Source organism: Methylobacterium adhaesivum, assembly GCF_022179065.1.
Lineage (GTDB): Bacteria > Pseudomonadota > Alphaproteobacteria > Rhizobiales > Beijerinckiaceae > Methylobacterium > Methylobacterium adhaesivum.
In genome coordinates this window covers 1-56,055 of record NZ_BPQD01000024.1, presented here as the reverse complement: position 1 = coordinate 56,055, position 56,055 = coordinate 1, and the positions used below count along the sequence as shown (strand labels likewise).

The 56,055-nt window shown below is 69.4% G+C and carries 53 protein-coding genes; 26 read left to right on the top strand and 27 right to left on the bottom strand.

The window, feature by feature from the left end:
• Positions 1-167 precede the first annotated feature (167 nt).
• The 3 genes from folP to folK are packed head-to-tail and all read left to right on the top strand — an operon-like array spanning position 168 to position 1,791.
• On the top strand, positions 168-941 hold the full coding sequence (folP, locus tag MFF01_RS16310; protein WP_238227080.1) for a dihydropteroate synthase: 774 nt from the start codon (positions 168-170) through the stop codon (positions 939-941).
• Positions 938-1,315, top strand: coding sequence for a dihydroneopterin aldolase (gene folB / locus MFF01_RS16305; protein ID WP_238227052.1), 378 nt, complete (start codon positions 938-940; stop codon positions 1,313-1,315). Before folP ends, folB begins: the two co-directional genes overlap by 4 nt.
• The gene (folK, locus tag MFF01_RS16300) at positions 1,312-1,791 is read left to right on the top strand and encodes a 2-amino-4-hydroxy-6-hydroxymethyldihydropteridine diphosphokinase (RefSeq protein ID WP_238227050.1); all 480 of its coding nucleotides are present in this window, start codon (positions 1,312-1,314) and stop codon (positions 1,789-1,791) included. The genes folB and folK overlap by 4 nt, the downstream gene beginning before the upstream one ends.
• 39 nt (positions 1,792-1,830) lie before the next feature.
• Here folK and xoxJ read toward each other — a convergent pair whose 3' ends face one another.
• The 6 genes from xoxJ to MFF01_RS16270 form a co-directional block, all read right to left on the bottom strand.
• On the bottom strand, positions 1,831-2,685 hold the full coding sequence (xoxJ, locus tag MFF01_RS16295; RefSeq protein WP_238227048.1) for a rare earth element methanol dehydrogenase accessory protein XoxJ: 855 nt from the start codon (positions 2,683-2,685) through the stop codon (positions 1,831-1,833).
• A complete protein-coding gene (locus MFF01_RS16290) occupies positions 2,685-3,290 on the bottom strand; it encodes a c-type cytochrome, methanol metabolism-related (protein WP_290346083.1) in 606 nt (201 codons plus the stop codon). Before MFF01_RS16290 ends, xoxJ begins: the two co-directional genes overlap by 1 nt.
• Positions 3,291-3,425: 135 nt before the next feature.
• A complete protein-coding gene (gene xoxF1, locus MFF01_RS16285) occupies positions 3,426-5,228 on the bottom strand; it encodes a lanthanide-dependent methanol dehydrogenase XoxF1 (RefSeq protein WP_238227046.1) in 1,803 nt (600 codons plus the stop codon).
• 853 nt (positions 5,229-6,081) lie between these two features.
• Positions 6,082-6,840, bottom strand: a complete 759-nt coding sequence (locus MFF01_RS16280; RefSeq protein ID WP_238227045.1) for an ABC transporter ATP-binding protein — start codon at positions 6,838-6,840, stop codon at positions 6,082-6,084.
• A complete protein-coding gene (locus MFF01_RS16275; RefSeq protein WP_238227044.1) occupies positions 6,821-7,558 on the bottom strand; it encodes an ABC transporter permease in 738 nt (245 codons plus the stop codon). Before MFF01_RS16275 ends, MFF01_RS16280 begins: the two co-directional genes overlap by 20 nt.
• Positions 7,559-7,593: 35 nt before the next feature.
• Positions 7,594-8,577 carry an ABC transporter substrate-binding protein gene (locus tag MFF01_RS16270; RefSeq protein WP_238227043.1) on the bottom strand — a complete coding sequence of 328 codons (984 nt, stop codon included), beginning with the start codon at positions 8,575-8,577 and terminating at the stop codon, positions 7,594-7,596.
• 229 nt (positions 8,578-8,806) lie between these two features.
• Between MFF01_RS16270 and MFF01_RS16265 the strand changes: the two genes are divergently transcribed.
• On the top strand, positions 8,807-9,184 hold the full coding sequence (locus MFF01_RS16265) for a 4a-hydroxytetrahydrobiopterin dehydratase (RefSeq protein ID WP_238227042.1): 378 nt from the start codon (positions 8,807-8,809) through the stop codon (positions 9,182-9,184).
• A 35-nt stretch (positions 9,185-9,219) separates the two neighbouring features.
• Here MFF01_RS16265 and MFF01_RS16260 read toward each other — a convergent pair whose 3' ends face one another.
• The 4 genes from MFF01_RS16260 to MFF01_RS16245 all read right to left on the bottom strand — a co-directional run bounded on the left by MFF01_RS16260 (position 9,220) and on the right by MFF01_RS16245 (position 11,650).
• Positions 9,220-9,441, bottom strand: a complete 222-nt coding sequence (locus MFF01_RS16260) for a hypothetical protein (RefSeq protein WP_238227041.1) — start codon at positions 9,439-9,441, stop codon at positions 9,220-9,222.
• Positions 9,442-9,498: 57 nt separating this feature from the next.
• Positions 9,499-10,344 carry a metallophosphoesterase family protein gene (locus tag MFF01_RS16255; protein ID WP_238227040.1) on the bottom strand — a complete coding sequence of 282 codons (846 nt, stop codon included), beginning with the start codon at positions 10,342-10,344 and terminating at the stop codon, positions 9,499-9,501.
• A gap of 19 nt (positions 10,345-10,363) precedes the next feature.
• Positions 10,364-10,966: a cation efflux transmembrane domain-containing protein gene (locus tag MFF01_RS16250; RefSeq protein WP_238227039.1), complete on the bottom strand. Its 603-nt coding sequence runs from the start codon at positions 10,964-10,966 to the stop codon at positions 10,364-10,366.
• A gap of 156 nt (positions 10,967-11,122) precedes the next feature.
• Positions 11,123-11,650: a hypothetical protein gene (locus MFF01_RS16245; RefSeq protein WP_238227038.1), complete on the bottom strand. Its 528-nt coding sequence runs from the start codon at positions 11,648-11,650 to the stop codon at positions 11,123-11,125.
• 207 nt (positions 11,651-11,857) lie between these two features.
• Between MFF01_RS16245 and croR the strand changes: the two genes are divergently transcribed.
• From croR to MFF01_RS16200, 9 genes are all read left to right on the top strand, one after another.
• On the top strand, positions 11,858-12,337 hold the full coding sequence (gene croR / locus MFF01_RS16240) for a 3-hydroxybutyryl-CoA dehydratase (RefSeq protein WP_238227037.1): 480 nt from the start codon (positions 11,858-11,860) through the stop codon (positions 12,335-12,337).
• A 64-nt stretch (positions 12,338-12,401) separates the two neighbouring features.
• Positions 12,402-13,148, top strand: a complete 747-nt coding sequence (locus MFF01_RS16235; protein ID WP_373319787.1) for a TrmH family RNA methyltransferase — start codon at positions 12,402-12,404, stop codon at positions 13,146-13,148.
• Between the two features lie 221 nt (positions 13,149-13,369).
• Positions 13,370-14,950, top strand: a complete 1,581-nt coding sequence (crtI, locus tag MFF01_RS16230; protein ID WP_238227036.1) for a phytoene desaturase family protein — start codon at positions 13,370-13,372, stop codon at positions 14,948-14,950.
• A 95-nt stretch (positions 14,951-15,045) separates the two neighbouring features.
• Entirely contained in the window at positions 15,046-15,438 is a 393-nt protein-coding gene (locus MFF01_RS16225; protein ID WP_373319786.1) for a DUF2141 domain-containing protein, read from the top strand.
• An 8-nt stretch (positions 15,439-15,446) separates the two neighbouring features.
• On the top strand, positions 15,447-16,430 hold the full coding sequence (locus tag MFF01_RS16220) for an ABC transporter ATP-binding protein (protein ID WP_238227034.1): 984 nt from the start codon (positions 15,447-15,449) through the stop codon (positions 16,428-16,430).
• A complete protein-coding gene (locus MFF01_RS16215; RefSeq protein WP_238227033.1) occupies positions 16,427-17,638 on the top strand; it encodes an ABC transporter permease in 1,212 nt (403 codons plus the stop codon). The genes MFF01_RS16220 and MFF01_RS16215 overlap by 4 nt, the downstream gene beginning before the upstream one ends.
• A 97-nt stretch (positions 17,639-17,735) precedes the next feature.
• Complete coding sequence (locus MFF01_RS16210; protein WP_238227031.1) at positions 17,736-19,262, top strand: phytoene desaturase family protein; 1,527 nt, start codon at positions 17,736-17,738, stop codon at positions 19,260-19,262.
• 49 nt (positions 19,263-19,311) lie between these two features.
• Entirely contained in the window at positions 19,312-20,097 is a 786-nt protein-coding gene (locus MFF01_RS16205; protein WP_238227078.1) for a lysophospholipid acyltransferase family protein, read from the top strand.
• 149 nt (positions 20,098-20,246) lie between these two features.
• A complete protein-coding gene (locus MFF01_RS16200) occupies positions 20,247-21,374 on the top strand; it encodes a glycosyltransferase family 2 protein (protein ID WP_373319785.1) in 1,128 nt (375 codons plus the stop codon).
• Here the strand turns inward: MFF01_RS16200 and cutA are convergent.
• The gene (cutA, locus tag MFF01_RS16195) at positions 21,353-21,694 is read right to left on the bottom strand and encodes a divalent-cation tolerance protein CutA (protein WP_238227029.1); all 342 of its coding nucleotides are present in this window, start codon (positions 21,692-21,694) and stop codon (positions 21,353-21,355) included. The genes MFF01_RS16200 and cutA overlap by 22 nt on opposite strands.
• A 103-nt stretch (positions 21,695-21,797) precedes the next feature.
• Between cutA and MFF01_RS16190 the strand changes: the two genes are divergently transcribed.
• A complete protein-coding gene (locus tag MFF01_RS16190) occupies positions 21,798-22,568 on the top strand; it encodes an NAD kinase (protein WP_238227028.1) in 771 nt (256 codons plus the stop codon).
• A gap of 42 nt (positions 22,569-22,610) precedes the next feature.
• Here MFF01_RS16190 and MFF01_RS16185 read toward each other — a convergent pair whose 3' ends face one another.
• From MFF01_RS16185 to MFF01_RS16145, 8 genes are all read right to left on the bottom strand, one after another.
• Positions 22,611-24,227, bottom strand: coding sequence for a DUF2336 domain-containing protein (locus MFF01_RS16185; protein WP_283207200.1), 1,617 nt, complete (start codon positions 24,225-24,227; stop codon positions 22,611-22,613).
• Complete coding sequence (locus MFF01_RS16175) at positions 24,224-25,396, bottom strand: transglycosylase SLT domain-containing protein (RefSeq protein ID WP_238227027.1); 1,173 nt, start codon at positions 25,394-25,396, stop codon at positions 24,224-24,226. Before MFF01_RS16175 ends, MFF01_RS16185 begins: the two co-directional genes overlap by 4 nt.
• Before the next feature lie 132 nt (positions 25,397-25,528).
• Positions 25,529-25,801 carry an SH3 domain-containing protein gene (locus tag MFF01_RS16170; protein WP_238227026.1) on the bottom strand — a complete coding sequence of 91 codons (273 nt, stop codon included), beginning with the start codon at positions 25,799-25,801 and terminating at the stop codon, positions 25,529-25,531.
• Positions 25,802-25,809: 8 nt separating this feature from the next.
• Complete coding sequence (locus MFF01_RS16165; RefSeq protein ID WP_238227025.1) at positions 25,810-26,568, bottom strand: SDR family NAD(P)-dependent oxidoreductase; 759 nt, start codon at positions 26,566-26,568, stop codon at positions 25,810-25,812.
• Positions 26,565-27,848 carry a beta-ketoacyl-ACP synthase gene (locus tag MFF01_RS16160; RefSeq protein ID WP_238227024.1) on the bottom strand — a complete coding sequence of 428 codons (1,284 nt, stop codon included), beginning with the start codon at positions 27,846-27,848 and terminating at the stop codon, positions 26,565-26,567. The genes MFF01_RS16165 and MFF01_RS16160 overlap by 4 nt, the downstream gene beginning before the upstream one ends.
• Positions 27,849-27,969: 121 nt before the next feature.
• Complete coding sequence (locus MFF01_RS16155; RefSeq protein ID WP_238227023.1) at positions 27,970-29,100, bottom strand: beta-ketoacyl-ACP synthase; 1,131 nt, start codon at positions 29,098-29,100, stop codon at positions 27,970-27,972.
• Positions 29,097-29,582 (bottom strand): 3-hydroxyacyl-ACP dehydratase FabZ family protein, encoded by a 486-nt coding sequence (locus MFF01_RS16150; protein ID WP_238227021.1) that lies wholly within the window; start codon positions 29,580-29,582, stop codon positions 29,097-29,099. Before MFF01_RS16150 ends, MFF01_RS16155 begins: the two co-directional genes overlap by 4 nt.
• 19 nt (positions 29,583-29,601) lie before the next feature.
• Complete coding sequence (locus tag MFF01_RS16145) at positions 29,602-29,904, bottom strand: acyl carrier protein (protein WP_091971072.1); 303 nt, start codon at positions 29,902-29,904, stop codon at positions 29,602-29,604.
• 339 nt (positions 29,905-30,243) lie between these two features.
• On the opposite strand from MFF01_RS16145, the gene MFF01_RS16140 reads away from it, so the two are divergent.
• Positions 30,244-31,377, top strand: coding sequence for an AI-2E family transporter (locus tag MFF01_RS16140; protein ID WP_373319784.1), 1,134 nt, complete (start codon positions 30,244-30,246; stop codon positions 31,375-31,377).
• A 54-nt stretch (positions 31,378-31,431) separates the two neighbouring features.
• Here the strand turns inward: MFF01_RS16140 and MFF01_RS16135 are convergent, their stop codons facing one another.
• Positions 31,432-32,205: a class I SAM-dependent methyltransferase gene (locus MFF01_RS16135; protein ID WP_238227018.1), complete on the bottom strand. Its 774-nt coding sequence runs from the start codon at positions 32,203-32,205 to the stop codon at positions 31,432-31,434.
• A gap of 112 nt (positions 32,206-32,317) precedes the next feature.
• The gene (gene acnA / locus MFF01_RS16130) at positions 32,318-35,017 is read right to left on the bottom strand and encodes an aconitate hydratase AcnA (protein WP_238227017.1); all 2,700 of its coding nucleotides are present in this window, start codon (positions 35,015-35,017) and stop codon (positions 32,318-32,320) included.
• Positions 35,018-35,321: 304 nt separating this feature from the next.
• Here acnA and ccmA point away from each other — a divergent pair, with 304 nt between their 5' ends.
• From ccmA to MFF01_RS16115, 3 genes are all read left to right on the top strand, one after another.
• Positions 35,322-35,987, top strand: coding sequence for a heme ABC exporter ATP-binding protein CcmA (ccmA, locus tag MFF01_RS16125; RefSeq protein ID WP_238227016.1), 666 nt, complete (start codon positions 35,322-35,324; stop codon positions 35,985-35,987).
• Positions 35,987-36,652 (top strand): heme exporter protein CcmB, encoded by a 666-nt coding sequence (gene ccmB, locus MFF01_RS16120; RefSeq protein ID WP_238227015.1) that lies wholly within the window; start codon positions 35,987-35,989, stop codon positions 36,650-36,652. The genes ccmA and ccmB overlap by 1 nt, the downstream gene beginning before the upstream one ends.
• Before the next feature lie 106 nt (positions 36,653-36,758).
• Entirely contained in the window at positions 36,759-37,616 is an 858-nt protein-coding gene (locus MFF01_RS16115; RefSeq protein ID WP_238227014.1) for an SDR family oxidoreductase, read from the top strand.
• Here MFF01_RS16115 and opgC read toward each other — a convergent pair.
• From opgC to MFF01_RS16095, 4 genes are all read right to left on the bottom strand, one after another.
• Entirely contained in the window at positions 37,606-38,787 is a 1,182-nt protein-coding gene (gene opgC / locus MFF01_RS16110) for an OpgC domain-containing protein (protein WP_238227013.1), read from the bottom strand. The two genes, MFF01_RS16115 and opgC, sit on opposite strands and share 11 nt — an antisense overlap.
• 130 nt (positions 38,788-38,917) lie before the next feature.
• Positions 38,918-40,135: an SMP-30/gluconolactonase/LRE family protein gene (locus MFF01_RS16105; RefSeq protein WP_238227012.1), complete on the bottom strand. Its 1,218-nt coding sequence runs from the start codon at positions 40,133-40,135 to the stop codon at positions 38,918-38,920.
• A gap of 31 nt (positions 40,136-40,166) precedes the next feature.
• Positions 40,167-41,162 (bottom strand): SMP-30/gluconolactonase/LRE family protein, encoded by a 996-nt coding sequence (locus MFF01_RS16100; protein WP_238227011.1) that lies wholly within the window; start codon positions 41,160-41,162, stop codon positions 40,167-40,169.
• 29 nt (positions 41,163-41,191) lie between these two features.
• On the bottom strand, positions 41,192-42,385 hold the full coding sequence (locus MFF01_RS16095; protein WP_238227009.1) for an SMP-30/gluconolactonase/LRE family protein: 1,194 nt from the start codon (positions 42,383-42,385) through the stop codon (positions 41,192-41,194).
• A gap of 590 nt (positions 42,386-42,975) precedes the next feature.
• Here MFF01_RS16095 and MFF01_RS16090 point away from each other — a divergent pair.
• Positions 42,976-44,445, top strand: coding sequence for a methyl-accepting chemotaxis protein (locus MFF01_RS16090; RefSeq protein WP_238227076.1), 1,470 nt, complete (start codon positions 42,976-42,978; stop codon positions 44,443-44,445).
• Between the two features lie 44 nt (positions 44,446-44,489).
• Here the strand turns inward: MFF01_RS16090 and MFF01_RS16085 are convergent, their stop codons facing one another.
• Together MFF01_RS16085 and MFF01_RS16080 are read right to left on the bottom strand one after the other, a co-directional pair.
• The gene (locus MFF01_RS16085) at positions 44,490-45,395 is read right to left on the bottom strand and encodes a response regulator transcription factor (protein WP_238227008.1); all 906 of its coding nucleotides are present in this window, start codon (positions 45,393-45,395) and stop codon (positions 44,490-44,492) included.
• Positions 45,388-48,810, bottom strand: a complete 3,423-nt coding sequence (locus MFF01_RS16080; protein WP_238227007.1) for a hybrid sensor histidine kinase/response regulator — start codon at positions 48,808-48,810, stop codon at positions 45,388-45,390. The genes MFF01_RS16085 and MFF01_RS16080 overlap by 8 nt, the downstream gene beginning before the upstream one ends.
• A 216-nt stretch (positions 48,811-49,026) precedes the next feature.
• On the opposite strand from MFF01_RS16080, the gene urtA reads away from it, so the two are divergent.
• The 7 genes from urtA (at position 49,027) to MFF01_RS16045 (ending at position 55,910) form a co-directional block, all read left to right on the top strand.
• The gene (urtA, locus tag MFF01_RS16075) at positions 49,027-50,286 is read left to right on the top strand and encodes an urea ABC transporter substrate-binding protein (RefSeq protein ID WP_238227006.1); all 1,260 of its coding nucleotides are present in this window, start codon (positions 49,027-49,029) and stop codon (positions 50,284-50,286) included.
• A 197-nt stretch (positions 50,287-50,483) separates the two neighbouring features.
• Positions 50,484-51,410, top strand: a complete 927-nt coding sequence (urtB, locus tag MFF01_RS16070) for an urea ABC transporter permease subunit UrtB (RefSeq protein WP_238227005.1) — start codon at positions 50,484-50,486, stop codon at positions 51,408-51,410.
• Between the two features lie 13 nt (positions 51,411-51,423).
• Entirely contained in the window at positions 51,424-52,572 is a 1,149-nt protein-coding gene (gene urtC / locus MFF01_RS16065) for an urea ABC transporter permease subunit UrtC (RefSeq protein WP_238227004.1), read from the top strand.
• Positions 52,573-52,583: 11 nt separating this feature from the next.
• Positions 52,584-53,369, top strand: coding sequence for an urea ABC transporter ATP-binding protein UrtD (gene urtD / locus MFF01_RS16060; protein WP_238227003.1), 786 nt, complete (start codon positions 52,584-52,586; stop codon positions 53,367-53,369).
• Positions 53,370-53,442: 73 nt separating this feature from the next.
• Complete coding sequence (urtE, locus tag MFF01_RS16055) at positions 53,443-54,132, top strand: urea ABC transporter ATP-binding subunit UrtE (RefSeq protein WP_238227075.1); 690 nt, start codon at positions 53,443-53,445, stop codon at positions 54,130-54,132.
• A gap of 125 nt (positions 54,133-54,257) precedes the next feature.
• Complete coding sequence (gene fmdA / locus MFF01_RS16050) at positions 54,258-55,487, top strand: formamidase (RefSeq protein WP_238227002.1); 1,230 nt, start codon at positions 54,258-54,260, stop codon at positions 55,485-55,487.
• A 105-nt stretch (positions 55,488-55,592) separates the two neighbouring features.
• A complete protein-coding gene (locus MFF01_RS16045) occupies positions 55,593-55,910 on the top strand; it encodes an FmdB family zinc ribbon protein (RefSeq protein WP_238227001.1) in 318 nt (105 codons plus the stop codon).
• Positions 55,911-56,055: the final 145 nt, after the last annotated feature.

The following is a 56,055-nucleotide window of genomic DNA, read 5'->3' as shown; positions in this document are numbered from 1 at the left end:
GTTCCGAACGAGTCGACGGACGTTCGCATAGCCTCGGGGGCGTTGCCCCCCGGGCGTAATCGGGCCAAAGCACTTCCATCCTCACGACAGCCGACAGAGCCCCCGTGCCGCCTCCTCCCTCCCAGTTGCAGACCCTGCTGCCCGATCTGGGTCAGCGCGTGCTCGTCATGGGCATCCTCAACGTCACGCCCGACTCGTTCTCGGACGGGGGGCGTTTCTCCGATCCGGAGCCCGCGCGCGCGCAAGCCGAGACGCTCGTCGCCGAGGGCGCGGCCCTCATCGACATCGGCGGGGAATCGACCCGGCCGGGCCACACGCCCGTTTCGGCCGAGGAGGAACAGGCCCGGATCCTGCCGGTAATCCGCGATCTGGCCGGGCGCCTGGCCGTGCCGATCTCCATCGACACCTACAAGGCGTCGACGGCTCGCGTCGCCCTGGCGGCCGGCGCCCGCATCGTCAACGACGTCTGGGGCCTCCAGCGCGAGCCCGACATTGCCCGCGTCGCCGCCGATCATGGCGCGCCCGTGATGGTGATGCACAACCGCGAGACCGTCGACCCGGAGATCGACATCGTCGCCGACATGCTGCGCTTCTTCGAGCGCTCCCTCGCCATCGCCCGCAACGCCGGCATCCGCGACGCCGATATCGTCCTCGATCCGGGCATCGGCTTCGGCAAGAGTTGGGCGCAGCACCTCGAAGCCCTGCGGCGCCTGCCCGAGATCGTGGCGCTGGGCTTTCCCGTCCTCGTCGGCGTCTCGCGCAAATCCCTCCTCGGACGGCTGCACGACACCGAGACGAAGCCCGTGGACCGGCTGTTCGGCTCCGTGGCGAGCCACGTGCTCGCCGCTACCCTCGGCGCGGGAATCGTGCGCGTCCACGACGTCGCCCCCCATGTCGACGCCCTGCGGGTGGTGGATGCGGTGATGAGGCCGGTTCGATGAGCGACCGCATCCTCGTCCAGCGCATCGCGGTCTTCGCCTATCACGGCCTCCTCGACGAGGAGGCGCGCCTCGGCCAGCGCTTCTACATCTCTCTCGACTGCCGCCTCGACCTCGCCCCCGCGGGCCGCAGCGACGCCGTCGACCGCACCGTAAGCTACGCCGACCTCACCGAGATCGTCACCCGCGTCGCGACGCAGCGGCGCTTCGCCCTCATCGAGGCTCTGGCGGAGGCCATCGCCGCCGAGATCCTCGCGCATCACCCCCTCGTCGAGTCCCTGAGCGTGCGGGTGGACAAGCCGAGCGCGCCGGTGCCGGCCGTCATCGAGGGCGTCGCCATCGAAATCACCCGGCACCGGGCCGGGGGCGCTTCGTGAAGGCGGCGTATCTCGGCCTCGGCAGCAACATCGGCGACAAGGCCGCCACCCTTGCCGAGGCGGTGGCGCGCCTTGCCGTGACACCGGGCATCCGCGTCACCGCGCGCTCGGCCGACTACCGTACGCCGCCCTGGGGCGACACCGACCAGGACTGGTTCCTCAACGCAGCGCTGGGCGTCGAGACTACGCTGTCGCCGCACGCCCTCCTCGAGGCGGGCCTCGCCATCGAGACCGCCATGGGCCGTGTGCGCGAGCGCCGCTGGGGGCCGCGCGTCATCGACATCGACGTCCTCTCCTATGCGGGCGCCACCATCGCCGACGAGCGCCTCGTCCTGCCGCACCGCTTCGTGCGCGAGCGGGCCTTCGTTCTCGTGCCCCTGGCCGAAATCGCCCCCCACCTGGTGATCGGTCCCGAGACGGTTGCACAGGCCTTGGCCAAGCTCGACACCACCGGGATCGAGCGGAACCCGGCATGAAAAAGCCGGGGCGCGTGGGCGTCCCGGCTGTTTGCAAGATCAGGGCTTTGTGGGTTCGAGGAGTTTGTTGCCTTCCTCTTCGAGGAGCGGCACGTCGAAGTCCCGCAGTACCGTCTCGATGTCGGTGCGGCGCTTGCGCAGGATCGTGTTGAGGGTCCGCTTCCAGTCGTTCTCCTCCATCCGCACCCCGAGGGCGATGCGGAAGGTGAGCGGCGGCCGGTCGGGCTCTTCGAGGAGCGGCACCACCACCATGGGAACGCCGCTCTGTTTCGCCAGCCAGCCGGCGGCCGGCCCCCACAGGATCGCCGCGTCGATGCGCTTCTCGGCCAAGTCCGCGATGACCTCGGCCGCGATGGTCTGGTGCTTGCGCGCCGGATCGAGCTGGTAGGGCGCGTAAGCCTTCATCGTGCTAACGAGACCGAGTTCACCCATCCGGTTCACCGGCGGCGTGCCGCCGATGACGCCGATGGCTTTGCCCTTGAGGCGGGGATCGTCGAGTCGCGTCACCCCGTCGAGCTCGCCCTTGCGCGTGACCAGGGTGTAGGCCGAGCGATAGTACGGGTTGGTGTGCTGCACGAGTTCGCCGCCGGACGCCGACCCCATGATGACGTCGCACAAACCGGTTCCGAGGGTGTTGCGTACGAATCCCGGCCCCTGCGTCAGCCAGTAGTACCGGACCTTGACCTTCAGCTCCTCGGCGATGATCGCCGCGATCCTGTTCTCGAACCCGTCCTCCTTGCGCTCGGAGAACGGCATGTTGCCCGGATCGCCGCAGACGCGGAGCGTGTCCGTCGTGACGAGATCGGGCAGCGATTGTGCCAACGCGGATCGCGCCCCTGCCGTGGTGAGCAGGAGCGCGAGGGCGAGGCCGGTTCGGGCTCTGAAGCGGATCATCAGCCGCCCAGGCACTCCTTCTCGGCCGTCCGGGCAGCCTCAGGCTTCTCTTCTTTGTCCGTCGGCCGGATGCGCGGCATCGCGCCGGAGGCGCGGGCCTTCAGGTAGACGTAGAGGTCGTCGGCATAGCACATGACGTTCTTGTTATCGCCGAAGGCGGGCATGACCCGCTCCTGGCCGGCTTGGGAGTCGCGCTTGCCGCCGGCGAGGATGCCGATGAACTCCTCGTAGTTGATGGTCTTGAGCGAATCCTTCAGGGCCGGTGCATAGGTCGAGCCCATGGCGTCGGGACCGTGGCAGACGTGGCACTCGGCATGGTAGCGGCGGTAACCCGAATAGGCATACCAGTCGAACTTCTTGCCATCATTGGTGATGTGGAAGGTCGGATGGCCTTCCTTGTCGAAATATTTGCCGTCTTCCACTTTCACGGCCGCGAAGTTGTCGATCAGCTTCTGATCCTTGTCGAGCGCGTTGGGGTCGAGCTGATTGGCGAGCGCCGGATCTGCCTTCTTCGCATCTTCGGCATGGACCACGAAGGTCGAGACGGACACGAGTGCGAGGGCGGCCACGAACGGACGAATGACGGCTCTGTTGATAGTATACAACGACGTTTCTCCCGGGAACGCAACGTCGGCCTTCGGGCCGCGCAGCTCACGTATAATTTGTCTAATCCTAACCAGAAAGGTGCCGGCGCGGAAATCCGCGCCGGCACCCTATTCTTTCAAACTACCTGCGACCGATTAGTTCGGCAGCGAGAAGACGGTCAGCTGACCACCGAGGTTGGTGTAGTTCGACAGGGCGGCGTAGCCACCCACCGCGCCGAGACCGGCGTTCGGGTCGGTCAGGCCGGCCGCGAGGCCGATGCCGGCCCAGCCACCAACACCCGACAGGATGCCGACGTACTGCTTGCCCTTGTGGCTGTAGGTCATCACGTTGCCGATGATGCCCGACGGGGTCTTGAACTTGTAGAGTTCCTTACCCGTCTTGGAGTCGACAGCCTTCAGGTAGCCTTCCAGGGTGCCGTAGAACACCACGTCACCAGCGGTGGCGAGGGCGCCGGACCACACCGAGAACTGCTCGGGGTTGGACCACTTGATCTGACCCTTCACGCCGTCCCAGGCGATGAAGTTACCCATGCCACCGTGGCTGTTGGGGGCCGGGTACATGGCCAGGGTCGCACCGACGTAGGGCTGACCGGGGGTGTAGGACACCCGGAACGGCTCGTAGTCCATGCAGACGTGGTTGGTGGGCACGTAGAACAGGTTGGTCTTCGGCGAGAACGCAGCAGGCTGCTGGTCCTTGGTGCCGAGGGCCGCGGGGCAGATACCCTTGGAGTTGGTATCCTCACCGTTCTGCTCGGTGGAGTACTTGGCCTGGACCAGCGGGCGACCGTAGTTCTTGGAGCCCTTGTCCATGTCGACCTTGGAGGCCCAGTTCACCACCGGATCGAACTTCTCGGCGACCAGGAGCTCGCCAGTGGCGCGATCGAGGGTGTAGCCGAAACCGTTACGGTCGAAGTGGGTGAGGAGCGGACGATCCTTGCCGTCAACCTTCTGATCCGTGAGGATCATCTCGTTGATGCCGTCGTAGTCCCACTCGTCGTGCGGGGTCATCTGGTAGACCCACTTGGTCATGCCGGTATCGGGGTTACGAGCCCAGATGGTCATGGACCACTTGTTGTCGCCCGGACGCTGCTTGGGGTTCCAGGTCGAGGGGTTGCCCGAGCCGTAGTACATCAGGTCGAGCTTGGGATCGTAGGAGAACCAGCCCCAGGTGCAACCGCCACCGGTCTTCCACTGGTCGCCTTCCCAGGTCTTGATCGAGGAGTCCTTGCCGACGGGCTTGCCCAGCGACGTGGTCTTCTCGGGGTCCATGATCAGCTGATCGTCGGTGCCGACGGAGTAGCCGCGCCAGACCTTCTTGCCGGTCTTGGCATCGTAGGCGGTGACGTGGCACTGCACACCGAACTCGCCGCCGGAGATACCGACGATGATCTTGTCCTTCACGGGCAGGACGGTGGCGGTGTTGGTCTCACCCTTCTTGGGGTCGCCGTTGACGACGGACCAGTTCACCTTGCCGGACTTGGCGTCGAGGGACACGACGGTGGTGTCGGCCTGATGGAGGATGATATTGCCGTCGGCGTAGGCGAGACCACGGTTGACCGTGTCACAGCACATGACCGGGATGACGCTCGGGTCCTGCTTCGGCTCGTACTTCCAGACGATCACGCCGTCCTTGTCGAGGTCGAGGGCGTAGACGATGTTCGGGAAGGGGGTGTGGACGTACATCATGTTGCCGACGACGAGGGGCGAACCCTCGTGACCGCGCAGAACGCCCGTCGAGAACGTCCAGGCCACCTGGAGCTGCTTGACGTTGCTGGCGTTGATCTGGTCGAGCTTGGAATAGCGGGTGTTGCCGTAGTCGACGGTCTGGAGCACCTGCTCGGCCGGGTTGGCCGTGCGCTTCAGGACGTCTTCGTTGGCGAGGACCGGGGCAGACGCCACCAGGCCGGCGCCGAGTGCGAGAAGGTGAACCGCTCTCATGCATTCCTCCGACAAGTCTTGACACCCCGCATCCACGTCTCATGCGATGAGCGGATGCCGATGCGACCTGCTGTTTGCGACGGGATATGTTGCGCTTCCGTAGCGGGGGATCGGTTGGAGCCAGGCCCGAGGACCCTTTTCCATCCGGTCTGACCGGGGACCGCTATCCCTTTGCGGCGCCCCTCGAAACCGAAGCTTGAATGAACTCTAAGAAAAATCGCCGTCGCGTCAACTCAGTTTATGTGAGTTTCCTGAGGCTAGCTTGCCGCGAATGCGAGCGCAGTCTTGGTGAACGCATATCGATGCTGCAGCGCAAACAATGTTGCGGCGCAAAAAAAAGACTTCTGTTACCAAAGCTTTTTGAAAGGACGTCGATTTCGCATGTGTCTTGTGCATGAGGGTCGGATTGCGGCAGATCGCTCTGCGCTGTAGGCGGGACTCGTCGGTCAAATCATATAGGTGCGCCGTCCTAAGAAACGTTATCTGGTATTCCAGCACGATAATACAAATAACCGTTGCGGGCCCGTCTCGCGCAGACGCTGGAAAAAATCGTCGAGTCGGATCGTGACGGGCGAAGATGCGTTGTCTCGCCGCATGGTTTCGCCACCGGGGTTTTTTGCGGGATGAGGCCCGCTCCGGTACCGCAGGGCAGGACGCGTCGAGGCGGTGTCCCCGGCGCCTGCGATGCGCGGCCGTGCCATCGGGCCGGGCGCGATCCGCGCCAACTGCAAATCCGGTATGGGTAGCGGGGCCGGAGCCGCGAGCTGGCCGGAAATCGGCGAACGCCGTCCGGAAACTCCTCTAAGGCATCGTCCCGAAAGGTGGCCTTCGGCTTTCGGGAAAGGACGATGCGCTAGACGGCAATGATTCCGGGATAGTGGGAAGCGAGATCGGCCCGGGTCGTCTCGGCCCAGACCCGGTCCCGCGCGTCGCGCGGCCGGTCGAGGGCTACCGTGGCGACGAGGCTCGCTGGTCGGGCCGAGACGAGGACGAGGCGGTCGGCAATGGCGATGGCCTCGGCGACGTTGTGGGTCACCATGAGCACGCCGACCCCGGTATCCGCGACGCTGTCGACAACGAGGCCGCGCAGGGCCGCCGCCGAGGCGTCGTCGAGGGAGACGAACGGCTCGTCGAGGATAAGGATGCGCGGTGTCTGCGCCAGGGCCCGCGCCAGGGCGACGCGACGCTGCATGCCGAGGGATAGGGCGCCGGGATAGCGGCCCCGCCACGGAGTGAGGCCCAGGGACTCGAACAGGGTGTCGAGGGGGCGTTGCCGCTCTGGGCGCGGCAGGGCGAGCCGCACGTTCTGCTCGACGGTGCGCCAGGCGAGAAGACGCGGCTCCTGAAACACCATGGCGATGCCGGCGGTGTCCGGAGATGGGGTGACGTGGCCGTCGAAGGCGGTGTCGAGGCCGAGCAGGATGCGAAGGGTCGTGGTCTTGCCCGCCCCGGAAGGGCCGATGAGGCAGGTGATCGCGCGGGTGGGGACGCAGAAGGCGAGATCGCGCACCGCCTCGACGGGCTCGGGCCCGCCGGCGCCGTAGACCTTCGCACGGATCTCGACGGTGAGGGCGGTCCGGTCCGCCTCGGAGCTATCGCCAGCGACGGACATGGGCTTCGAGGCGCTGGAGGACGAGGATGTCGATGGCGATCATCACGCTCATGAACACGACGCTGTAGCCGACGATGGCCGCCACGTTCAGGCTCTGGACGAAGTAGTAGTTGATGGCGAAGCCCACCCCGTTGGGGCGGCCGAGCAGCTCGATGACGAGGACGATCTTCCAGGCGAGCGACAGGCCGGAGCGGGCCGCCGCCACGGCGAAGGGCTGGAGCTGGGGCACCAGCACGTGGGCGATCCAGGTGCGGCGGTCGAAGCGGTAGGTCCGCGCCATCTCCTCGAGCTGCGGATCGAGGCCGCGGGCTCCCTCGCGCAGGATCACCGCGACGTTGGGCAGCTTGTTGAGGACCACGGCCAGCACCGCCGCGCCCTCGTTGAGGCCGACCCAGATGTAGGCCAGCACGGTGATGACGAGGGCCGGTGTGTTGAGGAGGACGAGGAGCGGCGTGTCGAGGACGAGGTTGAGGCGGCGCGAGCGCCCGAGGGCGATGCCCAGCAGCACGCCGAGCACCATGGCGATCACGAAGGAGACGCCCACCCGCGTGAGCGTGATGCCGACGTTCCACCACAGGTCGCCCGACGCGGACTCGCTGGCAATGAACGCGAGGATCGCGCCGGGCGACGGCAGCAGCCGCGAGCCGGCGGCCGTGGCGGCGGCCTGCCACCCGGCCAGCAGGACGAGGACCGAGACGAGACGGGTCGCGAACCCCATGCTCTTAAGACCGCGCCGGGGTGCGGCCGGCGGCGTCAGCCATTCGTCGTGCCGTCGTAGTAGAGGCGCGGCGGCAGGGTGAGACCGGAGCCGACGAGACGCTCGCCGCCGAGCTTGGCCAGCACGCCGTAGAGGCGCTCGCCGTCGGCGCGCTCCACGGACAGAGGCCGGCGCGGGATGCCTGCCAGAAAATCGCGCTTCAGGGCCTCGAAGGTCGCCTCGTCCTCGACCGCCATCAGGGGGCGGACCACGTCCCAGGCGGAGGCATCGCTGGCGAGGATCTCCTTGGCAGCCTTCGAGGCGCGGGTGAAACCGGCCACGGCCTCGGGCTTGGCGACGAGGGTCTCGCCGTCGAACAGGTACCCGATGAGGGCCATGGAGCCCGTGGCCCCGAAGGCCCGCATGATGTCGTCGGAGCCGATGAGGCGCCGGAAGCCCTTCGGCTCCAGGCGGGCGCAATAGGTCCAGTACAGGAGCCCGGCATCGAGCTCGCCCTGCTCGAGCTTCAGCGCCAGCAGCGGCGGCGCACCGAACGCGACGGTGGCCTGAGTCTCGAGGTCGAGGCCGGCGGTGTCGCGGGCCTGGGCCTTCAGGAGGAGCCAGTTCTTGTCGAGGGGCCCGCCGGCCACGCCGAGGCGCTTGCCCTTGAGATCCTTCAGGGAGGTGATGGCGCTGCCCCCAGGCACCATGAGGGACCCCTCCGTGGTGGAATAGGGGAAGAACCGCACGCCGCGGCCCTCATTGCCGAGGCGGGCCGCCCAGAGCAGGTCGCCCACGATGGTGTCGACCTGTCCGCCCTGGAAGGCGATGCGGGCGGCGTCGTTGCCCGCGAGCTTGATCACGTCGAGGGTGAAGCCATTGGCCGTGTCGAGGCCGCGTGCCTTGATCACCGCGGCCTCCCACGAGACCGTGCCGAAGGGCAGGCTGCCGACCGAGACTTTCGGAGTGTTCGCCCGAGCCTGCCGGCCGGCCAGGGGCAGCAATGCCGCCGTCGCGAGCAATCCGCGCCGTGACAGCATAGGCGTCTCCTCCTGCGGCATTCCGGGCCCCTCGCCTCTCCGGTGCGGAGAGCGGCGGTCTCTTGAGAATTTCAATAGAAGGTCTCGCTTCGGCCGTCCACCGGCGCGGCCGCCGGCCCCCTGAGACCAATCGGCCCGTCGCGGCCCCGCTTGCACCGCTCCCGCGCCCGGCGCAGGTTCACCCCCCAGGTCCGGCCGTGTGAGCCGGGCCGCCGATCCGGACGCAGCCATGGCCGAACCCCGCGACCCCATCCTCGACGACGCCACCATCGTGGAGCGCCTCGCCCGCGAACTGCCGGCTTGGCGCCTCGAGGATGGCTGGATCAAGCGCACCTACAAAACGTCCGGCTGGAAGAGCACCCTCATGGTGATCAACACCGTCGGGCACCTCGCCGAGGCCGCTTGGCACCATCCCGACCTCACGGCCTCCTACGCCTGGGTCGAGGTGCGCCTCACCAACCACGCGGCCAAGGGCGTCACCGAGAAGGATTTCGCCCTGGCGCGGAAGATCGAGGAGGTGGTGGGCTGGCAGCCCGGCGCCGAGGGCGGCGCCCTGGAGGGCACGCCCACGGACCCGCGCTTCGCCTACATCAAGTACGACAAGTAGCGACCTGTCCCGCGCCGGCCTCGGCGGTCGCCGGATCAACCGGGCTGCTTCACCCGGCGGCATTCTGTCTTGAGGTAGCTCGACTTGCCCACCTCGTCGCGCAGGTCCGTGCGGGCGATGATCTCCTGCCAGCCGTTGGTGCAGCCGAGCTCGTTCGCGACGCGCACCTTGCGGACCTCGCTGGCTCGGTCGTCGGTGCAGGCCTCGATGGGGACGGCGTTGGCGCAGACGAGGACGACGGCGATGAAGGCGTTCACGGGCGGACTCCGGCTTCCGGGGGGCACCACGGGTACGCGCGGAGCCGCCGCCCGGTTTCAACCGATCTCGACGATGAGGTCCGGCGAGAAGGTCCGGCCCTCGACGGGGTTGGCGACCCAGCGGGTGCGGCCGATCCGCAGATCGTGCCCGGCGTGGAAATGCCCCGAAATCCAGAGGTCGGGCCGCGCGGCCTCGGGCAGGTCGTCCAGCACCGTGGTTGCGTAGAAGGCGGGCAGCCACCACGGCACGCCGGGTGTCCCCCGGAACGCGTCGGCGGCGGCGGTGCCGGCCGGGTGGTGGGTGAGGCACACCGTCGGGCCGGCATGCGCGACCGCGAGGGCGGCCATGAGCGCCGCCCGCTCCGTTTCATGCGCCGCCATGGCGTCGGTCGGCGACCAGACCGAGCCGTCGCCGTTGCGGATGGAGCCGCGGAACTCCCGTGAGCCCGTGACGGGGTCGGTCATGCGGGCGGCCGCATACGCGATGGGATCGGCCGGGCGATCGGGCGTGTCGGGGCCGAGCCAGCGCCCGGCGAGGCGCCAGTCGGTCCACAGGGTGGTGCCGACGAAGCGCACGCCGTCGAGGATCACGCTCGCGCTTGCCTGGAGCAGGTGGATCACGTGTCCCGCCGCGTTCAGGCGCGCCACTTCCACCGCGAGGACGTCGAGGAGTTCGGGTGCCGTGCGGCCGTCGCCGGTCGGGGCGTAGCGCTCGTGGTTGCCAGGCACCAGCACGATGGGCCGGCCTTGGGCCAGGGCGACCACGGCCGCGAGCCCGCGTTCGGGATGGCCCTCCCACAGGTCGCCGGCGCAGGCGAGGACGTCGAACGGCCGGGTGGGAGCCGGGATCGCCGCGAGGCGGCGGCGTTCGAGGTGGAGGTCCGAAAGGGGGAACAGGCGCATGGCGAGTGGGGTCCCGGGGTCAGGCCGCCGCCTTCGCCGCACGCCATTCCGCACGGGCCGCCTTCAGGATGTCGCCGGCCGAATCCGCGTTGAGGATCGCGATGCCGGCCGCCGCCACGAGGTCGGGCCACGGCGAGAGGGTCATGGCAGTGACGAGGCCGGCGGCGATGATGGCGAGGTTGGCGTAGGCGTCGTTGCGGGCCGAGAGGTAGGCCGCCCGGGTCAGGCTGCCGCTGCCGTCGCGATGACGCGCCAGCATGGCCGCGCAGGTGAGGTTGACGGCGAGCGCCCCGAGGCCCGTCAGGGTCAGCGGGAGAGGCGCCGGCGGCGTCAGGTCCGAAAACTTTTCATAGGCCGCATAGGCCGTGGCGAGGCCCGGAACGACGAGGATGCCGGCCAGCACCATGCCGAGGCGCGCCCGGTTGCGCACGCTCCAGCCGATGCCGGCGAAGATGAGGAGGTTGATGGCCGCGTCCTCGAGGAAATCGAGGCTGTCGGCGATGAGGGCGACGGAGCCGATGGCGAGCGCCACGGCGATCTCGATGCCGAAGAAGCCGAGATTCAGGCCCGCGACCCGTGCGACGACGGGGCGGAGCGCGGGCGTGGCGGGGGCTCGGGTCACGGTGCAGTCCTCGCGGTGCCTCACGAAGGCCCCGCGTCGCGCCGGATTCCGTTCGTGACCGGCCGGGGTCGGCCGCCTCTTCGCCGATGTGCGCCGCCCTGTCGAGGGTCGAGGCGACGGCGGTGCGAGGCGACCGGGGAGTCCCGGCCGGAACGTTCAGCGTTCGTTGGCCGTATGGAGGCGGCCCTTCAGATGCGCCAAGGCCTGTCGGTGCTCCTTCCGGCTCGGTTCCGCGGCGCCGCCTGGGCGTGACGGACCCCGTACGGTCACGACCTCCATCAGCATGGCCGAGTGCAGCCCCTTGATCGGAGCGGTGCGCGGCAACGATGGGACCGCACCGCCGTTCGGCGTCAGAAGGCGCATGCTGTTCACGCGATGCGGGACCTCCAGGGTGCGTACGCCGTTCCGGACCTCACGGGACGGCGGAAGCTCCCAGGACTCCGCATCCTCCCACTCGGGCATGGTCTGCACGGGTTGGGCGGCCTTGGACGCCTTGGCGGGCCGTCGCCGCGCGCCCCCGAAACAGGCATGGGCGGCAAAGGCCGCAAGGGAGCCGACGAGGCAGGTGGAGGAGAGGGCGAGGATCTCCGGCCTCAGGGGGCCGGAGGTCATGAGGGCGGCGAGCCCGCCCAGGGAGAGGGCGGAGCCGATATGACGGGCTGCGAAGGGATTGAAATCACTCATGGAGCCAGTGTCGGGCCCCACCTTCACCGGCCCGTCAAAAAGATCGCTTGCATTCTAGCGAATGCCCGAATCCCACAGGAGTTTTCCCCATTGGCGCGGCGGCGCGGACAGCGTGCGCCGTGCGGCGGAGGCTGGATTCGGCGGCGCGGCTGTGCGAGGCCAGCGGCAGGCGTCGCCAGGGCGCCGTCGACGAGGGAGTCTTAAGACATGTTGCCCGAGCTGCGCGTCCTTTACTTCGAGGATCTCGAAGTCGGCCTGTCCGAGACCCTGAATAAGGAGATCTCCTCCTCCGACGTGGTGGGCTTCGCCGAGATCACCGGCGACCGCAATCCGATCCACCTGTCCGAGCACTTCGCCGCGCGCACGCCCTTCGGCACCCGCATCGCCCACGGCCTCTACACCGCGGGCCTGATCTCGGCGGTGCTCGGCACCCGCCTGCCCGGTCCCGGCGCCGTCTACATCAGCCAGACCCTGAATTTCCGCGCCCCAGTGCGCATCGGCGACACCGTCCAGGTGACGGTTGAAGTGGCCGAGCTCGTGCCCGAGCGCCGCCGCGCCCGCCTCAAATGCACCTGCTCGGTGGCCGGTGAGGTCGTCCTCGACGGCGAGGCCCTGGTGAAGGTGCCGACGAAAGCCGAGGCCGACCCCCTCGCCATCCGCATGGGCGGCCGCCCCCCCAGCGCCTGATCGTCTGTTGCGTTCGATCCCCGTCGACGATCCGGCCGATCCGCGTCTCTCGCCCTTCACGGCCATGCGCGAGCGCGATCTCGTCGGGCGCGAAGGCCGCTTTATCGTCGAGGGCGAGGTCACCCTGCGGGTGATGCTCTCGGACCGGTCCCGGTTCTCCCTCGAATCGATCCTGATCTCGCCTGAGCGCGCGGCCGGCCTCGACGGCGTTCTGGCCGGGCTGCCCGAGGACACGCCCGTCTACGTCGCGAACAAGGCTGTGATGAGCGCCGTCACGGGGTTCCCCATCCATCGCGGCGTGCTGGCCGTGGGGCTTCGGGGACCCCAAGGCCCCCTGGTGCCGCCGCCCGTGCCCGCGCCCTGCCTCGTCGTCGGTCTCGTGGGCCTGACCAACCACGACAATGTCGGCGGCCTGTTTCGCAACGCCGCCGCCTTCGGTGCCGATGGCGTGCTCCTCGACGCCGCCACCTGCGATCCCCTCTACCGCAAGGCGATCCGGGTCTCGGCCGGGGCGGCGCTGACGGTGCCGTTCTGGCGCCTGCCCGATGGCGCGGCGTTGCTCGCCTTCGCCGAGGCCCACGCCCTCGTGCCCCTGGCGCTCAGCCCCGCCGGCCGCGAGACCCTGTCGGAGATGGTGGCCCCGCCGCGCGCCCTCCTCCTCCTCGGCACGGAGGGACCCGGCCTGCCGCAGGTTCTCATGGCCCGTGCCCGCACCGTCCGAATCGCCATGGCGGCCGGGTTCGATTCCCTCAACGTCGCCACCGCCGGGGCCCTGGCCCTGCACCACCTCGCGGCGGCGCGGCTGGGGTGAGGCGACGCCGTCGCGGATGAGGCGCGGCGGATCTGCCCGCCCACCGCCATGCTCCGAAAGCGCCCTCCCCGCGAACCCCGGCGTGCACGCGACAATCCGTGGCTCTTGCCCTGCCGGGCCCTACGCTCAAGATTGCGTGGGCCGGTCGGCCGGCAGATGGTGTAGATCCGGATCGGCCCAACGGGCTGGCGGTTCGGACGATCGAGTGGGAGTTGTGAGCGTTGCTGCAGTCACGGGATGGCTTGCGGACTCTGTCCGGACGCCGGGTCATCATCGTCGGCGCTGGTCCCGGCGGCCTCGCCACGGCCCTGCTGCTGGCGCGCGCGGGCGTTCACGTCACGCTGCTGGAGAAGGACCCGGCGGTGGGCGGCCGGACGAAGACCATCGAGGCACCGGGCGGCTACCGCTTCGACATCGGGCCGACCTTCTTCCTCTATCCACAGATTCTCGCCGACATCTTCGAATCCTGCGGCGAGCGCCTCGAGGATCACATCAAGCTCGAACGCCTCGATCCGCAGTACCACCTCGTGTTCGAGGAGGGGGGCGCGATCCAGGCGACGAACGACATGGAGCGCTTGGAGGCCGAGGTCGCCCGCATCGCCCCCGACGACGCGAAGAACGTGCGCCGGTTCTTCTCCGACAACCGGGTCAAGCTCAAGTTCTTCAAGCCGGTCTTGGAACAGGCCTTCCACACCCTGCGCAGCATGGCCTCCCCGGCGATGATCGCCGCCCTGCCCCACCTCCATCCGGGACGCAGCGTCGACAAGGACCTGCGGCGCTACTTCGCCGATCCGCGCGTGCGTCTCGCCTTCGCGTTCCAGACCAAATACCTCGGCATGTCGCCGTTCCGGTGCCCGAGCCTGTTCACCATCCTGTCGTTCCTCGAATACGAGCACGGGGTGTATCATCCCGTGGGCGGCTGCGGCGCCGTCTCGGAGGCCATGGCGGGGCTGGCGCGCCGCATGGGCGTCGACATGCGCCTCGGCACGGGCGTCGACCGCGTGCTGTTCGAGGGCAAGCGTGCCTGCGGCGTGGTGTGCGGGACGGAGACGATTTCCGCCGACGCCGTGGTGATCAACGGCGACTTCGCCAAGGTCATCAAGGATCTGGTTCCTCAAACGCACCGCCCGCGCTGGCGCGACGCCAAGATCGAGAAGGCCCGCCTCTCCTGCTCGACCTTCATGCTGTATCTCGGGCTCGAAGGTCCGGTTCCGGCGAGTCTCGGCCATCACACGATCCTGTTGTCACGGGATTATGCGCGCAACATCCGCGAGATCACCGACGGCATCCTGCCGATGCAGCCCTCGCTCTACGTCCAGCACGCGGGCTTCACCGATGGCGGCATGGCGCCCCCCGGGCACACCAGCCTCTACGTCCTCGTGCCGGTGCCGAACCTGAAGGCCGGCATCGACTGGGCCGCCACACGGGAGAGCTATCGCCGCCTCATCCTCGACCGCCTCAGCGTGCTGGGCCTCGGCGACATCGAGGCGCGCATCCGCTACGAGCGCATCGTCGATCCGACGGAGTGGCGGGACGACTTCTTCGTTCACGAGGGCGCCACCTTCAACCTCGCCCACGACCTCATGCAGATGCTCTATTTCCGCCCGCACAACCGCTTCGGGCCGGGGCTCTACCTCGTCGGCGGCGGCACCCATCCGGGCTCGGGCCTGCCGGTGATCTACGAGGGCGCGCGCATCACGGCCCGCCTCCTCATCGAGGAACTGTCGGCGGGCCGCGTCGGGGCCGAAGCCGCCGGGGTGCCGGGCACGGCGCCCCTCGCCGCCTCGGGCGACGCCGCGTGATCGGATTTCGTGCCGAGCCCCTCGACCGGGCCCGGGGGATCGCATCGCTGCGCGTCACGGCCTGCCTCGTAACGCTCGCGGCTGGATCCCTCGTCCTGCTCCCGGCCGTCCCCGCCCTCGCCGCCACCGTGGAGGTGACCGTGGACGGGATCGAGCCCCTGCCCTCCACCCTCTACGTCGCCCTGTGCCAGGGGGGCCTGTCGGAGGCCGAGTGCCGGATCGGTCAGGATGCCCCCGTGCGGGGCACGAGCCAGCGGGTGGTGTTCGAGGATGTCGCGCCCGGCGCCTACGCGGTGGCGGCCTTCCAGGACGAGAACGGCAATCGCCGCCTCGACCGCACCGGCCTCGGGCTTCCCACCGAGCCCTACGGCTTCTCGGGGCCGTCCGAGCGCACGGCCCGGCCGGATTTCGCCCGTGCTCGGATCGCTGTGCTCGAACCGGGATTGGCGCTGCGAGTGCGCCTGATCCGCGCCCTGCCCCGCCGCTGACCGCCCCCGTGCCGCCTGACGCACCCCTGGTCGTGGTCCGGGGGGCCGCCCTGAGCTACCGCGCGCGCCGCGTCCTCGACGGCGTCGACCTCGACCTGCGGGCCGGCGAGACCCTGGCGCTTCTCGGCCCCAACGGCGCCGGGAAGACCTCCCTCATGCGCCTGATCGCCGGCCGCCGCGCGCCGGGGGCGGGCACCGTCCGCATCGCCGGATGCGACCCGTACGCGACGCCGGGGGCGCGCCGCGCCATCGGCTGGGTGCCCCAGGACATCGCCCTCTATCCCCGCCTCACCGTGAGCGAGAACCTCGACGTGTTCGCGCGCCTCGCCGGCCTCGGCCGTTCCGAACGACGCGGGGCCGTCGTGGAGGTCCTCGACCTCACGGGCATCGCCGAGGTCGCCGACCGTCCCGTCGGCCTTCTGTCGGGCGGCTATCAGCGCCGGGTCAACATCGCCGCGAGCCTCATGGCCCGGCCCCGCCTCGTGCTCCTCGACGAGCCGACGCAGGGGGTCGATCTTCAGGCGCGGGCGGCGATCCACGCCGTGCTCGAACGCCTGCGCCGGGCGGGGGCGGCGCTCCTCGTCGCCACGCACGACTTCGCCGAGGCCGAACGCCTCGCCGACCGTGCGGCCTTCCTCAGCCACGGCCGCATCGTGCGCGAGGGCGCCCTTCCCGACCTCCTCGGGCGCCTGCGCGCCGGCGCCCCCGAGCACGAGGTCGCCCTCTCGGGGCTCGCCGACGCCCCGGCCGAGGCCGTCCTGCGCCGTGCCGGCTTCGCCCCCATCGATACCGGCCTGACCTGGCGTGCGCGCGCCGCCGCTGGCCCTCGCCCCGATGCGGCGGCGCAGCTCGCGGCCCTGCGGGGCGAGGGCGTGCCCGTCGCCGAGATCCGCGTCCGCGCACCCGGCCTCGATGCCGTCTACCGCGAGGCCCTCGGCCTGCTGGAGCCGGCCGAGCCCGCCCGCCCCCGCCACCGGGCGGACGTCCGATGATCGCCGCCGCCTTCCGGGTGATGCTGCTCGGCCTCGTGCGCGACCGGGCCGCCCTCGTCATGGCCTTCGTGCTGCCAACCGTGATCTTCGTGATCTTCGCCGCGATCTTCTCCGGCGCCCTCGGCGACCGCATCCGCATCCATCTCGGGTTGGCGGATCTCGCCCGGACGGCGACGACGCAGCGCCTCGTCACGGCCCTCGAGGCCGATCCCTCCTTGCGCGTCACGCGCCTGCCCGCCACCGATATCGCCGGCGTCGCGAGCGCCGTGCGCCGGGGGGACGTCGACGTCGCCCTGGTCTTGCGCGGCGACCTCGACGCGGCGCCGGCCGGGGCCACGGGAGACGCCGGGGCCGAACCGCCTGTGATCCTCGTCGAGAACCCGGCACGGGCCCTCGCCACCCCGGTGGCGCTGGGCCAATTCCAGCGGGTGCTCAACGCCGCCCTGCCCGATGTCGTCCTCGGCCGCATCGTCGCCGACGTGGAGCGCTCGGGTAAGATCGGCGCCGACGAGCGCGCTTTCCTCAACGAGGCCTTCGCCGAGCAGCGCGCCCGCAAGGAGCCGTTCTCGTTCGCGTCCCTCGTCGAGCTGCGCAGCACGGCGACGGGCGTGGGAAACGACCGGGTCGGCTACTATGCCGGCGCCATCACGGCGGTGTTCCTTCTGTTCGCCGCCATGCAGGGGGCGCTCTCCCTCGTGGAGGAGCGCCAGGGCGGCCTTGCCGACCGGCTGACGGCGGCGCCGGGCGGCCTCGCCGTCATCGTGCTCGGCAAGTTCGCGTTCCTCGTCCTCCAGGGGGCGGTTCAGGCGGGGCTCATCTTCGCCGCGGCCTGCCTTCTTCATGGCGTCGACCTCGCGCCCCACTGGGCCGCCTGGGCCGTCACCACCCTCCTCGTCTCCGCCATGGCGGCGGGCCTGGCGCTCGCCGCCTGCGCCGCCGCTGCCACCCGCCAGCAGGCCCACCTCGCCGCAACCTTCGGCGTGCTGCTGCTGTCGGCGGTCGGCGGCAGCATGGTGCCCCGCTTCCTCATGCCGCCCTGGCTGCAGCAGGCGGGCTGGTTCACCCCCAACGCCTGGGCCATCGAGGGCTACCAGACCGCCCTCGGCGAAGGCGTCTCCGCCGCCCTGCCGGCCTGGGCCGTGATGGCGGCGGTGGCGGCTTTGAGCCTCGTGGCGGCCGTCGGATTGGTTTCGCGGCGCGCGGGATGACCGCTGCCGCGACGGGGTAACGCGTTGACCCGTCGGGCGGGCGGCTTAGCTTCGTGGTATGAGGGCGGCGGTCGTTCGCTCCGGGAGTAAAGTGACTATGCGGGCTGGGTCTTCGGTCGCCGTCGTCGGTGCGGGGTTGGGTGGCCTCGCGGCGGCCTGCGTGAGTGCCGCGCGCGGCCACGCGGTCACGCTCTACGATAAGAACGACTGGCTCGGCGGCAAGGCGGCGGTGCTGCACGAGGGCGGCTTCCGGTTCGACATGGGGCCGACGATCCTCACCGTGCCGAAGGTGCTGGAGCGCATCTTCCAGGAGGCCGGGCGCGACATCCGCGACTATCTCGACCTGCGCCGCCTCGATCCGCAATGGCGCTGTTTCTTCGACGACAACACCCGCATCGACCTCATGGCCGACGTGCCGACCATGGCCGCGTCCATGGATCGCTTCGCCCCGGGCACGGGCGCGGGAGAAGGCTATAAAAAATTCATCGAGATTTCCGAGCACCTCCACGGCGTCTCGGACAAGTTCTTCTTCTGGAAGGCCGTGGAGGACCTGTTCGACACCATCGACATCCGCGCCAACCTGAACCCCGGCACCCTGCGGGACGTCCTGTCCCTGCGGATGGGCTCGTCGGTGGCCGGCACCATCCGGTCCAAGGTCAAGGATGCGCGCCTCGCGCAGATGCTCGACCACTTCGTGCAGTATGTCGGGTCCTCGCCCTACGGGGCGCCGGCCGTGCTCTGCGCCATCGCCCACATGCAGACCGCCGAAGGGGTCTGGTACCCCATGGGCGGCACCCGCGCCGTCGCCGAGGCCCTGGCGAAGCTCGCGGGCGAGCTCGGCGCCACCCTACGGCCGGGCAACGAGGTCACGGGCCTCGCCATCGAGAACGGCGCCGTGAAGGGCGTGCGCACCGCCGCCGGCACCACCCCGTTCGACGCCGTGATCTCCAACATGGATTCGGTGCGGACCTACCGCGAACTCGTGGGCGGCGAGGTCGGCCGGGCTTACGAGAAGAAGAATTTCGAGCCGGCCTGCTCGGGCGTGGTGCTCTATCTCGGTTTGAACAAGCGCTACGACCACCTCAGCCACCACGACTTCGTCTTCTCCCGCGATCCGGAGGAGGAGTTCGATTACATCTACCGCAAGGGCGAGCCGGCCCCCGACCCGACGGCCTACCTCGCGGCCCCCTCCTCCACCGATGCGAGTGTGGCGCCCGAAGGCGGCGAAGCCCTCTACGTCCTCGTCCACACCCCCTACCTGCGGCCGCACCACGACTGGCGGACGATGTTCCCGGCCTACCGGCAGGTTATCCTCGACAAGCTCAAGCGCACGGCCGGGATGCCGGACCTGGAGGAGCGCATCGTCGTCGAGCGCCACCTCACGCCGCAGGACATCCATGAGCGCTACAAGGTGCTGAACGGCGCGATCTATGGCTTGGCCTCCCACGGCAAGTTCATGGGCGCGTTCAAGCCCGGAAACCGCTCGCGCAAGGTGCGGGGTCTCTATCTCGCCGGCGGCGCCGCCCATCCGGGGCCGGGCATGCCCATGGTAATGATGTCGGGCTGGATCGCGGCGGACGCCCACGACACCGATGCCCGTGGCGAGGTGCGGGCCAGCGCGTAGGGACCCGCCGGTGTCGGCGCCGGCCCGCTCGCCCCTCGTCTGGCGGTTCATGGTCGGGTATTTCGACCGGTTCCTGCGCCGCCACATGAACGCCCTGCGCCTCGCGCGCTGGGGTGAGCCCGCGTTCGCCGACCATCCCGGCCCCATCGTGGTCTATTGCAACCATCCGGCATGGTGGGACGCCGCCGTGGTGATCCTGCTGGCCGGCCGGCTGTTCCCGAAGCGGGCGAGCCACGCGCCGTTCGATGCCAGGATGCTCGAGCGCTACGCGATCTTCGGCCGCATCGGCGCCTTCCCGGTCGATCTCGATTCGGCGCGGGGTGCGGCGCAGTTCCTCAAGGCCTCGCGCACCATCCTGGCGCGGCCCAAGGCGATGATGTGGATCACCGCGCAGGGGCGCTTCGCCGACGTGCGGGCCCGGCCGCTCGATTTGCGCGGCGGCGTCGCACGCCTGCCCGAGCTTGCCCCCGACACTCTGTTCGTGCCGCTGGCCCTCGACTACGCCTTCTGGGAGGAGCGCGGAGCCGAAGCCTGCGCCGCCTTCGGGACACCGCTCCAGGGCGCCGATCTCCTGGCCCTGCCCCGGCCCGAACGCCTCGCCCGGATGGAGGCGGCCCTCGCGGAGACCCTCGACCGCCTTGCCGTCGACGTGATCCGTCGCGATCCGGCCCGCTTCACCGCCCTCGTCTCCGGTGCCAAGGGCGTCGGCGGGGTCTACGATCTCGGGCGGCGCCTGCGCGCGACCCTGACGGGGCGCCGTTTCGACCCCGCGCACCGCGCCGGGCAAGATCGCATGAACCGAGACCGAATCGCCGAGGAAGACAGATTGCCGTGATCCTCGCCCTCGCGCTTGTTTCGGTGTTGCTCGCCGCCCTGTCGGCGGTTCTCGCCGCAGTGAACCTTTTGGCCCTGCGGGCGCCGACTGTCCGTGGGGAGCGCGGGTCCCCTCTCCTAGAAGGAGAGGGGCAGGGTGAGGTGGGTGACATCTCCGAAAAGCCAACACACCTCACCCCAACCCTCTCCTTTCAGGAGAGGGAGCCCGTCGCGCTCGGCACCGATCCGTCCGGGCTCCTGAATGCGACAACCACTCCGGACGTCTCGATCCTGATCCCTGCCCGCGACGAGGCCGCCGCCATCGAGGGCACCGTTCGGGCGGCCCTGGCGAGCACGGACGTCGCCGTCGAAGTGCTGGTGGGCGACGACCACTCCACCGACGCCACCGCCGCCCTGGTGCGGGCCCTCGCCGCCACCGACCCGCGCGTGCGACTCCTAGCGATCCCGCCCCTGCCCGAGGGCTGGACGGGGAAGAACCACGCCTGTTCCGTGATCGCGGCGGCGGCGCGGGGGCCGCACCTCCTGTTTGTCGACGCCGACGTGACCCTGGCGCCGGAAGGAGCCGCGGCGCTGGCCGCTCATGCCGTCGCCACGGGCTCCGCCCTCGTCAGCGCCGTGCCGCGCCAGTGCATGGAGACGCTCGGCGAGCGCCTCACCGTGCCGATGATCGGCTTCCTCCTCGTCGGCTATCTGCCCATCCCGATGATGCGCGCATCGCTCCGCCCGTCGCTGGGGGCGGCCTGCGGCCAGCTCGTCCTCGTCGACCGCGCGGTCTACGCGGCGACCGGCGGCCACGGCGCGATTCGGGGTTTCCTCCACGACGGCGTGCTCCTGGCGCGCACCTTCCGCCAGGCGGGCCACCGCACCGACCTCGTGGCGGGCCACCCGCTCGCCACCTGCCGGATGTACCGGAGCTGGGCGGAGGCCTGGGCCGGCTTCTCGAAGAACGCCCACGAGGGCATGGCGACGCCCCGCGCCCTGCCGGTCTGGACCGCGCTGCTGTTCGGCGGCCACATCCTGCCGGCTTTGTTGCTGATCGGGGCCGGGCTCGGCGGCGTCGACCCCCTCGCGGCTGGAATCGCGGGGGCCGCGATGCTGCTCTCCCTTGGCGCGCGGGCGGCCATCACCCGCGCCATGCGCGAGCCGTGGAGCACGATTCCCCTCCATCCCCTCACCGTCGCCGTCGCCCTGGCGATCCAGTGGAACGTGCTTCTGCGCCGCAAGACCGCCGGCGCCGCCGTGTGGAAGGGCCGGAGTTATCCGCTGAACGGGGCCTGATCCCCGCCGGTTTCCGCGGCGATCCATGCCGCCGTGTCCGGGTCGGCTCCCGCCACCGGCAGGTGCAGGACGATCGGCGTCTCGTAGGGATGGCGCGCCTTCAGGGCGGCCGCGAGGGGCTCGGCCAGGGACTCGCGGCTCTTGATCAGGGCCACCACCTCGTCGGCCCGTTCCACCGCGCCCTTCCAGGCATAGACCGAGCGCATGCCCGGCAGCACGTTGACGCAGGCGGCCAGCCGCAGGCGCACCAGGGCCTCGCCGACGACCAGGGCGACATCGGCATCCGGGAAGGTTGTGTAGACGAGAAGTGGACGCTCCATGCTATGGGTCTCCGAATTGCGGACCGGTGGCGCCCATGCGCGCGCACCCGGCTCCGGGGTGGGACACGGATCGCGGCCGGGTCAACAGGGCGGACGAGGGATCATGTCGCGGCGTTTCAACTCGATCGCGTTCATCGCGAGCCCGACGGACGATGCGCGCCAGGCCGCCGACGCCCTGATGCGGCGCTACGACCACGTGCCGCCCGAGGAGGCGGACGTGGTGGTGGCGCTCGGCGGCGACGGCCTTATGCTCCAGGCGCTCCACCGCTTCATGGATGCGGGCACGCCGATCTACGGCATGAACCGTGGCACCGTCGGCTTCCTCATGAACGAGTACCGCGAGGAGGGGCTGCTCGAGCGCCTCGAGCATACGAAGCGCAGTCGCCTCCATCCCCTGCTCATGGAAGCTGTGGACACGGAGGGGCGTCGCCACCGGGCGCGGGCCCTCAACGAAGTCTACATGCTGCGCCAGACCCACCAGACCGCCAAGCTGCGGATCTCCGTCGACGGCCATGTCCGCCTGCCCGAACTCATCGCCGACGGGGTGCTGGCCGCGACGCCCGCCGGCTCCACCGCCTACAACCTGTCGGTGGGCGGGCCGATCCTGCCGCTCAACGCCCGCCTCCTGGCCCTGACGCCGATCTCGTCCTTCCGTCCGCGCCGCTGGCACGGGGCGCTCCTGCCCGATCACGCCCGCATCTTCATCGAGGTGCTCGACGCCGAGCACCGGCCCGTGGCGGCCGTGGCCGACCACACGGAGTTCCGCCGGGTCGCCACCGTGGAGACCTGGCTCGACCACGCCACGAATCTCGTGCTCCTGCACGATCCCGGCCACAGCCTCGACGAGCGCATCCTGCGCGAACAGTTCGGCTGAGCGCCTCTCGGCGGGCCGCTTGCGCCCCCGGGCCGCCGGGCCTCACGCGGCGAGGTGGACCCGGGGCCGATCCGCGCGGTAGCTCGCTACGAGGTCGCTGGGGATCGTCTCCGGCTCTTTCGCAACGGTCTCCGTGCGGGCTTCGTTCGCGTCCGCTCGCACGTCCGCCACCGCCCGCGCCTCGCGCTCCGCCTGGAACTTCGCCAGCATCGCGTGGGGCAGCGCGTCGAAGATGAGCCCGACGGGGTCGGTCCGGCCGGTCTCCACGAGGGCGCCCGTCGCGGTCTTGGCCACGGGAGCGGTCACCTGACGCATCGGTGCGGGCGGGCGCAGGCCGGTGATCGCGGCGGCCTCGTCGAGGGTCCGCCTGACGGAGGTCGCACTGTGCACGCCCTCCCGGGCCTCGCGCCATTCGGCGTCGAGGATCGACGCATGAGCCTCTTGGGACGGTTGGGGCGTCGGCTTGAGGGGCACGGGCGTCGCCTCGGGGAAGTCGATCGTCGCCGGAGGCGCCAGGAATGGATGCTCGGATGGCGTCCGAGTTTGCTCGCGGGCCGCGTCGCGGGCGGCCTCCGCCTCGAAGCGGGTGAGCAGGGCCATGACGCCCTGGGCATCGGCGAACGGCATGGTCTCGCAGGCGGTGATGGCCCGCTCGATCATCAGGCACGACAGGACGGCGCCGTGCGCGGTGCTCTCGCCGCGGCCGGCTTCGCGCCAAGCCGAGAGGGCGCCGCCGAAGGCCGGCAGGAGCGCCGCCGGGAGCCCCGCCCGGCGGTGGAGGGCGGCATAGGCGGCGCCGCCCCCCTCGTGCATGAGGCCGGCGACCCGGGCCGGGGGCAGATTGGCGAGATCGGCCAGGGCGATCTCGGCGAACGGCATGTGGCCCGACAGGATCGCCCGCAGGATCAGGCCGGCGGTGAGCTGGCCGTTCCGCCGAAGGTAACCGACGAGGCGGGCGACGTCCGGGGGCGGCGCCCCGACGCTGAGGGACAGGGTCGCCCGTTCGCGGGCCTCCCGACCGGCCCGCTCGCCCCGGGCGGGGGTGAGCCAGCCCGATTCGACGGCGAGGTGCGCCATGGCCTCGGCCACCCGGTCGCTGCAGGCTTGACGGACTTCGAGGGGAAGATCGGCCCGCGCCAGCAGGGCGTCGCGCAGGGGAGCGTCGTCTCCGTGCCGCTCGAGAAGGCGCAGGAGGCTGCCGACGGTGATGGTGGCGCCGTGGTTGGCGGCGAGGGCCGTGAGGGCGCGGGGTCCCGCGATCTCGGCCATGGCGCCCGCCACCGCGTAGGACAGCGTCCGCCGCTCGGCGATGGCTTGCCGGGTGGTCTCGCAGCCGATGGCGATGCCGTCGACGAGGTCGGCATCCGAGAGGACGGGGGAGTGTTTCAGGACGAGGGCGGCGATGTCGGCATGGTCGCCGGCCAGGGCCACCACGAGGGCGCGGGGCGCCGCCGGGCTCGCGGCGGAGGCTTCCGCCAGGGCCCGGCGTACCTGGGGCGCCGGATCGTCGAGCAGGGCGAGGATGGTCGCCCGCGCCTGCCCGGCCGTGTCCGGGGTGAGGTGTCCGCTCAGGAAGGCCCGGACCAGGGCCTTGGCCCCCTCCGCCCGTCGCGCCGCCGAGGCGTGCTGCGTCAGGGCGAGGAACTGGCGGATCGTCATAGGCCGCTCCGGACGGTGTAGAGGGAAAGATTGAGGGGGGCGCCGGCTCTGGGTGCCGGTGCGGCACCCTGTACCGCCGTGGTGACTTGTGCCGCCGCGGTGCTCTGCACCGCCATGGTGTTGAATTCGGCCGGCCGGCGCGGTGGCAGGGGGGCGCCGACGAGGGCGACGCCGGTGGGCGGGACCAGGACCGGCCCGTCCGTGGGAGACGTGGCGATCTGCGCCGATGCGGTGCCCTGCACCGCCGCGGTGCCCTGCACCGCCGCGGTGGCTTGAACCGCCGGGGCGGCCTCGGCCGTGCTGTCCGAACGCGGGAAATAGGTCGGCGCGGGGCGGCTGTTATCTACGGAACTGCGCACCTGCCACAGCTTGGCCACCCCCTCGGAGACGGCACCCTGGCGCTTGTCGGTCTGGAACAGGGAGCGCAAGCTCCCGTCGAGGGCGGCGTAGGCGGTGGGAACCTCGGGCAGGCTGGTGGCGACGGCCGTCGCGGGCGGCGTCGCCGCGTGGGACGTGGACAGGAGGGCGTAGAGTTCGGCCGCGCCCCGGGCCCGCCCGCTTCTGTCGTAGAACAGGTTGCGGTTGGCGGCGGCCGCTTCCGGCATGTCGAGGGCGGCGGCCCGGGCCGGGCTCGCCTGCGCGGTGGCGATGAGGGCGGCGGCGCCCCGCGCGCCCAACACATGGGCGGCGTAGAGGTCGCCCCCCGTGGGCTCGCGACCGAGGGCCGCCGTCAGGGCCTCGCCGTTGCGTTGGGTCAGGGCTCCGGCGAGCGTCGCGGCGGTGCGGGGGTCGCGGCGAAGGTCGAGGATGGTCTGCCGCGCGTCCGGGTCCGCCACCGTGTAGGTGCCGTCCGGGCGGGTCGTGATGGCGTCGGCATAGGTCTGCAGGCCGAGTTTGGGCCCGGCGTTCTTCATGGTGCCGAGCCAGGTCTGCTCGATGAACTGGAACAGGCCCGTGGCCGAGGAGGTCCCGGCCTTCGCGGAGGGGTTGAGGGCGGATTCACGCTGGGCCGTGGCGAGGAGGTAGTCGAACCCGGCGCCCGAACTCTGCGCGCCGTTGCGGATCGCGTCGATGACGCCGGCATTCGCACTCGCGGGGGCACGGCTGGCCGTCTCGCGGGCGGCCTCGGTGTCACGGTTGGTGGCGGGGGGCGTGGTGAACAGGTACATGCGCCGTCCGGCTGAAGGCGCCGCGCCATGATGGCGGGGCCACGCGTAAGACGGTGAACAGACCGGCCTACGGGTCGGACTTTGCGCAGGTATGGTAAACAAATGTTGAAGGGCGGATCCGTCCGCCGTGGGTCAATCCGGGGCGAGGTAGCGCCGCCTGGCCCAGCCGAGGAGCCGGCCGCCCTTGACCCGGCACCAGGTCAGCCCGCTCGGGGTGTCGCTGGTGCAGCCGAAGCCGCGCAGGCGTACGCCCACCGGAACCTGACCGAGGGAAGGCGCCGCGGCATCCGGCGCCTCGCGGATAGTCAAGGCCTCGCCCGGGGGCAGGCCGCCGACGCGATAGGCTTCGACGGCCAGGGCCGGGGCCGACGCAAGGGTTGCGAGGACGAACAGGGCGAAGCGCATGGCAGGTCTCAGGACCGGTGGACGCCCATCATCGCCGTCAGCCCGCCATCCACCGGCAGGACGGCACCGGTGATATAGGCCCCGCCCTCTCCCATGAGGAAGGTGGCCAGCGCCGCCACCTCCTCCGGCTTGGCGAAGCGCCCGGCAGGGATCTGACGCTCCATGCCGGCTCGGTGGGCGGCGTAGGGAGCCATCATGTCCGTGTCGATGAAGCCCGGCGCGATGACGTTCACGGTGACGCCCCGCTTGGCCGATTCCATGGCGAGCGTCCGGCAATAGGCGATGAGGGCGCCCTTGCTCGCCGCATAGGCGGCGTTGCCGGGGTTGGCCCGCAGCGCCGCGACCGAGCCGATGGCGACGATGCGCCCGGCGCGCGCCCGGATCATGCCCCGCACCAGGGATTTGGCCAGTCGCGTCAGGGACCAGAAGTTCACCTGCATGGCCGCTTCGGCCCGATCCTGGTCGAGCATCGCCGCGAGCGCGTCGGAGGATTGGCCTGCATTGTGAACGAAGCCGTGGAAACTCTCGGCCTCGACGGTCTCGCAAAACGCGTCGAGGGCCGCACGGTCGGCGAGATCGAGGGCGTGGGCGGTGACGCTGCGCTCGGGGCAGGCGGCGGCCAGTTCCGCCACCAGGGCTTCCGCGGCTTCTCCCGAGGAGCGGTAGGTGAAAGCGACGTCGTGGCCGGCGGCGGCGAGGCTCCGCACGATGGCCCGGCCGAGGCCCGAGGCACCGCCGGTGACGAGGACGCGGGTGGGGGCGGTCATGCGGGCTCGTCCCCGAGCACGAGGCAGGTGTTCTGCCCACCGAAGCCGAACGAATTCGAGAGCACGCGGGAGACCCGCGCGTCGCGGGCGGTGGCGACCACGTCTAGGGGGATGGCCGGGTCCGGCACCGCGTAGTTGATGGTCGGCGGGATGCGCCCATGCGCGATGGTGAGGAGCGAGACCACCGCCTCGATGGCGCCAGCCGCCGTGAGCGTATGGCCGATCATCGACTTATTGGAGGAGATCGGCAGGCGGCCGATGCGGTCTCCGAACACGGCGGCGCAGCCCATGGCCTCCATCTTGTCGTTCTCCGGCGTCGAGGTGCCGTGGGCGTTGATCGTGTCGATGGCGTCGGGGATCGCCCCGGCATCGTCGAGGGCCGCACGGATCGCCGCGATGCCGGGCGCGCCGTCCGGACTGGAGCGGGTGCGGTGGAAGCCGTCGCCCTTCTCGCCGCAGCCGAGCACGTAGCCCAGGATGGTAGCCCCGCGTGCCCGCGCCGATTCGGCATTCTCCAGCACCAGGGCGCCGGCACCCTCGCCCATGACGAAGCCGTCGCGGTTCTTCGAGAACGGCTTCGAGGCGGCCTCCGGCGGATCGTTCTGGGTCGAGAGGGCCGAAAGCAGGGAGAAGCGGATGAGGGATTCGGGGTTCACCGAACCGTCGGTGCCGATGCAGAGCGCCGCCTCCATCTCGCCCCGGCGGATCGCCTCGACGCCGAGCTGGATCGCGGTGGCCCCCGACGAGCAGGCGGTGGAGAGGGAGATCGGCGAGCCCTGCGTTCCGAACCGGTCGGAGATGGCGTCGGCCACGCTGCCGAAGATGAAGAGGTCGTGCCACGCGTCGAACCGGCGGCTGGCGGCGGCGCGCTGGAGGTCCGTGTAGGTGATCGGCCCGTTCTGTCCCGAAGCCTCGGCCATGGCCTGACGCTGGGGCCATTCCATCTCGACGGGGGGGACGGCGATGAACAGGGCGCCGGGAAAGCGGCCATGGGTGCCGATGCGCGCCTGGGCGATGGCTTCCTCGGCGGCGATCTCGGCGAAGCGCTGCGACAGGAGCGGGGCCACCAGCGGGTCGGTGTCGAGGAAATCGACGGTGCCGGCGATGCGCGTGCGCAGGCCTTCCGTGGGAAAGCGTCGGATGGCGTGGATGCCAGAGCGCCCGGCCGTGAGCGCCGCCCAGTTGTCGGCCTGGCCCTGTCCGAGGGAGGTCACGATGCCGAGGCCGGTGACCGCCACGAGGGGCCGGTCCTTGATATCGCGGGAGGCTGTGTTCGTCATCGTGCCGTTCTACACCGTTCTACGGTTCGTGAGGCAGGGCCGGGACACCGACCCGTAGCCGGTCGTCGTCGCAGATGTCGTGGGATGATGCTGCCCGCTTCCCCCTACGGCGGTGCCTCCATCAGGCCGCGCAGATGCGGATCACGCCCTCGCCGCGGCGGTGGCCGACGGTGGTGACCGCGACCTCGCGGGCGCGGCCCTGCGTCACGAGGCCGGCCGCGAGGGCCGCGCCGAAGGGCGCGGTCACTTCGAGGGTGTGGCCGATGACGTCACCCAGCGCCGTCACGGGCACGCCGGGAGCGAGGCGGGCGAGCACCGCGCCCTCCTCCGCCGTGATCCCGGCGAGGCCCGTGGCGGCCGAGATCACCCGGTCCGGCGCCGCCAGTCCGGAGGCGCGCCACAAGGCTTCGAGGCTGGCGGCGGTGGCGCCGGGCTCGCGCCGGGTGCGGTCGCTCCCGACGGGCATGAGGCGGGCCAGCGCCGTGGCGCCGCGCGCGCGGGCGTGCTCGGCCGATTCGAGGACGAGGAAGGCCGCGCCGCTGCCGAGGATGAACCCGGCCTCGCCCTCGGCGTCCCGGGAGAACACCGGCCGGAACGGCTTGGCGCGCAGGTATCCGCCCATCTCGTGGACCACCATGACGTCCGGGCGCTCGGCGCTGTAGGAGCCGCCCACCAGCATGCAGTCCACCTGCCCCGAGGCGATGCGGGCCTGAGCGATGCGCAGGGCGTCGGTTCCGGCGGCCTCCTCGCCCATGAAGGTGCGGGAGGCCCCGGTCACCCCGTGGACGATGGCGATGTTGCCGGCGAGCAGGTTCGAGAGCTGGGCGAGGAACAGCGTCGGGCGCAGGTCGTTGAGCAGACGCTCGTTGAGGTAGGCGCCCGGATCGGCGGCGTCGCGCAGGCCCGTCAGGATCGCGCCGTCCACCTCCGTATCGCGCTCGCCGCCGCCGCAGGCGACGACGAGGTGCATGGCGCCCTTGAGGGCGGCGTCGTTCTTCAGGCCGGCCGCGTCGAGGGCGAGGCCGGCGGCGTAGACGCCGAGCCGCTGCCACGGCTCCATCTGCCGCTGGTCTGATTTCTTCGGGATCTGCCCGTCGAGCGCCAGGGGCGCCACGGGGTGGACCGTGTAGGGCGCGAAGCGCTCCGTGTCGGTACGGGCCGGCGCACCGGCGCCGAGGGCGTCGAGATGTGCCTGGATGCCCTCCCCCGCGCAGGAGACGAGGCCGAGGCCGGTGACGACGACGCCGGTCATGCGGGCTCTACCTGCGTCGCGATCCCCGCGAGATCGAGGAGGCCGATCCGCCGCGCCCGCTCGTGCATGGGCGCGTCGAGGCCCTCGGGGAACGGCATGGTGCGAAAGCGCAGCTCGGCGTTGCACAGTGGCTTGCCGTCGTGGCGGATCGCCGCCTTCGTCACGGCGTAGCCCGAGCCGTCATGCTCCAGGGTCGCCTCGATGGCGAGCTCCGCGCCGGGACCGACGAAGGCGCGGAACCGCGCCTTGTCCACTCCCATGAGGAACGGCATCATTCGAAAATCGAGATGGGCGAGGATGAGGTAGCCAGAAGCCTGGGCCATGGTCTCCGTGAGGAGCACGCCCGGCACCAGGGGATGGCCGGGGAAATGTCCCTCGAAGACCGGGCTCTCCAGGGGCACCCGGGCCAGGGCTTCGAGGCGGCCGGCCGCCCGGTCAAGGGCCGTCACCGTGTCGATCATCTCGAAATATTCGAGCCGCATGGCGTACGTCCGACCGCCGTCAGGCTTTGGCGGCCTTCTCGGCCACGAGGGCATCGATGCGGGCGCAGAGGTTCTTCAGGACGAAGTACTCTTCGGCCGGGACCTTGCCTTCGTTGACTTCCTGGGTCCAGCGCTCGAGGGGCAGCTTGATCCCGAAGGCCTTGTCCACCGCGAAGGCGATGTCGAGGAAGGCGAGCGAATCGATACCGAGGTCGTCGATGGCGTGGCTCTCCGGCGTGATGGTGTCACGCGGGATGTCGGCGGTGTCGGCAATGATGTCCGCGACGCGGTCGAAGGTGGCGGTCTGGGTCAGGTCGGACATGCGTTCTCGCCGTGTTTGCTGGATATCCCGCCGCCCGCGCGGCCCGCGCGGGTGGTGGGCGGACCTCGAGGGCGGTCCATGGTGCCCGGCGCCCCCGGTCGCGCAGCATGCCCTGCCGGACGACGCGCCGCGCCGTCGTCGAAAGATGAAGGCGGTCCCTTACACGAGGGGGGTAGGCCGGGCAACCGTGCGGCTCATCCCCGTGCCCCCCGGATCGTGAGGGCGGGGGCATTCCGCACACGCCTGCCGGAGCCTAGATGCAGGACCCGGACGGATGATCGTCCGGTGTCGGTCGTGCTGGCCGCCGCATCCTCCCGCGAGGCTTCAACCGTCATGGCCCTGCCCCCTTCGGCCCCGCCCCCTTCGTCTCCGGCCCCTTCGCCGCCGCTCCCGCGCGCCATCGATGCCCCGCCGCCCGGTGCCCTGACGCCACGGGCGCAGGGGGCCGCCCGCGTGCTCCTGGTGCTGGCGCTCGCCGCCCTCGGGCTCTGGGTGCTGCACCCGCTCCTGCCGGCGCTCGCCTGGGCGGTGATCCTCGCCATCGCCCTCGGGCCCCTCTACGCCCGGGCCGAACGGCGCTGGCCGCCGGGCCGGCACAACCTCGTGCTGCCGATCCTGTTCACCCTCGCGGTCGCCCTGGTGTTCATCCTCCCCCTGCTGGTGCTCGGCATCCAGGCGGCCCGCGAGGCCCACGACGTCATGGCCCTGGCCCGCACCGCCGAGGAGACGGGTCTGCCCGTGCCGGAGGTTCTTTCGCACGTTCCCTTCGGTGCGCAGGCGAGCGCGTGGTGGGCCGCCAACCTCAGCCACCCCCGGGCGGGCGCCGACCTTCTGCACCACCTCGACAATTCCACCGCCATCGGCCTGTCGCGCAGCCTCGGGGCGCAGATCGTCCGGCGCGTCGTGCTGTTCGGCTTCAGCCTCGTCGCCCTGTTCTTCCTGTTCCGGGACGGCAAGGCCGTGGCCGATCAGGTGCTCACGGCGATCGTTCGCCTGTTCGGCCCGCGTGGCGAGCGGGTGGCCCGCCAGATGGTGGCCTCCGTCCACGGCACCGTCGACGGCCTCGTCCTCGTCGGCCTCGGCGAGGGCGTGCTGCTGGGGATCGTCTATTTCTTCGCCGGCGTGCCGCATCCGGTGCTGCTGGGCGCGCTCACCGCCGTGGCGGCCATGATCCCGTTCGGGGCACCCCTGGTGTTCGGCGCCGCCGCCCTGGTGCTTCTCGCCGCAGGCTCCGTGGTGCCGGCCGTGGTCGTGGTGGTGGCGGGCTTCGTCGTCACCTTCGTGGCCGACCACTTCGTCCGCCCCGCCCTCATCGGCGGCACGACGCAGCTGCCGTTCCTGTGGGTGCTGCTCGGGATTCTGGGCGGGGTGGAGACGTTCGGGCTACTGGGCTTGTTCCTCGGACCGGCCGTGATGGCGGCGCTGATCCTGCTGTGGCGGGAGTTCACGGGCGGGGAGACGAAGGCCGCGTAAGTCCGGCCCCGCGCCGCTCCAGCGAGGAAGGGAGCGGCGTGGTGGACCGGTCCGTCAGCCCTTGAAATACAGCGTCAGGTCGCTGTCGTTCGTGATGCGCGACGAGGGGGTGATGGTGATCGTCCCATACATGGCGTCGATGGCGCGCAGATCGTTGTCCCGCGCCCTGAACGCGTCCACGATCTGAAAATAGCCGTCCTCGAGCACGCGCGAGGACGGATCCAGATTGGTCACGCACACCAAGCCGGTTGGCGGGCAATCGACGTAGACCACACGCAGGTCGGGGCGGTACGCCTGTAGGATAGGGATGATTTTCCAGACGTCCCCCGTCCAGTGATAGGGGAAGCGCGAGTGCTTCCCGATCTCCGCCGACGTCTTTGCATTTCGCTCCGCCATTTCGGCGTTGAGCGGCATGCAATCGTGCAGGACGATCAGCGTTCGGTTCGTCGAGATCGCTTCGGCGTTGTAGAAATCGCGCAGGAGGTATTCGAAGGTGTGCATTCCATCGAGGAAGATCAGATCCGGCTTGCCCTTCGCCAGGGCCGCATAATTGTACTCCGCGAAAAACGTATCGCTCGGCACCTGCACGAACGTAACGATCGTCTTGTTCTCGCAGACATTGAAGCTGATCTGCAGCGCCGGATCGACCGCGATGGCGACCTCCGTATGGATCTGCGACAGGAGGTGCCCCTGGCTGACGCCGATCTCCAGATAGCGCTTGCTGTCCCGGACACGGCTGACATGCGCCATGAACGCCATGTAGTGCAGGCCGTGGTGATTGTCCGGGAGATGGACAAGCTCTTCCCCGGCGTCGTCGCGTTCCGTCATCCGACGTTTCACCATCCCGATTGAACAGACGCCGGGACGATGCCCGAGGATCGACGCACGGAAAAGGCCCGGTCCTTTCAGACCGGGCCTTCCGCCGCGCCGTCGTCGCGTCTTACGCCGCGAGCGAACGCAGCACGTAGGGCAGGATGCCGCCGTTGCGGTAGTATTCGAGCTCGTCGAGTGTATCGATCCGGCAGGTGAGCGGCACGTCCCGCTTGGTGCCGTCGGCCGAGGTGATCTGCGCCGTCAGGGTCTGGCGGGGCTTCAGATCGCCCGACAGCCCGAGGATCGTCACGGTCTCGTCGCCCTTGAGGCCGAGGGAGGCCCAGCTCGTGTCGCCCTGGAACACCAGGGGAACGATGCCCATGCCCACGAGGTTCGAGCGGTGAATGCGCTCGAAGCTCTCGGCCACCACGGCGCGCACGCCGAGCAGCTTCGTGCCCTTGGCCGCCCAGTCGCGCGACGAACCGGTGCCGTATTCCTTGCCGGCGAAGACTACGAGCGGCGTGCCCTGTTCGGCATACTTCTGTGCGGCGTCGTAGATGAACATCCGCTCGCCCGACGGCTGGAACAGGGTCCAGCCGCCCTCGACCACGTTGCCGGATTCGTCGCGCACCATCTGGTTCTTGATGCGGATGTTGGCAAACGTGCCGCGCATCATGACTTCATGGTTGCCACGGCGGGTGCCGTACTGGTTGAAGTCCTGCACCCGGACCTGATGCTCCTGCAGGTAGGCCCCGGCCGGCGAATTCGCCCGGATGTTGCCGGCGGGTGAGATGTGGTCGGTGGTGATCGAATCCTGGAACAGGCCGAGGATGCGGGCATCGACCACGTCCTCGACGGGCGCCGGGGTCTTGGTCATGCCCTCGAAATAGGGCGGGTTCTGCACGTAGGTGGAGGTCGAGTCCCACTTGAAGGTCTCGGCTTCCGTCACCTCGACGGCCTTCCAGTAATCGTCGCCGCCGAAGACGTCGGCGTAGCGGGACTTGAACAGGGCCGAGGTGATGTTGGCCTCGATGAACTCCGCCACCTCCGCCGTCGAGGGCCAGATGTCCTTGAGATAGACGGGCTGGCCGTCGGAACCCGTGCCGAGGGGCTCCGTGGCGAGATCGACCTGCATGGAGCCGGCCAGCGCGTAGGCAACGACGAGGGGCGGCGAGGCGAGGTAGTTCGCCCGCACGTCCGGGTTCACGCGGCCCTCGAAGTTGCGGTTGCCCGAGAGCACGGCCGCCGCCACGACGTCGTTGTCGTTGATGGCCTTCGAGATCGCCGCTGGCAGCGGGCCGGAATTGCCGATGCAGGTGGTGCAGCCGAAGCCCACGAGGTTGAAGCCGAGGGCATCGAGGGGCTGCTGCAGGCCGGCGCTGGCGAGGTACTCGGCCACCACCTGGGAGCCGGGGGCCAGCGACGTCTTCACCCAGGGCTTCGAGCGCAGGCCCTTGGCGACGGCGTTGCGGGCCAGCAGTCCGGCGCCGATCATTACGCTCGGGTTCGAGGTGTTGGTGCAGCTCGTGATCGCCGCGATCACCACGTCGCCGTGGCCGATGTCGAAGTTCGCGCCCTCCACGGGATAGCGCTTGGCGATGTCGGCCGCGCGCTTAAACTCGGTCTCCATCGAGCCGGCGAAGCCGGGCTTGGCGGCGTCGAGCAGCACCCGGTCCTGCGGGCGCTTGGGGCCGGCGAGCGACGGGCGCACATCGCCCATGTCCAGTTCGAGGGTGTCGGTGAACACCGGGTCGGGTGTGTCGGCGTCGCGCCACATGCCCTGCGCTTTGGCGTAGGCTTCCACCAGGGCGATGCGCTCGTCCGTACGGCTCGTCACCTTGAGGAAGTCGATGGTTTTGCGGTCGATGGGGAAGAAGCCGCAGGTGGCGCCGTATTCCGGAGCCATGTTGGAGATGGTGGCGCGGTCGGCCACCGCCATGTCGTCGAGGCCGGGGCCGTAGAATTCCACGAACTTGCCGACGACGCCCTTCTTCCTGAGCATCTGCGTGACCGTCAGCACCAGATCGGTGGCCGTGGTGCCCTCGGGCAGCTTGCCCGACAGCTTGAAGCCGACGACTTCCGGAATCAGCATGGAGAGGGGCTGGCCGAGCATGGCGGCTTCCGCCTCGATGCCGCCCACACCCCAGCCGAGCACGGCGAGCCCGTTGACCATGGTGGTGTGCGAATCGGTGCCGACGAGGCTGTCGGGATAGGCGACCTCGGTGCCGTCCTCGGTCTTCGTCCACACGGTCTGCGACAGGTACTCGAGGTTGACCTGGTGGCAGATGCCGGTGCCGGGGGGAACGACGGAGAAATTGTCGAACGCGGTCTGGCCCCACTTGAGGAAGGTGTAGCGCTCGCCGTTGCGCGAGTATTCCAGGGCCACGTTGTCGGCCAGAGCCTTCGGGGTGCCGAACTCGTCGACGATCACCGAGTGGTCGATGACGAGGTCGACGGGCACCAGGGGGTTGATCTTCTGGGGGTCGCCGCCGAGGGCGACCATCGCATCACGCATGGCCGCGAGATCAACCACGGCCGGCACGCCCGTGAAATCCTGCATCAGCACGCGGGAGGGCCGGAAGGCGATCTCGGTCTCGGTCTTGCCGAGGTTGCCCAGCCACGCGACGGTGGCGGAGATGTCGGCCTTCTTCACCGAGCGGTCGTCCTCGAACCGCAGAAGGTTCTCGAGGATCACCTTCATGGAGAACGGCAGGGCGGTGGCGCTGGCCAAGCCCGCCTTCTCGGCGTGGGGAATCGAGTAGTAGGTGTAGGATTTGTCGCCGACGGTGAGGGTCTGGCGGGATTGGAAGCTGTCGAGCGATGCCACGGCGTTGATGATCCTCGCGAGCGGTTGGTCGAACACGCGCAGGCATAACCTGCGCCACGAAAGCTGTGCTCGGCTGGGTGCGCTTGTGAGCGCGCGCCGCTCCGGGGGTGCCCGGACAGGTTGTTGCGCGAAGGGCGATTTGGACGCCCTGAGACTCGCGCGGCGCAGCCTGAGCCCGGTATAGAACACTTCGAAACTGGCCGCTACGGGTGGGTGTGACACCGGCGTGTGAGTGTCGTGTCGCGTGGACGCGGCCGCCCGCGCGGGATATGCGGACGAGCCCTCAACTCCAGCAAGGCCTGCCGTGCGGCTGACCGCTCAAGACCTCGCCGTGCGCCGCTCCGGCCGCCGCATCTTCTCGGGGGTGTCGTTCGCCCTGGAGGCGGGCGAGGCCCTGATGGTGACGGGGCGCAACGGGGCCGGCAAATCGACCCTCCTCGCCGTGCTCGCGGGACGGCTGAAGCCCGAGGCCGGAACGCTGACGGCGCATGATGTCGGCGAGGCGACCCTGCCCGAATGCCTGCACGTGGTCGGCCATCGTGACGGCCTGAAGAGTCCGCTCACGGCGGAAGAGAACCTCGCCTTCGCCCGCGACCTGCTGGGCGCGCCGACCGCGAGTCCGCGCGCGGCCCTGGAGGAACTCGGCCTCGGCCACGCCCTCAAGCTGCCCGTGGCCTTTCTTTCGGCCGGCCAGCGGCGGCGGGTGGCGCTCGCCCGCCTCCTCGTCTGCCGGCGGCCCCTCTGGCTCCTCGACGAACCGACGGCGGCCCTCGACGTCGCTTCGCAGGGCGTGCTCGCCGGCATGATGGCCCGCCACCGGGCGACGGGCGGCCTCGTCATCGCGGCGACCCACCAGGCGCTGGGCCTCGATGGCGCGCGCGAGTTGCGCATCGAGCCGACCGGGCCCGAGGCGCCGGTTTCCCGAGACGCGTCCTCGCAGGATGCCGTGGTGGGAGACGTGTGGTGGTGATGCGCGCCCTCAAGGCCCTCGTGGCTCGCGACCTCGCCCTCGCCGCGCGGGTCGGCGGCTCGGGGGCGCTGTCCCTCGTGTTCTTCCTCATGATCGTCGCCGTGGTGCCGTTCGCCCTCGGACCCGACCTCAACCTCCTGTCGCGGATCGGCCCCGCGATCCTGTGGTTGGCGGCCGTGCTCGCCACGCTCATCGGCCTCGACCGGTTGTTCCAGGCCGACGAGGAGGACGGGTCCCTCGACCTCATGACGGGGGCGCCCGTGCCCATGGAGCTCGTCGTGCTCGCCAAGGTGCTGGCGCATTGGCTCACCACCGGCCTGCCCCTGGCGCTGGCCGCGCCGCTGTTCGGCCTGCTGGTCGCCCTCGACGGCACTGCCATGGGCGCCACGAGCCTGACCCTCCTCGTCGGCACCCCGGCCCTCACCTTCATCGGCGCCGTGGGCTCGGCCCTCACCGCCTCGATCCGGCGCGGCGGCCTGATCCTCGCCGTGCTCGTGCTGCCGCTGATGATCCCGACCCTGATCTTCGGCGTCTCGGCGAGCGAGGCGGCGCTCGGCGGCACGGTTCCGTTCACGACGCCGCTTGCCATCCTCGCCGCCCTCAGCCTCATCGCGGGCGTGGTCGGGACCCTCGCCGCCGCCGCCGCGCTCCGGTGGAGCGAGTGACGGGGACCCCCGCTCCGGTGTGACCTTCCGTCCCGCGAACTCGGCCCGACGCCCGGCGCTTGTCCCGTCGAAGGCCTCCAAAGGGAGGCTGCCCGATGGAGCCAGCATGATCGATTACCCCAAGCCCCCCTTTCCGCAGCCGCCCATCCCCTATCCGGGCGAGTCCCGCGACATGAGTCCGAAGCCCGATCACGGCGAGGAGACGTATCGCGGCTCGGGCAAGCTTAACGGCAAGGTCGCGCTTATCACCGGCGGCGACAGCGGCATCGGCCGGGCGGTCGCCATCGCGTATGCCCGCGAAGGGGCCGACATCGCCCTGAGCTACCTCGACGAGCACGACGACGCGAAGGACACCGCCGCCTGGGTCGAGAAGGCGGGCCGCCGCGTCGTGCTGCTGCCGGGCGACATCGCCGACCACCGCCACTGCGCGAGCCTCGTCGAGAAGACGGTCTCGGAGTTGGGGCAGCTCGATATCGTGGTGAACAACGCGGCGTTCCAGAAGCTCGCCGACAGCCTCGACGACATCGAGATCGCCGACTGGGACCGGCACTACGCCGTCAACGTCCACGCGATGTTCTACATCCTGAAAGCGGCCTCGCCGCACCTGAAGGCGGGGGCGTCGATCATCAACACCGCGTCGGTGAACGCCAAGACCCCGGTGGAGCAGCAGCTCGCCTATTCGTCCACCAAGGCGGCCATCGCCAACATGACCACGAACCTTGCCCGAATCCTGGGCTCGCGCGGCATCCGAGCCAACGCGGTGCTGCCGGGGCCGATCTGGACCCCGCTCATCCCGTCCACGATGTACACCGAACAGGTGAAGACCTTCGGTTCGCAGACGCCGCTCGGCCGGCCCGGCCAGCCGGCGGAGCTCGCGGGCGCCTACGTGCTCCTGGCCTCCGACGAGGGCAGCTACATGAGCGGCGCGATGATCGCCGTGACGGGCGGCATGGTCACGATCTGAGCGCCGGCTCGTTCGTCGAAAGGCGGCTGCCCAGGTGCAGCCGCCCCGGATCCCGCATGGCGGAGGGCACCGGACGGCGTCGGCTGATCAGGTCGGCGAGCCACAGGTAGGCGGCGATGGCGGTGACCTCTACGACGAACGCCGGCAGCCATGCCGCGCCGGTCTCGTCGCGAACGAGGTCGAGAACCTCATCCGCCAGGACGGCGCCGACCGCGCCGACGGCGAAGACCGGCAGGGACGACCGGCCGAGGCGCGGCAGGAACTGGTCGGCCCGGGCCGCGTGAAGCAGGCGGATCAGGGGTGCCTTCGGCAGAGCCATCACGAGGTAGGTCAGGGACAACATGTGCAGAAGCCGCAGGGGCGACTGATAGATCTTGCTGGCGCCGATCCAGAAATGCTCGTTGCGGCTCGCGATCCACGCCTGGGCCGGCGGCCAGGAGGGAGCCACGACGACGACGAGGACGAGGTACCCGAGCAGTACGGCAACGGCGGGGATCACGAGGAGCGGGGTCACCGGAACCTGCACGCCCCGTTGCATGGCCATCCCGATAGTGATGCCGATGCAGAATAGCAGCGTCCAGGGCACGATGCCCAGGAGGAAGGGCTCGCCCGTCAGGGAGTTGAGAATCACGAGATGGAAATGCCCCCCGGCAATCCACAGGAGGCCGGCGCTTGCGAGGGGGGCCCACCAGCGCCACACCGCCAACCGGAGCCAGACCGGCGCCATCAGCATCAGTGCGACGTACAGGCGTAGGATGGTCGAGTGGCCCACAGACTGGCGCAGGGTCACCGCGTGCCAGAGCAGGGTTTCCAGCCCCGGTTCCCGCAAGAGCCGCAGGTGATCGGCGTAGCCCTGTTCCGACCCCCGCAGGGCGATCACCGTGATGAAGATGAGCAGCGTCGCGACAACGATGCCGATGTTGAAGGCGAAGATGCGTGCGGCGCGGCGCCAGAGACTGAGCAGCAGCTTTGGGAACGGCCCGGACGCTCGTCTTCCGAAGGCCAGGGCGGTGGAGATTCCGCTCAACAGGACGAAAATGTCGGCGCTGTCGGAGAACCCCAGTCGCGACGGCGACGCTGCGTGAAGCTCCCCCAGTTGAAGATGACCAACGAAGATGTTGACGAGGCAAAGGCCCCGTATCGTGTCGATGGTTGTGCGGCGTGAAGGCATCGGGACGTCCGGGAGACTCGGCGTCCCCGCTCTCGTATGAACCCGCCGGGTTAAGGTGCGGTTGTTTCGTTCCGAGAAATCACCTTTTGATTGAATGAACGCGTGGGGACCGGCCGTCGGATCGTGAGTCCTACGCCGGGTCGGCGTCGATCCGCATCTTCAGGATCGCGTAGGGCGGCTGCTGCCGATCCGTGCCGTCGTTGTATTCCGGGCGCCGGTTGACCTGGGCCGACGAGATGTGGAGCCACCGATCGGGGGTGATCCAGAACGTGTCGGCCCAGATCAGGCGTGGGTCAGAGGCGAGGATCTCGACGCTGCCGTCCGGGTTGCGCCGGCCCACCGCGTTGAATTCCTGCAGGGCGAGGTAGACCCGGTCCTTCGAATCTGTGGTGAGGCCGCCGGTGAGCCCCTTCTCGCCGAGATCCGCGACGCCGGCCGCGACGCCCGCATCGGACGTCTGAGGATCGAGGAGGGCCTGGGTGTCGACGGCATAGAGGTGACGGCCCATGAGGGGGGCATAGTACAAGCGCCGTCCGTCGGGGCTCAGGGCGATGCCGTTGGCACCGCCCTGGACCGGGCGGGGCGGCGCGTTCCCCTTCCGCTGCACCACGGCCCGGCCCTCGACGAGTTTCAGGACGCCCTTTTGTGACTTCGTGCTGGCATGGCCGTGGAGGCGCCGCGCCACCCGCCCCGTGGCGAGATCGACGGCGAGGATCGCCCCCTCCCCGTCCTGGCCCTGGTCGGTGATGTAGGCGCGGGCGTAGCCGTCGCGGATGTCGATGCGCAGGTCGTTCAGGGACGAGGTCGGGCCGATCCCGGATTCAAGGGGAACCACCCGCAGGATACGGTTGCGGGCGATGTCCATCTGCACGAGCTTCGCGCCGCCCTTCACCGGCGGGCCGGACCCGTCCGGCAGGCCGGCATCGAGGAGCCACAGGGTGTCGTCCCGGTCGAACACCCCATTGGGGACATGGAAGAATCGCGCCTGCGCCTGGGCCGGATCGGGCTGATTGGACTCGAGGTCGGGATAGGGCTTCACCGCGCCGCCGGGCAGAACCTCCCCGAGGGTGTAGGGCACCTTGGCGTCGAAGCGCGGCATCATGATGAAGGCGCGCCCGCCCCGCGCGATGGCGAGACCGGTGGGCGTCGACGGCGCATCGGCGACGAAGGCGAGTTCGAGGCCGCCGGGCGTCCGGTCCGTGGTCACGCCGGCCCCCGCCCCGGGCGCCGCGGCCGTTTCGGAACCCGCAGCGGCGCTCGGTTGTGCGGCGGACAGGGTGGCGGCTCCGGCGAGGCCGGCGGCACCGCCGAGGCCGGCGGTGAGGAGGTCGCGTCGCGCGAGGGGCATGATGGGTTCCGAGGTTCGAAAACAGTGAGGATCAGGCGCGGCCCGCGCCGCGGACCTTGAGGTCGATGGCGTGGATGGCAGGGCCGGACGCGACGAAGAGGCGGCGCCCGTCGCGACCTCCGAAGGTGACGTTGGCGGCCTCGCGCGCCGTGGCGATCCGCCCGAGGAGCCGGCCATCGGGCGCGAACACCCGGACGCCGTCGCCGCAGGCGGCGTAGACCCGTCCGTCGGCATCCACCGCGAGGCCATCGGGCACCCCCGCCTCCACGGTCGCGAAGGGGTGTGGGGTCCCGAGGGACCGTCCGTTTTCCACCGGGAACGCCAGGATGGCGCGCGCGCCCTCCGGGTTGAGGGAAGCGCCGGTGTCGCTGACGTAGAGCCGTCGCCCGTCCGGGCTGAAGGCGAGGCCGTTCGGCTGATCGAGGGCGTCGCTCTGGCCCGTCACCGTCCCGTCCGGATCGATGCGGTAGATCCGCCGCGCCGTTTGTTCGGGCCTCCGCACGATCCCCTCCTCGGGCATGGCGATGCCGAAGACCGGATCCGTGAACCAGATCGCTCCATCGGCCGCGAGGCTGGCGTCGTTGGGTGAATTCAGGGGCTTGCCCGCGTAGCGGTCGGCCAGGACGGTCAGGGAGCCGTCGGACTCTGCGCGCACCACGCGCCGGCCCCGGTGCTCGCAGGTGACGAGACGGCCCTGCGCGTCGAGGGTGTTGCCGTTGGCGTTGTCGGAGGGGTCGCGGAAGGTGCGGACCGCACCGTCGTCGTCGATCAGCAGCATGCGGTTGGCCCGGACATCGCTGAACACCAGACCGCCGAGATGGGCGGCGTAGCACGGTCCCTCGCACCAGCGTCCGTCGGTATACAGGGTGACGAGGCGCGCCTCCGGATCGACCACGGCCCGGAACTCCGGGTCGTCGAAGCGCAGGAGAGGCGCGGCCCAGGCGGCGCGGGGAGTCAGCACGGCCCGCGGCCCCGCCGCGAGGGCGAGGCCGAGGGCGGTGTGGCGCAGGAGGGTGCGTCGGTTCATGGCATCGTCGTCTCGCACTCGGGGACGGATCAGCGCGCCGGTGCCGCGACCGGCTTGAAGCTCCAGAGGTCGGTGGGCAGGGCCGCCGGGGCATCGGGCTTGTAGAAGGCGGAGTCTTGGATGCGCGAGGTGGTGACGTAGAGCGTTCCGTCCGGGCCCTCCCCGAAGGTGTCCGGCCAGCGCAGGCGCGCGTCCTTGATGACGGTGGCGGTCGCCGCGCCCTTGGCCGAGAGGTCGCGGACCTTGATCGAATCGTCCTGCGGCGAGGTAATGTACATCCGCCCGTCGTGACGGGAGATGATGAGCCCGTCCGCCGGGCCGTTCTCGCCCACGGTCTCGATCCGGCCCGCGAGGCTCTTGTCGGCGAGCGCCGTCGGCATCAAGGCCTGGGTGACGCCGCCGGCGAGCGCCTCCGTCGGCAGGCTGTAGAGGGTCTTGCCCTTGATCGCCTGCCAATAGAGCGTCTTGCCGTCGGGTGAGAGGGCGATGCCGTCGGCGGCGAACTCGACGCCACGCCCGTCGGGCCGGCGCAGGGGCTTGCCGTCATAGGTCACGGTCACGCCCTTGTCGGGCTGCGTCGAGGGATCGCCGTCGAGGACGCGGCGCGCCTTGCCGCTGTCGAGATCCACCACCACGAGGGCGCCTTTGGCCCCGGAATCCGTGAGGTAGGCGGTCTTCCCATCCGGCGCGAAGCGCACGTCATTAAGGTACGAGCCCTGCGGCGCCACCGTCTCGTCGAACGCGATGGTGCGGGCCGGGCGATTGGTCTTCAGGTCGATCTCGACGAGCTTCGGACCACCGGGCACCAGGGCACCCATGGCGGGGGCGGCGGGATCGAGGACCCAGACGTTGCCGTCGGGGCTCGCCACCACGCTCTGTACGCAGATCCAGTGATCCCCGGGCGAGACTTCGTCCTTCTTTGCGTTGCGCCAGGAATTCCAGGCGGCATCGGGGAAGGGCACGACCTTGCCGTCCTTTACCTCGGCGACGGACACCGCGGTGTCCTCGGTCCAGCGCGGGAAGTTCACGAAGATCCGCCCGTCCCTCGACACGGTGACGCCGGTGACCTGATGCTCGAAGCTCGCCACCTTGGTCAGGGCGTTCCCGGGGGGAGGGGCCGGCTGCGCGGTGGCCGGGGCTCCCCCCAAACTCGTTCCGGCGACGAGGACGGCGAAAAGGGTCGCCGCACGGGAGAAGGGAGCGGTCGGAAACAGAGGCATCATGATCTCATGGCATGAGCGTCGCTCTCACGATGCCCGACCTCCAACGGCGCTCTCGCCTCGGGCGTCAGGGGCATCGAGCCATCGTGAGAGCCGCCAGGGCGGTCGGGGTTCGAATGGACAACGCACGGATTCCGCCGAAGCTTCATCACTCGGACGAATCGCCGGGTGCGGCGAAGGCGCACCCCGACCCGCCTGCCGCCGGACCGTTCGCGTAGGCGAACGCGAGCACACCGCGAAGGCCGGCTGACGTGGCCTTCAATTGCCCGTTGTCGCGCCAGTATTCAAAGTCAATCCGAAGCATCGATGGATTGATGGAGGAGTACTTGGGATGGCCCTGGGCAAGCTAGGGCAAGCAGTTCGAAATGTCCCGTTGTCCTATAGTAACAATCTTGTGGAAATGTCGATTTGGCCGCCTCGATCTATATATTCTTTCGCCTGCATCACATTTATGTGATGATAGTTTCAGTATTGAACTGCGAATTTTGTATTATTCGTTTTATGTCTTCTAAAACTTTAAACATTTGTTAGTTATCCTTTGCTATGTAGGTCACAGCGACGCGTTGGCGCTCGGTGGTCGAAGAAATTTCATGATGCTCGATATCGGAAGCCGTCCCCTCCTCAATGCGATCGATCGATCGCAAGCCCGGATTGAGTTCAGTCCGGATGGCACCGTACTGACGGCAAATCAGATGTTCCTCGACCTGATGGAGTATCGCCTCGAGGAGATCCGGGGGCGACATCACAGTCTCTTCGTCCCGTCCCAGGAGCGGGAATCCCAGGCCTATCAGGGTTTCTGGGCGGCCCTGCGCACCGGCCAGTTCCAGGCTCGGGAGTTCATGCGGACGGCAAAGAGCGGACGCGAGGTGTGGATCCAGGCGACCTACAACCCGGTGTTGAACCGGACCGGCAAGGTGGTGCGGGTGATCAAGCTCGCCACCGACATTACAATGCAGAAGCTGCGCACCGTCGCCTACGAAGGGCAGATCGCGGCGATCAACCGGACCCAGGCCGTCATTCACTTCTCCCTCGACGGTATCGTGACCGACGCCAACGCGAACTTCCTCGAGGCCCTCGGCTACCGCCTCGACGAGATCAAGGGAAAGCATCACAGCCTGTTCGTGTTCCCCGAGGAACGCGACGGGGCGGCCTATTCGACGTTCTGGCGCACCCTTGCCGACGGCGAGCCTCGGACGGGAGAGTTCCGCCGCTTGGCCAAAGGCGGCCGCGAAATCTGGATCCACGGAGGCTACAACCCGATCGTCGGCCCGGACGGCAAGACCTGCGCCGTGGTGAAGTTCGCCATCGACATCACCGCCCAGGTCAACGACCGGAACCGCCGCCGCGACGGCCAGCGCGCCATCGAACAGGATCTCGGCGTCATCACCGGAGCGATCTCGGACGTGAGCCGGCAGGCCTCCACCACCGCCGAGACCACGGCTCAGACCTCCAGCAGTGTCCAGGCCGTGGCGGCTGGGGCCGAGGAATTCTCGTCCTCCATCGAGGAGCTGAGCCGCCACGCCGTCGAGGCCAAGGGCGCCGCCGACGAGGCGGTGCATCGCTCGGTCGAGGCCGGAGCCATCATCTCCGGGCTCACGGCCTCGGCCGACAAAATCGGCGAGGTCATCGGGGTGATCCGATCCATCGCCGACCAGACGAATCTGCTGGCGCTCAACGCCACCATCGAGGCGGCGCGGGCCGGCGAGGCGGGTCGCGGCTTCGCCGTGGTGGCGGCCGAGGTGAAGGCGCTCGCCAACCAGTCGTCGCGCGCCACGGAGGAGATCGGCACCCAGATCGCGGCGGTGCAGGCCTCCACGAGCCAGGCCGTGCACGCCATCGAGGCCATCGGCCACAGCATCCGGCACCTGAGCGAGATCTCGCTCAGCGTCTCGTCGGCGGTCACCGAGCAGGCGGCCGTCACCCGCGACATGTCGGTGAACATGCAGCACGCGGCCCAGAGCGTCGAACTCATCCGGCAGACGATGGATGGCATCGCCCACGCGGCCCGGGAGGTCGATACCTCGGTGCAGGCCGTCAACAACGCCGCCCGCGCCCTCGCCTGACGGCACGGCCGGCGCTCGCCCCGGGGCGCTGTCGGCGTGTCCGCCTACTCCAGATCCTGAAGGTGGCGGGCCGCGATGAGGGAGGCCGCCGTCCGGTTCTCGACGCCGAGCTTGGCGTAGATACCCTCCAGGTGCTTCGTCACCGTACGGGGACTGAGGCCCAGGATCTCACCGATGTCGCGGCTCGCCTTGCCGCGCGAGAGCCACAGCAGCACCTCGGCCTCGCGCCCCGTCACGGGCAGGCGCGCCCGCAGGCGCTCGATCCCGGCCTCACCCGAATCGCGGGCGAGCCGCAGGAGGATCTCGTCGCCGGTGCCTCCGATCACGCTCAGGGTGTGGACGATTCCGTTCCCGTCCGTGAGGGTCAGGGCGCCCGAGGTCGTGCCGGCGCGGCAGGCGACGAGCCACGCCCGCGCCTGCGGCGGCAGGCCGGCGCCGTCCGGCGGGGCGATGCCCGCGAGTAGCCGGGCGGCCTGGGGTGTTGACCAGAGAATTGCGCCCTGCCCGTCCACGGCGAACAGGGTGCGGCCGGCGGTGTCGAGGGCAGCACGCGCACTCTGCGCCACCCGCGCACCCGCGAGATGCACCCGGATGCGCGCCAGGATTTCGTCCGGCGCGATGGGCTTCGTCACGTAGTCGACCCCGCCCGCCTCCAGCCCCCTCACGATGTGTTCGGTCTCCGACAGGCCGGTCATGAAGATCACCGGCACATGGGCGAGGTGGCCACGAGCCTTGAGACGCCGGCAGGTCTCGAACCCATCCATGCCGGGCATCACCGCGTCCATCAGGATGATGTCGGGGGTGATCTCGTCGACGAGCGACAGGGCGAGATCTCCGGCCACCGCCACGAGCACGGTGGCGCCCGAACGCTCGATGGCCTCGGTCAGGAAACTCAGGGTATCGGGGGAATCGTCGACCACGAGGACGATGTCGCGCTGCACCTCAGACATCGCCGGCCGGCTCCGGCCTGGGCGCGTCGCGCGCCTCTGCCGCCCCCAAAATGCGCGCATCTCGCGCTTCTTCGAGGATGGAGAGGACGCGGCGCAGGTCGTAGGCTTCCACGAGGCCGCGCAGTCGTGTGAGGAACGCGACCGGCGGCTCGGCGGCGTCTGCCATGGCGGCGAGCTTCGCCGCGAGGCCGCGCACATGGCCGATCCGGGCGAGGCGCAGCAGGTCGGCCACGTCCTCCGACTGCGGCGGGACGTCGGGGGCCGGCGCCCCTTCGTCCGTCGGTGCCGAGTCCGGTGCGGTCCAGGCGAGGTCGAGCAGCCCGGCGACGACGTCCAGGAAGTCGCGCAGGTCGAACGGCTTGGCGATGATGGCGTCGTGGGGCGCATCGTGGCCGCGCGACGGGCTGATCTCGTGCACGTTGGCCGACATCATGGCGATCCGGGCGGTGGAGCCGGTCTCACGCAAGGTTCTGGCCAGGACCCAGCCGGTCATGCCCGGCATGGCGATGTCGAGGAGGAACAGGTCCGGCGGGTCCTCGGCGGCGAGGGCGAGGCAGGCGGGGCCGTCGGCGGCCTCGATGACGCGCAGGCCGAGGGGTTCGAGGATCTCGCGCATGAGGCCGCGATGGGCGGCGTCGTCGTCCGCCACCAGGATGGTGCGGCGCGCGCCCGAATAGGTGCGGACGGCCTCGGGCGTTCCTTGCGCCGGCCGCACGGGCTTCGGCCGCGCCACGGAGGCGAGCATAAGGCGCAGGCGAAAGCAGGTCCCCTGCCCGACGACGCTCTCGACGGTGATCTCGCCGCCCATGATCTGCGCCAGCAGATGCGCGATGGTGAGGCCGAGGCCGGTGCCGGGGGTGGTGAGCGCCGCCGCCATGGTGCCGCGCTCGAACGGCTCGAACACCCGTTGGAGATCGGCCTCCGGGATGCCGAGGCCGGTGTCGCGGATCGTGAACACGGCGATCTGGCTGCGATAGGCAAGGTCGAGGGACACGTGTCCTTTCGGCGTGAACTTCACGGCGTTCGACAGGAGGTTGAGGAGGATCTGGCGAAGGCGCTTCTCGTCCGTCGCCACCACCATCGGCAGGGTGTCGGGCCGGGTGAAGCGGAACTCGAGTCCGGCGCCCTGCGCCTGGAGGCGGATCATGTCGCCGATCTGGTCGAGGAAGTCGGACAGCCGGATCTCGTCGCGGTGGATCTGGAGACGACCGGCCTCCATGCGCGAGATGTCGAGGAGGCCGTCGATGAGGCCCGACAGGTGCTGGGCCGAGCGCCGGATCACCCGGATGCCGTTCTGGCGCGGCCCCGGGATGGTGGGGTCGCCCTCCAGCAGCTGGGCGTAGCCCAGTACGGCGTTGAGCGGGGTGCGCAGCTCGTGGCTGATGCCGACCACGTAGCGGCTTTTGGCGAGGTTGGCCGCCTCCGCCGCCTCCTTGGCGCCCTGGAGCTTCGCGTCCGTGATCTTATGGGCGGCGATCTCGGCCTGGTAGAGCCGGGTCTGGCGGGCGGTCTCCTCCAGGGCGACGTGGCGGCTCTCCTGGGCCAGCACGAACAACCACGCGACGATGCCGAGGATCACGATGAGGATGAGGAACACGCTGGTCAGCGCCGCCGCCAGGGACTCCCGGTGCTCGGGATGCTCCGAGACCGCGCCCGCATGGACGATGCCGAGGATGAGGGCGACGGCGCTCACGAGGGTGAGCATGAGGGCGAGGTAGCGCCCCAGGGGCGCGCCGAGCCAGACGGCGGTCCGCGCCGGCAGGACCCTGGCCAGGACATCCTGTGCCTGGACGTCGAGGCGGCCGTGGGGCTTGCAGAGATCCCCGCAGCGGGCGTCGAGGGAGCAGCAGAGTGAGCAGATGGCGCCGCCATAGGCCGGGCACTCGGCCATGTCCTCGGGCTCGAACGGGTGCTCGCACACCCGGCAGGTGATGGCGGCGGCCCCGTTCCAGTCGGTCTTCGGTGTCCGCGCGAGGTAGTAGCGCCCACCCGTGGCCCAGGCGATGGCCGGGGCCGAAAGGAAAGCGACTACGAGCGCCAGCATCGGGCCGAACGGGGTGAGGACGTGGCCGAGCCAGCCGAGATGGGCGGAGAAGCCCGCCAGCATGGACAGCACCATGGCGCCGGTGCCCACGGGGTTGATGGCGTAGAGGTGGGCCCGCTTGAACTCGATGCCGGGGGGCGACAGGCCCAGCGGCTTGTTGACGGCGAGATCGGCACTCAGGGCCCCGACCCAGGCCGAAACCACCACGGCGTAGAGGCTGAGGGTGCTCGCCAGGGTCTTGTCGATGCCGAGCTCCATGAGCAGGAGCGCGATGGCGACGTTGAAGACGAGCCAGACCACGCGGCCCGGATGGCTGTGGGTGAGGCGCGAGAAGAAGTTCGACCAGGCAATGGAGCCGGCATACGCGTTGGTGACGTTGATCTTGAGCTGCGAGACGAGGACGAACGCCGTCGTCAGGGCGATGGCCCGGGGGCCGGGGTCCACCACGTAGCCGAAGGCGACCGCGTACATCTGCGTCGGCTCGGCCGCCGCATCGGCCGGCACCCCGTGGTGCAGGGCGAGGATTGCGAGGAACGAGCCGAGCAGGATCTTGAGGAAGCCCGGCACGATCCAGCCGGCGCCGGCGGCAAGGACGGCGCTCCACCAGCGGCCCTCCCGGCCCGGCTCCGGCGCCGGGACGAACCGCAGAAAATCGACCTGCTCGCCCACCTGCGCCAGCAGGGCCAGCAGGATGCCGGTGGCGAGGCCGAAGCGGGCGAGATCGAACCCGCCTGCGCCCGTCTCTCCGGGAAAGCCGAGCCAGTCCGCCACCGGCGCCCCACCCCGCCCGACGATGAAGGCCAGGGGCAGGAGGTTGAGGACGATCCACAGGGGCTGGGTCCAGATCTGGAACCGGCTGATGAGGGTGATGCCGTAGATCACAAGGGGAATCACCGCCACCGCGCTGACGAGATAGCCGAGCGCCAGGGGTAAGCCGAAACCCATCCGCAGGGCGGTGGCCATGATCGCCGCCTCGATGGCGAAGAATAGGAACGTGAAGCTCGCATAGACCAGCGACGTCACCGTCGAGCCGATATAGCCGAAGCCCGCCCCCCGGGTGAGGAGATCGATGTCGACGCCGTGGCGGGCGGCGTAGGCGCAGATCGGGACCGCGGTGGCGAAGATGATGAGCGCCACCACCACGAGGGCGGCCAGCGTGTTGGTGAAGCCGAAGCCGAGCACGAGGGTGCCGCCGATGGCCTCCAGGGCCAAGAAGGACACGGCGCCGAGGGCCGTCTGCGCCACCCGCAGGCCCGACCAGCGCCGCGCCGCCTTGGCTGTGAAGCGCAGGGCATAATCCTCCAGCGTTTCGTCGGCGACGAAGCGGTTGTAGTCGCGCCGGATCGGCAGGATGCGCTGGGGTTCGGGCATGATTTCGGGTGAGGCGTAGCACGGATCGGCCCCCCGCGCGCCGCGCGGTCCAGCCTCGGGCAACCGCAAAGAGCTGGACGATGAACCCCCCGGCGACGGCGCTCCATACGCAAGACTGCGTATCGACCGCCCGGCGCGGCACGGCCTAGCCTTTGCCCATCGATCCACGGCCATCCGACCGGCCGCGCGACGAGAGATCACAAGGATTCGGTCACGATGGCAGAGGATCAGGGCAACGGGCTCCCATCGGCGCTGCGGCGCAGGCTTCTCATGGGGCTCGCCGGCCTGCCGGCCATGGCCCTGATGCCGCGCACGAGCTTCGCGGCGGCACCGGCCACCGCCGCGGTGAACACCACGGGCCTCGCGGTGACCGATACCGAGGTGACGGTGGGCGTCCTGCACTCCCTCACGGGCACCATGGCGATCTCCGAGACGGGGGCGCAGCAGGCGGAAAAGCTCGCCATCGCGCAGATTAACGAGGCCGGCGGCGTCCTCGGGCGTAAGATCAAGGTCGTGCAGGAGGACGGCGCCTCCGACTGGCCGACCTTCGCCGAGAAGGCGAAGAAGCTCCTCGTCAACGACCATTGCGCCGCCGTGATGGGCTGCTGGACCTCCGCCTCGCGCAAGGCCGTCCTGCCGGTGTTCGAGCAATATAACGGCCTGCTGTATTACCCGACCTTCTACGAAGGCCTGGAGCAGTCGAAGAACGTTTTCTACACCGGTCAGGAGGCGACGCAGCAGATTCTCGCCTCCCTCGACTGGGTGCACAAGGAGAAGGGCGCCAAATCGTTCTTTTTCATCGGCTCAGACTACATTTGGCCGCGCACCTCGAACAAGATTGCCCGCAAACACGTGGAGAACGTCCTCAAGGGCACCGTGGTCGGCGAGGAATATTTCCCCCTCGGGCACACCCAGTTCAACTCGGTGATCAACAAGCTCAAGCTCAAGAAGCCGGACGTGATCTTCACCGACGTGGTCGGTGGTTCCAACGTGGCGTTCTACAAGCAGCTCAAGGCCGCCGGCATCGACCTGTCGAAGCAGGTCCTGCTCACCATCTCGGTCACCGAGGACGAGATCGACGGCATCGGCGGCGAGAACATCGCCGGGGCCTATTCCTGCATGAAGTACTTCCAGTCGCTGAAGAATCCCAACAACGAGAAGTTCGTCGCCGCCTTCCACAAGATGTGGGGCGAGAAGACCGTCATCGGCGACGTGACCCAGGCGGCCTATCTCGGGCCGTTCCTGTGGAAGATGGCCTGCGAGAAGGCCGGGTCCTTCGACGTCGACAAGGTGGTGGCCGCCTCCCCCGGCCTCGAGTTCAAGGAGGCGCCGGAAGGCTACGTCCGGATCGACCCGAACCATCACCTCTGGTCGAAGACCCGCGTCGCCAAGGCCCTGCCGAACGGCCAGTTCGAGGTGGTCTACGAGAGCCCCGAACTCATCAAGCCCGACCCGTTCCCGAAGGGGTATCAGTAGGAACTGCACGTAACCCTCCCCCCTCTGCGGGGGGGGGGGGAGGGACCCGCGCTTGTCCTCAAAGGGATCAGGCGTGTGAATCCGCTCTCCTTTCAGGAGAGAGGGAACCGGTCGCAACGATCCTCAGACGGGGGCGTCCGTCCTGAACGGCCCGGTGCTTGCACAGAGACAGCCGCATTCTTCGGAAGGTTGGAAAAATGTTCGGCGACTATTCCCTCACGGACCTCAGCTCGATCTTCGTGATGCAGGGCTTCGCCGGGCTGATCCTGTTCTCGGTCTACACCCTGATGGCCCTGGGGCTGGCGATCATCTTCGGCCAGATGGGCGTGATCAACATGGCGCACGGGGAATTCATGATCCTCGGCGCCTACGTCACCTACCTGTGCTCCGGCTTCTTCCAGACCCACCTGCCGGCCCTGTTTCCGGCCTATTTCTTCGTCGCCATGGCCCTGGCTTTCATCGCGTCCGGGGCGCTCGGCATGCTGGTGGAATGGGCGCTGATCCGCCACCTCTACAAGCGGCCCCTCGACACCCTGCTCGCCACCTGGGGCCTGTCGCTCATCCTGCAGCAGACCTACCGCACGATCTTCGGCGCCCGCGAGGTCGGCGTCGAGCTTCCCGCTTGGCTTATCGGCTCGGTCCAGGTCACCGATTCCATCGAAATCCCCATCAACGGCATGTTCGTGATGGCGATCACGACGCTCATCACCATCGGCGTCGCGCTCCTCATGTACCGCTCGCGCTTCGGCGCCCAGGTCCGGGCCGTGGTGCAGAACCGGCCGATGGCCGGGGCGGTCGGCATCGACACCGAGCGAGTCGACCGTCTCACCTTCGGCCTCGGCTGCGGCATCGCCGGCATCGCGGGGTCCGCCTTCACCATGGTGGGCTCGACGGGGCCGACCTCGGGCCAGCTCTACATCGTCGACACCTTCCTCATCGTGGTCTTCGGCGGCGCCGCGTCGCTGCTCGGCACCATCGCGTCGGCCTTCTCGATCTCGCAGACCCAGTCGACCCTCGAATTCTTCCTGTCGGGCTCCACCGCGAAGGTGATCACCCTGCTCGCCGTGGTCGGCATCCTGATGCTGCGGCCGCAGGGCCTCTTCACCCTCAAAGTCCGGCGCTGAGGAGCGTTTTGCGATGACCCGTCCGAACCCCGCTCAGACCGTCAACGACAACCCGTTCATGAAGCCGATGGAGTGGGTGAGCCTCGCGCTCCTCGCCGCCGTGATCTTCGTCGTACTGCCGATGCTCCTCGACGCCTTCCGCCTCAACCTCGTGGGGAAGTACCTCACCTATTCGTTCGTGGCCCTCGGCCTCGTCATCTGCTGGGGCTTCGGCGGCATCCTGTCGCTCGGTCAGGGCGTGTTCTTCGGCCTCGGCGGCTACCTCATGGCCATGTACCTGAAGCTCGAAGCCTCTAGCGTCGAGAACACCAAGATCCAGTCGACGCCGGGCATCCCCGACTTCATGGACTGGAACCAGATCACCGCCCTGCCCTGGTTCTGGAAACCGTTCACCAGCCTACCCTTCACGCTGATCGCCGTGATCGTGGTCCCGGCGCTCTTCGCCTTCGTCATCGGCACGGCGATGTTCCGCCGCCGCGTCGGCGGCACCTACTTCGCCATCATCACCCAGGCCATCGCCGCCATCCTGACGATCCTCATCGTCGGCCAGCAGGGCTACACCGGCGGCATCAACGGCATCACCGATCTGCGCACCCTGAACGGCTGGGACATCCGGACGGATCAAGCCCACAATATCCTCTACTTCGTCAACGGCGCTCTGCTGGTGGCCTGCATCCTGTTCGCCCAGTACGTGAAGCGGTCGAAGCTCGGCCGCATCCTCGTGGCCATGCGCGACAAGGAGGACCGGGTCCGCTTCTCGGGCTACTCGGTGGCCGGCTTCAAGACCTTCGCGTTCTGTCTGGCGGCGGTGTTCGCGGCCATCGGCGGTGCGATGTTCACCCTCCAGGTCGGGTTCATGTCGCCCTCGTTCGTCGGCATCGTGCCCTCCATCGAGATGGTGATCTACGCCGCCGTCGGCGGGCGCCTGTCTCTGTTCGGCGCCGTCTGGGGCACGCTGCTGGTCAACTGGGCCAAGACCACCTTCTCGGAGAGCTTTCCCGAACTGTGGCTGTTCGGCCTCGGCGGCCTGTTCATTCTCGTGGTGCTCGCCTTCCCCAACGGTTTGGCCGGCATCTACCGGACGTATGTCGAGCCGCGCCTGACCCGCCGCGCGAAGGCCCCGGAGCCCGCGCCCGCCGCCCTGCCCCACGCGGCCGAGTAGGAGTTCCGCCCATGAACGCCGCCCTTCTGCCCTCGCATCCCATCGGCGCCGCCCCGGCGGAACAGGAGTTCCTGCTGGCGGTGGAAGCCCTCACCGTTTCGTTCGATGGCTTCAAGGCGGTCAACGACGTGTCGTTCTACGTCGATCCGAACGAGATCCGGGTGATCATCGGTCCCAACGGCGCCGGCAAGACCACGGTGCTCGACCTCATCTGCGGGCGCACCAAGGCGAGTTCCGGTTCGATCAAGTACAAGGGGCAGGAACTCACCAAGCTCTCCGAGAGCGGCATCGTGCAGGCCGGGGTCGGCCGTAAGTTTCAGACGCCGTCGATCTACGACGACCTCACGGTGTTCGAGAACCTCGAGATCTCGTACCCGCGCGGCCGCTCGGTGTTCGGGGCCCTCACCTTCAAGCGGGATGCGCAGGTCCGCGACCGCATCGAGGAGGTGGCCCACATGATCTTTCTCAAGGATCAGCTCCTGGAGCGCGCCGAGTTCCTCAGCCACGGCCAGAAGCAGTGGCTCGAGATCGGCATGCTGCTGATCCAGGACCCGGAACTCCTCATGCTCGACGAGCCGGTGGCCGGCATGAGCGTCGGCGAGCGCATCAAGACCGCCGAGTTGCTCAACCAGATCATCGTCGGCCGCTCGGTGCTCGTCATCGAGCACGACATGAAGTTCGTGGAGGACATCGCCCACCGGGTCACCGTGCTGCACCAGGGGCGCGTGCTCTCGGAGGGCTCCATGGAGCGGGTGAAGAACGACCCCAAGGTCATCGAAGTCTATCTTGGCCACTGAGAGGAACGGGCTCATGCTCCAGACCACGCCTGCCCCCCTCTTCGCGCCCCACATCCAGGGCGGCGTCCAGCCGATGCTGGCGATCCGGGACCTCCACGCCGCCTACGGCCAGAGCGAGGTGCTGCACGGCCTCGACATCACGGTGGCGCCGGCTGAGATCGTCGCCGTCATGGGCCGCAACGGCATGGGCAAGTCCACGCTCATGAAGACCCTCATGGGGATCGTGCCGGTGAAATCCGGGTCGATCGCCGTCGACGGTACGCCCGTCGCCGCCCTCAAGAGCCACCAGCGCGTGGCGCAGGGACTCGCCTACGTGCCGCAGGGCCGGATGATCTTTTCGGCCATGACCGTGCAGGAGAACATCGAGACGGGGCTCACCGTGACGAACGAGCGCCGGGTGCCGGGAGACCTCTACGAGATGTTCCCCGTGCTCCTCGAGATGAAGGGAAGGCGGGGCGGCAACCTGTCGGGCGGCCAGCAGCAGCAGCTCGCCATCGCGCGGGCGCTCGCGAGCCGCCCCAAGGTGCTGCTGCTCGACGAGCCGACGGAGGGCATCCAGCCGTCGATCATCCGCGAGATGGGGCGCACCCTGAAGAAGATCCGCGACGCGCGGGGCCTCTCCATCGTGGTCTCCGAGCAGGTCCTGAGCTTCGCCCTCGATGTCGCCGACCGGGTTCTGGTCATCGAGAACGGCCACATCGTCCACGAGTCGCTCCGCGCCGACATCGACGAGGCGAAGGTCGCCCGGTTCCTCTCGGTCTAATCGTTTTGGAAGGGCCTCGTCAGGCTCTTCCCGACGCCGAAACCACCTCTTGCGCGGGGCCGGACCCACCGGTCCGCGCGAACAGGGACGCATGTCCTGAAGCCCAGCAAAGGGAGTACGCCACGATGGCAGAGACGCTGATCAAGGTCGATCTCAAGCAATCGGCCTACGACAACGACAAGGTCCACAACCGCTGGCACCCCGACATCCCCATGGTCGCCATGGTGAAGCCCGGCGACGACTTCATCGTCGAGACCTACGACTGGACCGGCGGTTTCATCAAGAACAACGATTCCGCCGACGACGTGCGCGACATCGATCTCTCCATCGTCCACTTCCTTTCCGGGCCCATCGGCGTCGAGGGTGCCGAGCCCGGCGACCTCCTCGTGGTCGATCTCCTCGACATCGGCGCCATGCCGGAGAGCCAGTGGGGCTTCAACGGCTTCTTCTCCAAGAAGAACGGCGGCGGCTTCCTCGACGAGCACTTCCCCCTGGCCCAGAAGTCGATCTGGGACTTCGAGGGGATGTTCACGAAATCCCGCCACATCCCCGGCGTGCGCTTCCCCGGCCTGATCCATCCCGGCCTCATCGGCTGCCTGCCCGACCCGAAGATGCTGGAGACCTGGAACACCCGCGAAAAGGCCCTGTTCGACACCGACCCCAACCGGGTGCCGGCGCTCGCCACCCTCCCCTTCGCCCCCACTGCCCATATGGGCCGGCTCAAGGGTGAGGCCCGCGACAAGGCGGCGGCGGAAGGCGCCCGCACGGTGCCGGGGCGCGAGCACGGCGGCAATTGCGACATCAAGGACCTGTCGCGCGGCTCGAAGATCTACTTCCCCGTCTACGTGCCGGGGGCCGGCCTCTCCATGGGCGACCTGCATTTCAGCCAGGGCGACGGCGAGATCACCTTCTGCGGCGCCATCGAGATGGCCGGCTGGGTCCATCTCAAGGTCAACATCATCAAGGACGGGATGCGCAAGTACGGGATCAAGAACCCGATCTTCAAGCCCTCCCCGATCACCCCGAAATTCGACGACCACCTCATCTTCGAGGGCGTCTCCGTCGACGAGTACGGCAAGCAGCACTACCTCGATGTCACCGTGGCGTACCGCCAGGCCTGCCTCAACGCCATTGAGTACCTGAAGAAGTTCGGCTACTCGGGCGCGCAGGCCTACTCGATCCTCGGCACGGCGCCGGTCCAGGGCCACATCTCGGGCGTGGTCGACATCCCCAACGCCTGCGCGACCCTGTGGATTCCGACCAAGATCTTCGAGTTCGACATCAATCCCGGTGCGGACGGGCCGACGAAGTTCCTCGACGGCTCGATCCAGATGCCGCTCTCGCCGGATCTTTGAGGGTACGCCCGCGCGTCGGATCGGGCGCGGGTCCCCTCTCCTGGAAGGAGAGGGAGCATTGCTGTGCTTGCACGCCACCCTTCGCTATTCTTCGGGAGCGGCTCCATGCCCGTCTACGATTACAGTTGCGCCGCCTGCGGGCCGTTCACGGTTTTGCGCCCCATGGCGCAGTTTCAGGATCCGCACGACTGCCCCGATTGCGGATCGTCCTGCGGGCGCGCCTTCCTGAACGCGCCCAACCTCGCCTCCATGGATGCGGGCCGGCGCAAGGCCTTCGCCACGAACGAGCGGAGCCAGCACGCGCCCCGCAAGTCGTCCGGGCACGGGGCCGGCTGCGGCTGCTGCTCGGGCGCCAAGGCGAAATCCAATCCCGCGGCCGCCAAGAGTTTTCCCAACGCGCGGCCGTGGATGATCAGCCACTGACACCGCCAACACCCCCTCCCCCCTCTGCGGGGAGGGTGACCCTCGCGCAAGCAAGGGGCGGGAGAGGGGAGCGCCGTATCCGGCTCGGTCGTGCCGGGCTTCGTATCCTCCAGGCGTCGCGCCGCCCCTCTCCCGACCCGCTTCG

What these genes read in the sequence shown, in the direction of transcription:
- folP (WP_238227080.1), top strand. Translation starts at nt 168, where the DNA reads ATGGGCATCCTCAACGTCACGCCCGACTCGTTCTCGGACGGGGGGCGT.
- folB (WP_238227052.1), top strand. Translation starts at nt 938, where the DNA reads ATGAGCGACCGCATCCTCGTCCAGCGCATCGCGGTCTTCGCCTATCAC.
- xoxJ (WP_238227048.1), bottom strand. Translation starts at nt 2,685, where the DNA reads ATGATCCGCTTCAGAGCCCGAACCGGCCTCGCCCTCGCGCTCCTGCTC.
- xoxF1 (WP_238227046.1), bottom strand. Translation starts at nt 5,228, where the DNA reads ATGAGAGCGGTTCACCTTCTCGCACTCGGCGCCGGCCTGGTGGCGTCT.
- MFF01_RS16280 (WP_238227045.1), bottom strand. Translation starts at nt 6,840, where the DNA reads ATGTCCGTCGCTGGCGATAGCTCCGAGGCGGACCGGACCGCCCTCACC.
- MFF01_RS16275 (WP_238227044.1), bottom strand. Translation starts at nt 7,558, where the DNA reads ATGGGGTTCGCGACCCGTCTCGTCTCGGTCCTCGTCCTGCTGGCCGGG.
- MFF01_RS16270 (WP_238227043.1), bottom strand. Translation starts at nt 8,577, where the DNA reads ATGCTGTCACGGCGCGGATTGCTCGCGACGGCGGCATTGCTGCCCCTG.
- MFF01_RS16265 (WP_238227042.1), top strand. Translation starts at nt 8,807, where the DNA reads ATGGCCGAACCCCGCGACCCCATCCTCGACGACGCCACCATCGTGGAG.
- MFF01_RS16255 (WP_238227040.1), bottom strand. Translation starts at nt 10,344, where the DNA reads ATGCGCCTGTTCCCCCTTTCGGACCTCCACCTCGAACGCCGCCGCCTC.
- MFF01_RS16245 (WP_238227038.1), bottom strand. Translation starts at nt 11,650, where the DNA reads ATGAGTGATTTCAATCCCTTCGCAGCCCGTCATATCGGCTCCGCCCTC.
- croR (WP_238227037.1), top strand. Translation starts at nt 11,858, where the DNA reads ATGTTGCCCGAGCTGCGCGTCCTTTACTTCGAGGATCTCGAAGTCGGC.
- MFF01_RS16235 (WP_373319787.1), top strand. Translation starts at nt 12,402, where the DNA reads ATGCGCGAGCGCGATCTCGTCGGGCGCGAAGGCCGCTTTATCGTCGAG.
- MFF01_RS16215 (WP_238227033.1), top strand. Translation starts at nt 16,427, where the DNA reads ATGATCGCCGCCGCCTTCCGGGTGATGCTGCTCGGCCTCGTGCGCGAC.
- MFF01_RS16210 (WP_238227031.1), top strand. Translation starts at nt 17,736, where the DNA reads ATGCGGGCTGGGTCTTCGGTCGCCGTCGTCGGTGCGGGGTTGGGTGGC.
- MFF01_RS16205 (WP_238227078.1), top strand. Translation starts at nt 19,312, where the DNA reads ATGGTCGGGTATTTCGACCGGTTCCTGCGCCGCCACATGAACGCCCTG.
- cutA (WP_238227029.1), bottom strand. Translation starts at nt 21,694, where the DNA reads ATGGAGCGTCCACTTCTCGTCTACACAACCTTCCCGGATGCCGATGTC.
- MFF01_RS16190 (WP_238227028.1), top strand. Translation starts at nt 21,798, where the DNA reads ATGTCGCGGCGTTTCAACTCGATCGCGTTCATCGCGAGCCCGACGGAC.
- MFF01_RS16185 (WP_283207200.1), bottom strand. Translation starts at nt 24,227, where the DNA reads ATGACGATCCGCCAGTTCCTCGCCCTGACGCAGCACGCCTCGGCGGCG.
- MFF01_RS16175 (WP_238227027.1), bottom strand. Translation starts at nt 25,396, where the DNA reads ATGTACCTGTTCACCACGCCCCCCGCCACCAACCGTGACACCGAGGCC.
- MFF01_RS16170 (WP_238227026.1), bottom strand. Translation starts at nt 25,801, where the DNA reads ATGCGCTTCGCCCTGTTCGTCCTCGCAACCCTTGCGTCGGCCCCGGCC.
- MFF01_RS16165 (WP_238227025.1), bottom strand. Translation starts at nt 26,568, where the DNA reads ATGACCGCCCCCACCCGCGTCCTCGTCACCGGCGGTGCCTCGGGCCTC.
- MFF01_RS16160 (WP_238227024.1), bottom strand. Translation starts at nt 27,848, where the DNA reads ATGACGAACACAGCCTCCCGCGATATCAAGGACCGGCCCCTCGTGGCG.
- MFF01_RS16155 (WP_238227023.1), bottom strand. Translation starts at nt 29,100, where the DNA reads ATGACCGGCGTCGTCGTCACCGGCCTCGGCCTCGTCTCCTGCGCGGGG.
- MFF01_RS16150 (WP_238227021.1), bottom strand. Translation starts at nt 29,582, where the DNA reads ATGCGGCTCGAATATTTCGAGATGATCGACACGGTGACGGCCCTTGAC.
- MFF01_RS16145 (WP_091971072.1), bottom strand. Translation starts at nt 29,904, where the DNA reads ATGTCCGACCTGACCCAGACCGCCACCTTCGACCGCGTCGCGGACATC.
- MFF01_RS16135 (WP_238227018.1), bottom strand. Translation starts at nt 32,205, where the DNA reads ATGACGGAACGCGACGACGCCGGGGAAGAGCTTGTCCATCTCCCGGAC.
- ccmB (WP_238227015.1), top strand. Translation starts at nt 35,987, where the DNA reads ATGCGCGCCCTCAAGGCCCTCGTGGCTCGCGACCTCGCCCTCGCCGCG.
- MFF01_RS16115 (WP_238227014.1), top strand. Translation starts at nt 36,759, where the DNA reads ATGATCGATTACCCCAAGCCCCCCTTTCCGCAGCCGCCCATCCCCTAT.
- opgC (WP_238227013.1), bottom strand. Translation starts at nt 38,787, where the DNA reads ATGCCTTCACGCCGCACAACCATCGACACGATACGGGGCCTTTGCCTC.
- MFF01_RS16105 (WP_238227012.1), bottom strand. Translation starts at nt 40,135, where the DNA reads ATGCCCCTCGCGCGACGCGACCTCCTCACCGCCGGCCTCGGCGGTGCC.
- MFF01_RS16100 (WP_238227011.1), bottom strand. Translation starts at nt 41,162, where the DNA reads ATGAACCGACGCACCCTCCTGCGCCACACCGCCCTCGGCCTCGCCCTC.
- MFF01_RS16095 (WP_238227009.1), bottom strand. Translation starts at nt 42,385, where the DNA reads ATGATGCCTCTGTTTCCGACCGCTCCCTTCTCCCGTGCGGCGACCCTT.
- MFF01_RS16090 (WP_238227076.1), top strand. Translation starts at nt 42,976, where the DNA reads ATGCTCGATATCGGAAGCCGTCCCCTCCTCAATGCGATCGATCGATCG.
- MFF01_RS16085 (WP_238227008.1), bottom strand. Translation starts at nt 45,395, where the DNA reads ATGTCTGAGGTGCAGCGCGACATCGTCCTCGTGGTCGACGATTCCCCC.
- MFF01_RS16080 (WP_238227007.1), bottom strand. Translation starts at nt 48,810, where the DNA reads ATGCCCGAACCCCAGCGCATCCTGCCGATCCGGCGCGACTACAACCGC.
- urtA (WP_238227006.1), top strand. Translation starts at nt 49,027, where the DNA reads ATGGCAGAGGATCAGGGCAACGGGCTCCCATCGGCGCTGCGGCGCAGG.
- urtB (WP_238227005.1), top strand. Translation starts at nt 50,484, where the DNA reads ATGTTCGGCGACTATTCCCTCACGGACCTCAGCTCGATCTTCGTGATG.
- urtC (WP_238227004.1), top strand. Translation starts at nt 51,424, where the DNA reads ATGACCCGTCCGAACCCCGCTCAGACCGTCAACGACAACCCGTTCATG.
- urtD (WP_238227003.1), top strand. Translation starts at nt 52,584, where the DNA reads ATGAACGCCGCCCTTCTGCCCTCGCATCCCATCGGCGCCGCCCCGGCG.
- urtE (WP_238227075.1), top strand. Translation starts at nt 53,443, where the DNA reads ATGCTGGCGATCCGGGACCTCCACGCCGCCTACGGCCAGAGCGAGGTG.
- fmdA (WP_238227002.1), top strand. Translation starts at nt 54,258, where the DNA reads ATGGCAGAGACGCTGATCAAGGTCGATCTCAAGCAATCGGCCTACGAC.
- MFF01_RS16045 (WP_238227001.1), top strand. Translation starts at nt 55,593, where the DNA reads ATGCCCGTCTACGATTACAGTTGCGCCGCCTGCGGGCCGTTCACGGTT.